Here is a 56,805-nt window from a genome sequence, read left to right on the forward strand (position 1 = left end):
GGAGGGCGTGGGATTCGAACCCACGATGACGTTGCCGCCATAGCGGTTTTCAAGACCGCCGCACTAGGCCACTATGCGAGCCCTCCATGGCGTCCGCGAGGCGGACCCGCCGAGCGTATCCCGCTCGTCGGCATGCTCCGAACCGCCGCGGTCACAATCGCCCGTTCGGGGGGCGAGCGAGCTAGGGTCGGGCGAGACCCGAAAGGAAGTTCGCATGTCGAAACTGTCATTCCTCGCGGGGGCTGCCGTCGGCTATGTCCTCGGCGCTCGTGCGGGCACCCAGCGCTACGAGCAGATCAAGACCCAAGCCAACAAGGTCTGGTCCAGTGAGCCGGTCCAGACCAAGGTCAGTCAGGCGACCGACGCGGCCAAGACCAAGGCGGCGCCGTTCGTCGCCGATGTCGTCAGCGATGCGGCCAAGGCGACTGCCAGCAAGTTGCGGGACGTCAAGGACAGCGTCGGCGGCGAGAAGGACGAAGATCTGCCGCCGACACTGCACCGCGGCACCGACGGCAAGCTGCACCCGGAGCACAACTTCGGCCCGGGCCCGGGCAAGCTGCCCTAGGTCGCCGCCGTCACGCGTCGGCCCGTGCGGTGATGCATGACTCCTTGCGGTTACCGACGGCCTAGCGGTGCCTGCCTGGTCCGTCGGCCCAGCAGCACGGCAGACACCAGGAAGCCTGCGAGCGGAACCCACCCAACGGCGCTGTTCTCCTGCCAGCCCGGCACCGGGCCGAGCGAGAATTGCCAAGCGATGGCTAAGGCCGCGGCGCCGATCGTCAGAACGCCGTGGATCCACCAGCGCCGCGCGCACAAGAGCAGGCCGAGCACGGCGTACAGGATCGCGATGACCGCCGCCGCCTCCTGCTCGCCGCCGTGGTCTCCCGCGTAGATGTCGTGCCAGGCGGCATAGAACAGCGCGGCGGCAAACATCGCGAGCACCGTCAGCGTGGTCAGCGGGCCACTCGTCCACGGCCCCATCAGGCGGCCGGATGCCGCCCGTGCGCGCGCCGCTGCGGCACCACGAAACACGTCCACCACGACCGCCACCGTGAGCGGCCGCTGCCCGAGCACGTCGAGGAACTCCTCCTCATAACGGCGCCGCCACGAGAGTGGATAAAGGCGAACCAGCGCGCGGCGTCTCATGATGCCCCCGCCGCGCGCAACCGCAGCCGGGCCGTGCTCGCCAGCGCGCTCCAGAGCCGCTCCTGGGCGATCACCGCCTCGCGGCCCGCGGTCGTGATCTCGTATGGCCGCCGGCGCCCCTCGGCCGCGCACGCGCGGATCTGGCCGTTGTCCTCCAGCCATTCGAGAGCGCCATACAACGTGCCCGGCCCGAGCCGGACACCGGCCACGGACGCGATGTCCTCCATCAGCGCGTAGCCATGCTTGGGGCCGTCGACCAGCGACAACAGGATCAGCATCCGCGGGCCGCCCACAGCGTCGAGCTTCGCCACCCGAGCCTCCATCCGCTATTACGGATGACGATACATCGCTACCCGAAATAGCGGGAGGGTCGCGGCGTCAAATAAACAGCGCCGGCTCGTTGAACAGCGCCTCGTAGGGGTCCTCGTCGGCCTTCTTGGGGAAGCGATAGACCGCGGGGACTCCGGTGGCGATCGCGCCGGCCGGAACGTCCTTGACCACGACCGAGTTGGCGCCGACCTGGGCGTCGTCCCCGATATAGACCGGACCGAGCACCTTGGCGCCGGCGCCGATGGTGACGCGATCCCCAAGCGTGGGGTGCCGCTTGACGCGCTCCATCGAGCGTCCGCCGAGCGTCACCTGGTGATAGAGCATGCAGTCGTCGCCGATCTCGGCGGTCTCCCCGATCACGACACCCATGCCGTGATCGATGAAGAACCGCCGGCCGATCGTCGCGCCCGGGTGGATCTCCACGCCGGTGACAGAGCGCGACACATAGGCGATCAATCGAGCGAGCGGCCGCAGCAGGCGGGTGCCCCAGAGTTCATGGGCCAACCGGTGCAGCCAAATGGCGTGCAAACCGGCGGAGGTGAAGAACACCACCGCGCGCGACGTCGCCGCGGGATCGCGGCGCATCGCCGCGTCCAGATCCTCCCGTATGCCGCCACGCGCCTGGCCCAGCGAGCCCGGCCCCTGCACCGGAGGAGAAACCAACATGGAACTCACCTTCTGGGGATCGGTGACCGATCCGCGGGCCGCGGGAGGCGGCATACGGATCAATCGAGGAGATCGGAGAACAAAATGGTGGACAGATAGCGCTCGCCGAAGCTGGGGATGATGACGACGATCGTCTTGCCGGCGTTCTCGGGGCGGCGGGCGACCAGGTCGGCCGCGGCGAGCGCGGCACCGGAGGAGAGGCCGACGAGCAGTCCCTCCTCGTTGGCGGCCTTGCGGGCCCACTCGACGGCCTGGTCGGCGTTGATGTCGATGACCTCGTCATAGATCGAGGTGTCGAGGATCTCCGGCACGAAGTTGGCGCCGATGCCCTGGATCTTGTGCGGGCCGGGCTGGCCGCCGTTGAGGATCGGGGACTCCTCCGGCTCGACGGCGATCATCTGCACGCTGGGCTTGCGTTCCTTGAGCACCTGGCCGACACCGGTGATCGTGCCGCCGGTGCCGATGCCGGAGATGACGATGTCGACGGCGCCGTCGGTGTCCTTCCAGATCTCCTCGGCGGTCGTCTTGCGGTGAATGGCCGGGTTGGCCTCGTTGCCGAACTGGCGGGCCAGGATGGACCCGTCGCGCTCGGCGACGATCTCGTCGGCGCGGTTGACCGCGCCCTTCATCCCCTCCGATGCCGGCGTCAGGATGAGTTCGGCGCCGAAGGCGCGCAGCAGCGCCCGCCGTTCCTTGGACATCGACTCGGGCATGGTCAGCACGACGTTGTAGCCGCGCGCGGCGCCGACCATGGCCAGGGCAATCCCGGTGTTCCCGGAGGTGGCCTCGACGATCGTGCCGCCCGGCTTGAGCGCACCCGCCTCCTCGGCAGCGTCGATGATCGAGACACCAATGCGGTCCTTGACCGAGTTCGCCGGGTTGTAGAACTCCAGCTTGGCGGCGACGGTGGCGTCGCTGTCGATGATCCGGTTGATCCGCACCAGTGGGGTGTTGCCGATCAGCTTGGTGACGTCGTCATAGATGGGCACTGCGGTGACTCCTGGCGGGCTCGAAGCGGAACAAGAACATCGTGGCGTTATGCCTGCACAAACGCGACGTTATGCTAACGCATTCCCCGCCCAGCGCCGATGCCGGGGCCGCATCTCACCCACCGGTCGCAAGGCCCGGCCGTGGCGCACGCAACACCGTTGACACACGTCACAGGCCTCACGGCCACCCCTGCTGCCTGCGTAGACTGCCGAAAGATCCTCGCCGGCGTGGACGGGCGCGAGGACACCGACGATGCCCGGACGCCGGGCGGTTGGAGTGACGCAACGTGCGCATCGTGCTGATCCTCGGGCTGCTGCTCAATTTGATCGCCCTGCCCATCGTGATCCGTCGCCTGGTTTTCCTCTATCGGCTGATCACCAACGGCCAGCCGGCCCCGGATCGCCTCGACGGCGCGGGCGGGCGAGTCGACACGGCCCTAAAGGCCGAGTTGACCGAGGTCTTGGGTCAGCGACGGTTGCTGAAGTGGACCGTGCCGGGCATGGCCCACTTCGCCGTCTTCTGGGCGTTCATGATCCTCTCGACCGTCTACATCGAGGCGTATGGCGCTCTGTTCAAGTCCGACTTCGAGATCCCCCTCATCGGGCACTGGCGCATCCTCGGCTTCGCGCAGGACACGATCGCGCTGTTCTGTCTGCTCGGGATCATCGTCTTCGGCATCGTCCGCGCCGCGAACTCGCCGGCCAAGCTCGGGCGCAAGTCACGCTTCCTCGGCTCGCACATGGGCGGGGCCTGGCTGGTGTTGTTCTTCATCTTCACCGTGATCTGGACGATGTTCCTCTTCCGCGGCGCGGCCGCCGCCCTCGGCAACTACACCAACGAGGGCGCCTGGGTGTCCCAGGCCATCGGCCGGGCCATGGATGGCCTCGGCAAGAACACGCTCGAGTTCCTCGAGGGCCTCGGGCTGCTGCTGCATATCGGTGTCATGCTCGTCTTCCTGATCGAGGTCGTGCACAGCAAGCACCTGCACATCATGGCCGGCCCGGTCAACGTCGCCTTCAAGCGCCCGCCGGTGGCCCTCGGCGCCGCTCAGCCGCTCATGGTCGCCGGCAAGCCGGTCACCATGGAGGATCTGGAGGAGATGGAGGAGGAGCCGGTCCTCGGGGTCGGCAAGATCGAGGACTTCACCTGGAAGAGCATGCTCGACTTCGCGACCTGCACCGAGTGCGGCCGCTGCCAGAGCCAGTGCCCGGCCTGGAACACCGACAAGCCGCTGTCGCCCAAGCTGCTCATCATGAACCTGCGCGACCACGCCTACGCCAAGGGCCCGTGGATCCTCGCCGCCGACGAAGCCGCCCGCGAGAAGGTCTCCGACAAGGCCAAGGCCGAGGTCGACCGCCCGTTGGTCGGCGAGACCGAGGGCGAGCCCTGGCACCCCACCGGCGGCGCGGTCATCGACACCGACGTGCTGTGGTCGTGCGTGACCTGTGGAGCGTGCGTCAACCAGTGCCCGGTCGACATCGAGCATGTCGACCACATCATCGAGATGCGCCGCTACCAGACGCTTGTCGAGAGCGCCTTCCCCAAGGAGCTGGGTGGCCTCTTCCGCAATATGGAGAACAAGGGCGACCCCTGGGGCATGGGCGCGCGCGTGCGGATGGACTGGGCCAAGGACCTGCCGTTTGAGGTCAAGGTCGTCGGCGCCGACGTCGAGGACCTGGAGGAAGTCGACTACCTCTTCTGGGTCGGCTGCGCCGGAGCGTTCGAGGACCGCGCCAAGAAGACGACCCGCGCGGTGGCCGAGCTGCTGCACACCGCAGGCGTCGAGTTCGCCGTCCTCGGCGACTCCGAGACCTGCACCGGTGACTCGGCCAGGCGCGCCGGCAACGAGTTCCTCTTCCAGATGCTCGCCGAGCAGAACGTCGAGATCTTGGGCGAGTTCAAGGCGACCAAGATCGTCGTCACCTGCGCCCACTGCTTCAACACGATCAAGAACGAGTACCCGCAGTTCGGCGGCAAATACGAAGTGCTGCACCACACCCAGCTGCTCAACCGGCTCGTCCGTGAGCGGCGGCTGACTCCGGTCGCCCGGCCCGACGAGGTGCCGGGGATGTCGACGGGCAAGAACGTCGCCTCCACGGCCGCGACGGTCACCTACCACGACCCGTGCTACCTCGGCCGGCACAACCAGGTGTATGCCGCGCCGCGCGAGCTGATCGGTGCCCTGCCCGGCGTGACCCTCACCGAAATGCCCCGCAGCGGGGACACCTCCTTCTGCTGCGGCGCCGGCGGCGCCCGGATGTGGATGGAGGAGACGATCGGGACCCGGATCAACAACAACCGGACCGACGAGGCGCTGGCCACCGGCGCCCAGCGGATCGCGATCGGCTGCCCGTTCTGCCGGGTCATGCTCACCGACGGGGTCGTCGAGCGGCAGGCCGACGGCCGGTTCGACCAGGTCGAGGTCGTCGATATCGCCCAGATGCTGCTGGCCGCGGTCCGCCGGGGCGAGGAGCCGGACGTCCCGGCCGGCGCGGGCGCGGCCACGATCTGAGCGGCGGGTTAGGGGAAGTAGCCGAGCACCGCGTCCCGCGGCACGTCCTCGATCCGGGCGTGCCGCCAGCGGGGCGTGTCCCGGTCGATGACGGTGGCGCGCACGCCCTCGACGAAATCGCTGTCGTGCATCATCGCCGCGGCGACGTGGGCGTCGACCGCCAGCGTCTCGTCCAGCTCGGTCTCGCCCGCGGCCCGGCGAATGCGCTCCAAGGCGATCGCCACCGACAACGGCGACCGGCTGCGCAGCAGCTCGCCGCACGCTCGTGCCCTGTTGGCCGTATGCCGCTCCAGCCGCCCCGCGATCGCGCCCGGGTCGTCCCCGGCGAAGCAGGCGTCAATCCACTCCCGCTCGCGAAGTAGTGGGGCCGTGGTGGGCTCGCGCACGTCGATATCGTCGGCGAGCCCGACGGCGATCGCGTCGGCCGCGCTCACGACGGCGCCGGTGAGTGCCAGGTAGGTTCCCAATTCACCGGGGGCACGGGCCAGCACCTGGGTGGAGCCGGCGTCGGGGAAGAAACCGATCCCGGTCTCGGGCATGGCCAGCCGCGCATCGGGCGAGACGGGGCGGCGCTGGGCATGCATGCCGAGCCCGAGCCCGCCGCCCATGACGACCCCGGCCATCACGACCTCGACCGGCTTGGGATAGGCGGCGATCAGTCCGAACAGGGCGTATTCATCGGCCCAGAACCTGGCGGCCTTGCCCGGTTCGCCGGCGAGGATGGCCGCCCGAGCCGCCTTGATATCGCCGCCCGCACACAGACCCCGCTCCCCCGCACCGCGCACGACGACTTCGTCGATCCTCGGGTCAGCACGCCACTGGATCAGGGTGGCCGCGAGATCACCGACCATCGCGTGGCTGAGGCTGTTGATCGCCCGCGGCCGGGTGAGCAGGACGTGGCCGACGCCGTCGGCCACGGCAAAGAGCACCTCGTCGACGCCACCGGGCCGCGGCGCAAAGGTCACCATCAGCACATGGTAGGGAGCGGGGAACGTGATTGGGCAGGTGCTCATGGTCAGGGGCGGCCCAGCTTCGGCGACCCTAGGTCAGACGTCGGCCATCAGCGCGGCCAAGCGGGCCCGGGAGGGGATGTCGAGCCGGCGATAGATCTGCGCGAGGTGGTTGTCGACGGTGCGGGGGGACAAGAAGAGCTGCTCGGCGATCTCCTTGCTGGTCAACCCCTTCCCGACGAGTTCGGCGACCGCCAATTGGGCCTTGGTCAAGCTGGCCGCCAGGCGCGGGCTGGCCTCGCCGAGACTGCCGTCCTCTAGTCGGCTGGCTTGGCGCAGGCCCTCGGCGGACAGTCCGTCCCCGTCGACCCAATTGCCCGGGGAGCGTGGCTTCGGGACCCGGCCCTCGGGAAACCCGGGTCGCGGTCGATGCACCGCGCCTGCGACCGAACGCAGGTGGAAGGCGGCTCCCGCGAAGCGTTCCGCGCGCGAGCGGCCCGTCGAGGCGAGCGCGGCAGCGAGCCCGTCGAGGGCGTCGGCGACCCGAAGCGGCATCGGGCAGGTGGCCGCACGACGCACGGCCGCGGCATACGAGCTGCGGGCCTGGGCCTCGTCCTCAGCGGCCAACAGGGCGTCACCGAGGACGATCCGTGCCTCAACGCCGTCGCGCTCGAGGCGGGCGCTGTCGGCGAGCATGACGACATCGGCGGCCTGACCGGCAGCCCGCATCGGCTCGCCGGAGCTGAGCATCTCCCGGGCGTGCTGGGCCTGGTAGCCGAGCCGCACCGCCCAGGGCAGCGACTCCGGCTCGGGCGTCAGGACGGCCGGGTCGCCGGTGACGCGCCGGTGCAGGATGTCGGCCAACAGCGCGACCCGATCCTCGGCGAGGTCGAGCGCCTCGTTGCGGGCGCCGCGGGCCATCGCGGCCGCTTCCAGGTCCCGGCCCTGCTCCCAGGCGATGTGGGCGAGCAGCACGCGGGCGGCGATCGCGAGCCAGTGCTCCTGCGGTGCGGCCCCGTCGATGATGTCCGGAGCCAGCATCTCGGCGGCGGCAAGGTGCCCCTCGCCGACCTCGGCATCCATCAACGTGCGGGCGGCCTGGCGGCGCACATAGCTGTCAACGACATCGGAGTCCAGGATCGAGCGCGCCTCGGTCCTGGCCCGCTCCAGCTGTCCGGCGTCGAGGAACATCTCCGCCCGGATGGAGGCCGTGCGGGCTAGTTGCACCCCGGCGATCGTGGAACGCCGGGCGTGCTCCTCGGCGATATCGAGGAACCGCAATCCCTCGAAGGTGCCGCGGACCTCGGAGGCGCAGATCCCGGCGCGCCGGGCAACCTGACCCCCGACATCCGCCGGCCCGGAGCCGGCGCCGAGCGCCAACTCACACAGGGCGAGCGCCTCGCGCGGCTTCATCGCGACATACAAGGCGCCGAAGGCCCGGTTGGCCAGGCGGTAGCCGAGATCGAGCGTCCCGGGGTCGGCGCAGGCGGTCGCGACCGCACCATGCAGGACGTCGAGATCGGCAAGCCACGGCGCATTGGCGGCACCCTCGTCCTCGTTCTGGGGTAGCGCCGCATCGGCCCAGCGGACGATGCCTGCGGTTGCCGCCTCGACATCGCCGCTGGCCCGAGCCAGGTCGAGGGCGTGGCGCCGCACCGGAGCGAGCATCCCCACCCGCTCATCGCTGCGCAACTCCACCAGACCGTGACGCTCCAGGCGGGCGATCGTGCCGATAGCGATGGCCCGCGGCACTCCGATGACGTGGGCAGCGACGTCGAGGCTGACATGCGACGGCAGCGCCGCCAGCCGCCGGTAGGCCTGCTGGGACCTCGCGTCGACCATGGCATACGAGGCGGCGACGGCGGCGCCGACGGAGTCGCCCGGCACGACCTGCCCGACCCCGACCACGGCGCCCTGCACCGCGAACTGCTCCAGCAGCAGCGGCAGGCCCCCGCTGGCGGCGAGCAGGGAGCGCAGCGTCGCCTCGTCCTGATCGAGATCGACGATCTCGCCGCCGGCGCCGGCGAGCTTGCTCACGAAGAGCTCAAGTGCCGGCCCGGCAAGTTCGTCGTCCGGGCCGGGGACGGGGAGGGGTTCGATCCGCACCACGGTTTCGCCGGGCTGACCCGCCGGAAGCGTCGCCGTGCACAGGAACCGAGCGTCATTCGTCGCCGCCACGAGCGAGCCGATCAACTCGCCCAGCCCGTCCGGGCTGGCCTCGTCGATCCCGTCGAGAACGAGCAGGCGGCCGACCTCGTCGAGGGAGCGCTTCAAGGCGAAGACGTCGGTGTCCCCGGGGGCCGTGTCAGGTGTCAACTCGTCCAGGCAGGCGGCAACGACACCCTCGAGTGTCGTTGCCGGGGCGAGCGTCACCCAGGCGACGTCGCCGCGCCCCGCGACCGTATGCCGCGCCACCAACGTCTTCCCCACTCCCGGTGGCCCAACGAGGGTCACCCACCGGCGGGTGGTCAGTTCGGCACGCACCTGACCGAGCAGCTCGCGGCGGCCCAGGCACGGCGGAAGCATTCGCTCAGGCTAGCTGAGCGAGAAGTTGAGTGGAATTACGCATGTGCCGGGCACGACTTCCGGGCACAGTAGTACCTACCGACCACCGGAAACCCAGAGCCGGTGAGGACGCAGCCGTGGAGGGACCGGTTGTGACCGAGTCGGGACAGGCCGCCGGTCGGGGGACGCGGCGCGCCTGAGTGAGGCGGTTCAGCCGGGGGGCTGGACCGCCTCACTGGCGTGCCCCTCCGCCCGGCCCAACCCGCGCAGAGTCACGCCGTCGCGATCACCCGCGAGCGCCTCATGGGCGAGGAACGCGCCAGCGCGGGTCAGCTCAGGCCGTTGTCGGCGAGGAAGGTCTTGGCCACCGTGGCCGGGTCCTGCTTGTCGACATCGACCTGCTTGAGCAGGCCGGCAAGGGTGCTGGTGGTCAGCTTCTGCGAGACGGCGTCCAGCGCCGCAGTGACCTCGGGGGTGTTCTTGTCCTTCACGATGAGCGGAACGACATTCTGAGCGCCGAAGAGCCGCAAGGTGTCGGTGAGGGTGACGAAGCCGTTCTCGGCGATGGCCGGGTCGGTGCTGAAGATGTTGGCGGCGTCCACCTGCCCGTTCTTGAGCGCCTGCACCAACGCCTGACCCTTCAGCGGCCGGAAGGACTTGAAGGTGACGCCATAGGTCTTGGTCAGGCCCTCGACGCCCTGGGGCCGGGTCTGGAACTCCGGCGGCGCCCCCAAGGTGAGTTCGCCTGCAACCGAGGCAAGGTCGGCGATGCCCGCGAGCTGGTATTTGTCCGCGGTCTCTTTGGTGACGTTGATCGAGTCGTTGTCCTCGGCCGCCGACTTGGCGAGCAGCTCGAGGTTGTCGGGGAGCAGCCCCAACAACGCGGTGTAGACCTTGTCGGGATCGGTTTCGGCGAAGTTGTTGTCATAGAAGAACGCCAGCGCCCCGGTGTATTCGGGGATCAGGTCGATCGAGCCGTCGTCGAGCGCCTTGAGATAGATCTCGCGGGCACCGATATTGAGCTTGGTGCTCGCGTTGATGCCCTTGGCGATCAGCGCCCCGGCATAGATCTCGGCGAGCAGCTGGCTCTCGGAGAAGTCGGCCGAGCCGACCACGATGTTCGTCGCTGCGCCGCTGGCGGATCCCGACCCGGTGGCGCCGCTGGTGCTGGAGCCGCTGGCGAGCGGGTCGCCGCCCGAGCCGCAGGCGGCCAGGAGAGCGACGCCGACTGCGGCGACGGTGAGCCGGACGAAGCGAGCAGACATACGGAGGACTCCTTTGGGTGGTCAGCGGTCGACGGTCGAAAGCCCCGGTTGAAGAGGATCAACAGGGGCTGGGCGTGGTTGCTTCCCGCGGCGAGGTGTTTTCTTGGCGGCCCGCACTCCCGGGCTGGTTGCTGCCCGTTGAGCCGCGGCCATGAGCAGGTCGGCGATCAGCGCGAGGGCCCCGACGAGGGCAGCGCCGGCGGCGACGACGAAGTATTGGCCGGAGGCCAGGCCATCGATGAGGAAGCGGCCCAGGCCCCCGAGCCCGACGTAGGCGGCGATGGTCGCCGTGGCGACGACCTGCAAGACGGCCGAGCGCAGCCCCGAGACGAGCAGCGGCATGGCCAGCGGCAGCTCGACCTTGCCGAGCACCCCCATCGGGGTCAGGCCCATCCCGCGGGCGGCGTCGCGCACCGCGGGACTGATCGCGTCCACCCCGGCATAGGCTCCGGCGAGGATCGGGGGCAGGGCCAGCAGCACCAGGACGAGGATGCTCGGCAGCGTGAAGGCGAGGTCGCCGTGGATGTGCGGGCCGAGCCACAACGCGATCGCAAAGAGCAGCCCGATGGTCGGGATCGCCCGGGCCGCGTTGGCGATCGCGATGACCAGCCGGCCGCGGCCGGTGTGGCCGGCCCACAAGCCCACGGGTATACCGATCGCGGCGGCGATGAGCAGCACGATCAGGCTGTAACGAAGGTGCTCACCCAGGCGAGCGCCGATGCCACCGGCTCCCCGCCAGTTGGCCGGGTCGCTCAACCACTGCCAGACGGTCGCGATCATGCGCTGCGCCAGGGGGTCAGCGCGCGAGCGAGCGCGACGATGGCGAGGTCAAAAAGCAGCGCCAGCACCAGGCAGGCGATGATGCCGGCCCACAGCTCACCGGTGATATAGCGGTTGTAGCCGTCGGTCAGCAGATTCCCGAGTTGGGCGACACCGATGATCGAAGCAATGCTGACAATGCTGACATTGCTGACCGCGGCCACCCGCACTCCGGCGGCGATGACCGGCACGGCCAGGGGGAGCTGGATGCCGAGCAGGCGCCGGAGACCGCCATAGCCCATCGCGCTCGCGGCCGCGTCGACATCTGCCGGCACCGAGCGCAACCCGTCGACGACCGTGCGCACCAGGAGCGCGACCGTATAGATGGTCATCGCCACGACGACATTGACGGGGTCGAGGATTTTGGTGCCGAGGAGGAGCGGCATGAGCACGAACAGCGCGAGCGAGGGGATCGTATAGAGCAGCCCGGTCCCCACGACCGTGATCGGCGCGAGCGCCGGGAAGCGCACCGCGAGCCACCCCAGGGGGATCGCGATCAGCAGGCCGATCACCAGCGGGATCCCCGCCAAGGCCGTATGCCGCAGCGCGAGTTCGCCGATCAACCCCAGATGGGAGAGCGCCCAGCTCACCTGTCCACCTCGCCGCTGGCCCCGCGCTCGACCTCGATGGCGCGCAACACCTCAGCCGCGCGCACCGTCCCGGCGACCCTGCCCTCGGGTGTGAGGATCACCCCGCGGCCGCTCGGGCTGGACAAGGCGGCGTCCAGGGCGGCCCGCAGGGATCCGCCGGACTCGGCCAGGGTGCCGCCGAGCGCGAGGGCTTCTCGACGCACACGCCCCGGGTGGGCCGCGGCATCGATCCAGCCGACCGGAGCCCCGCCCTCGGTCACGAGCACCCAGCCGTCGGCTGTCGTCACCTCGCCGTCGATATCGACCGTGCGCTCCGGATGCACGGGCACCTCTGCGGTCACGAAGCTCAGCGCGCGATAGCCGCGGTCGCGCCCGACAAATCCGGCCACGAAATCGTCGGCCGGGTGAGCGAGCAACTCGGCGGGCGGCGCGACCTGGGCCAGCCGGCCACCGACGCGCAGCACCGCAACCTGGTCGCCGAGCTTGATGGCCTCGTCGATGTCGTGGGTGACAAACAGGATCGTCTTGCCCAGGTGGCCCTGCAGGCGGAGGAACTCCTCCTGCAGCTGGTCGCGCACGACGGGGTCGACGGCCGAGAACGGCTCGTCCATCAGCATGACCGGCGGGTCGGCGGCCAGGGCCCGGGCCACACCCACGCGTTGTTGCTGACCCCCGCTCAGCTGCGCGGGATAGCGGCGGGCGAGTGTTTGCGGCAGGCCGACCGTCTCGAGCAACTCGCGGGCCCGGGCGAGGGCGGCCTTCTTCTTCTGGCCGAGCAGCAGTGGCACCGTCGCGATATTGCGCTCGACGGTGTGATGGGGAAAGAGCCCGCCGTGCTGGATGACATAGCCGATCCCGCGACGCAGCTGGGCCGGATCCATGCTCGCCGTGTCGACCCCGTCGATCGTGATGCTGCCCGAGGTGGCCTCAATCATCCGATTGACCATGCGCAGCGTCGTCGTCTTGCCGCACCCGGAGGGACCGACCAGGACGGTGATCTTGCCGGTCGGTGCCTCCAGGGTCAGGTCATCGACCGCTACGGCATCCTGCCCGTAGCGCTTGGTGACGCCGTCGAAGCGGATCATCGATCCCGCCTTCCCCCGGGGCCCGCCTGCCCTCGGCTGCGCCCCACCGTAACCGAGGGATCCGACAATCGGCGCGGGAGAAGGTCAGCAGAGGTGCCTCGGGCCGACGTGACCTCGACCGGCGGGCCGACCTGCAGGAGGTGCCGTATACCTCACCTATTGCAGGACACCCGCACGGTGGCTGCCGCTCGAGGCCGGGCACGGCATACGGCTAAAGGGGTGTGGTGTGGAAGTTCTGGAAGCTGCGGCTGGCGGTCGGTCCGCGCTGTCCCTGGTAGTGCGAGCCGTAGGCCGAGCTGCCATACGGGTGCTCGGCGGGCGAGCTGAGCCGGAAGAAACAGAGCTGGCCGATCTTCATGCCGGGCCAGAGCATGATTGGCAGCGTCGCGACGTTGGACAGTTCCAGGGTGACGTGGCCGCTGAAGCCGGGATCGACGAAGCCGGCGGTCGCATGGGTGAGCAGGCCGAGCCGGCCCAGGCTGGACTTGCCCTCCACGCGCGCCGCCAGGTCGTCGGGAAGGGTGATCGCCTCCAGCGTGGAGCCGAGGACGAACTCCCCGGGGTGCAGCACGAACCCCTCGGCCGGGTCGACCTCCACCAGCCGGGTCAGGTCGGGCTGGTCCTGGGCGGGGTCGATGACCGGGTACTTGTGGTTGTCGAAGAGCCGGAAGTACTTGTCCAGCCGGACGTCGATGCTGCTCGGCTGGACCATCCCTGGGTCCCACGGGTCGAGCCGAACCCGCCGGTTGTCGATCTCGGCGCGGATGTCACGGTCGGAGAGCAACACGGCGTCAACCTACCGAAGGCGCGGTCCGTGCCGCGCGCACGGACCGCGTTCCGGTTTCGGTGACTCGGGTTCGATGACCAGGTTTCAGTGACCCGCGGCGAGGTCGGCGTGCTCGTGGGCGCCGGCGGGGATGACCCTCGAGGCGAGGGCGACGACCGCGAGCAGCGCGGCCATGACGAGCAGCACCGCCAGATGGGCCGGGCGGAACATCTCGACCGGGACCGGCCCGGCGTGACTCGCAGCGACCTCGAAGAAGAGCGTGCCCATCACCGCCGCGCCGACCGCATTGGCGAGCTGACCGGTGGTGTTGAACTGCCCGGACGCCGAACCGGCCTGTCGGTCCGGCACCGCGACCAGGGCCAGCGGAGCGGTCGAGGAGACCACGAACCCGAAGCCGGCGCCCACCAACGAGATCGCCGGGACGAACGCCCAAAAGCTCGTCTGGGCGTCCGCCGCGCGCACGGTCACCCACATCACGAGGGCACCGGCCGCCATGACAATCGCGCCGAGGGTCAGCACCCGCCGCCCAATCCGCGGCATCAACATCGCCGCACCGGCACCGGCCGTGACCGTGCAGACGAGCGCGAACGGGATGTTGACCAGTCCGGCCTTCAGGACCGACCAGCCGAGCCCGGCCTGGAAATAGAGCGTGCCGGCGAGGAAATAGCCGGTTCCGGCGATGAACACCAGACCGCCGACGAGGCTGCCGCCGGCGAACGCACGGTCCCGATAGAGGGAGGTGGCCAGCAGCGGCTCGTCACCGGACCGCTCGTGACGCGCCTCGGCGACGACGAAGATGGCGAGGATGAGCGCGCCGGCGAGCAGCACGGCATACGACCACGCCGGCCAGCCGAGCTCGTGACCCATGACCAGCGGATATAGCAGCGCGAGCAGGCCGGCGGTGAGCACCGCGACCCCGCGAAAGTCGACCCGGTCGGCATGTGCGGCACGGGATTCGGGGACGAAGCGCAACGCGGCGACCAGCGCGAGGACGCCCACCGGCACGTTGACCAAGAACACCCAGCGCCAGCCGGCCGTCTCGGTCAGGACGGCACCGAGGATCGGGCCGACGACCGCGGCGATGCCGGCGAGCGCGGAGAAGGCGGCCATCGCCTTGCCGCGCTCGTGCGCGGCATACATCACCTGGATGCTCGTGAGGACCTGCGGCACCATCGCCGCCGCGGCGATCCCCTGGACCGCGCGGAAGGCGACCAGTCCCAGCGCGCTGGGGGCCAGGCCGCAGGCGGCCGAGGCGAGGGTGAAGCCGATGAGGCCGATCACGAAGAGCCGGCGGCGCCCGAAGCGGTCGCCGAGGCGCGCGCCGGTGATCAGCGAGATGCCAAACGCGAGCGGGTATGCCGCGACGACCCACTGCAGCATCGCCCCGCTCGCGCCGAGGGAGCGCTCGATGGTCGGCAGGGCGACGTTGACGATCGTCACGTCGATCAGTTCCATGGCCGAGGCCAGCAGCAGGCTGACCAGGGCGAGAGTGCGTGCGCGTCCCTCGATCTGCGCGGCGGGACGGGCGGTCGCCTCGCGGGCGAGGGGTGTCGGGGCAGCGGTTTCGCTGCGTGGTTCGAGCGTCATCGTGTCCATGCCGACGACGCTAGAGACCCTTCCGGTCAGTTTCCGACCGCTATTTCGGGCACTCTTAGGGGATGGCGAACACGAGTTCTCGGACCCTGCGGCTGCTGTCCCTGCTGCAGACGCACCGCTTCTGGCCGGGGCCGGAGCTGGCCGACCGGCTCGAGGTCTCCGAGCGCACCCTGCGCCGCGACGTCGACCGGCTCCGTGAGCTGGGTTATCCCGTGAAGTCCTCCCGCGGCACCGATGGCGGCTATCAGCTGGGCGCGGGTGGCTCGATGCCGCCGCTCGTCGTCGACGAAGAGGAGGCGATCGCGATGGTCGTCGCCTTGGGCCAGACCGCCGCCGCCCAGTCCGGGGCGCTCTCGGACGCCACGCTCTCGGCGCTGTCAAAGGTGATGCAGGTGCTGCCGGCGCGATTGCGGCGCCGAGCCGAGGCGCTGCACGCGGTGACCGTCGACTCCCCCTTCGGGTCGGCGCCCGAAGTCGAGGCGTCGGTGCTCGGGTTGATTGCGCAGGCGATCCGCGACTGCGAGCGAATCCGCTTCTCCTACACCGCCCGGGGTGGTTCCGCTCCGGGCGAGTTGGTGCGCCGGTATGCCGAACCCCACCAACTCGTTCGGGTCGCCCGCCGCTGGTATCTCGTCGCCTACGACCTCGACCGTGGCGACTGGCGCTCCTTCCGGTTGGATCGGCTCACGGATCCGGCGGGATCCCGCTCGCTCTTCCGGCGCCGCGAGGTCCCGGGAGGCGACGCCGCGGCATACGTGCGCAGAGGGTTGTCCGAGCGTGACGCGGAGCACCGGCTGGTCGCGGTCGTCACCGCGCCGGCAGCGGAAGTCGAGGCGAAGATCGGCCGGTGGGTGGAGGTCACCGACCTGGGCGACGGGCGCTGCCGCGTGCGCGGCGAGGCGCAGCACGCCGGCTATCTCCTCCATGGCATGGGCGTCCTCGATGCCCCCTTCGCCATCGAGGAGGCCAGCCCGGGTGTCCGGGAGATGATCGCGTCGTGGGGTATGCGGTTCGCCGCCGCAGCCGGGATCAGCGCCAGCCCGGGGCTGGGTTAGACTGCCGGGGCTGCCTGCCGAGATTTATCCCCGAAGGCTGGCACGCCGATGTAGCTCAATGGTAGAGCGCCAGCTTCCCAAGCTGGACACGCGGGTTCGATTCCCGTCATCGGCTCGTATCGCACTGGTCGTCATCGCCCTCCTCGTCTGGCAAATCGGTGGGTGCGTACAGCGGAGCGTTCTCGATCACCGTACGTGGGGTCGGGATGGCTCCGCGTTTGACCTGTGGTGGACTCTCGACGGGAGGACTCTGGGAATCGGCCGGCGAGGGGTCGTCCTCGCAGAATTCGGCGGCAGCGTCGGGACCAGGGTCGGATATCACTCTGTTGCCTCCTTGCGTCGGCGTCGGGCGGGCGCCCGGCAGGCGGGAGCGTGTGCACACATACTCGCCCGCCGGACACCCGGCTGGGAGGGGTGGGTCCGAACGATTACCCGTACCAGTAGCAGTCGCGGACCGTTCCGCCCGACCCGATGTAGAAGACCTCCATGCTGCCCGCGATCCGGGACACCGCGGCGACCTTGGCGTTCCCCGCGGCGCTGCCGGGGCCGTTGAGCGTGAAGCGCTGCCAGGGATTGCCGTCATACCAGTAGCAGTCCTGGAGCGAGCCGTCGGCGCCGCTGTAGAAGATCTCCATGCTCCCAGGGACCCGCGAGACCGCGGCGATGCCGCCACTCGTGGACGCGCTGCCCGCTGGGGCCAGCTCGAAGCGCTGCCACGGGTGCCCGTCATACCAGAAGCAATCCTGCACCGACCCGTTCGCGCCGACGTAGAAGATCTCCATGCTGCCGGGGATCCGCGAGACCGCGGCGATGCCGCCACTCGTGGAGGCGCTGCCGGGCGGGGCCAGCTCGAAGCGCTGCCACGGCTGCCCGTCATACCAGAAGCAATCCTGCACCGACCCGTTCGCGCCGACGTAGAAGACCTCCATGCTGCCGGGGATCCGCGAGACCGCGGCGATGCCGCCACTCGTGGACGCGCTGCCCGCTGGGGCCAGCTCGAAGCGCTGCCACGGCTGCCCGTCATACCAGAAGCAATCCTGCACCGACCCGTTCGCGCCGACGTAGAAGACCTCCATGCTGCCGGGGATCCGCGAGACCGCGGCGATGCCGCCACTCGTGGAGGCGCTGCCGGGCGGGGCCAGCTCGAAGCGCTGCCACGGCTGCCCGTCATACCAGAAGCAATCCTGCACTGACCCGTTCGCGCCGACGTAGAAGATCTCCATGCTGCCGGGGATCCGCGAGACCGCGGCGATGCCGCCACTCGTGGAGGCGCTGCCGGGCGGGGCCAGCTCGAAATGCTGCCACGGCTGCCCCTCATACCAGAAGCAATCCTGCACCGACCCGTTCGCGCCGACGTAGAAGACCTCCATGCTGCCGGGGATCCGCGAGACCGCGGCGATGCCGCCCGTGGGCGACGACGCCCCAGCCGCAGCCAACTCGAAGCCTTCCCAGCCGTTGTCCGACTTCACGACGGTCGTCGGATTCCGCAGCCACGCCTCAGCGGTGATGGCCAGCATCGACGGCACATCAATGATGCCGATCGAGTTCCAGGTGAACATGGCATACCCCGGTGCCGAGCCGTCGACCCCGTCGGGTAGCGCCGTCCCGAGCTGCTGCGCCAGCCAGGCCATGCTGCCGTAGCCACACAACGCCACGCAGTGATCGATGTTGGGGTCGCTGTGGAAACCGGTGCCGACCCATCCGGTGTGGCCGTTTGCCGCCCCATAGGCGGCGCTGACCTGGTCGGCGGCGATGCCGAGCTTGACCGGCCCGATCGCGATTGCGCTCCGCAGGACGCCTGCGCTGGTCCAGTCGACGTAGGAATAGGGCCCGTCGGTGTAGGTGTGGCCCTGGTTGTGGAAGCCGTCATTTTGCATCCAGTTGAGGACGTCGACGATGACGGCGCCTTCCAGGACTCCGAGTCGGGTCGCCCAGCCGATCACCTCGTTGTCCGGGATGAAGATCTCCGGGGCGTTGCAGGCCTTGGCGAAGGCCTCCTCTGCGGTCACGCAGTCGCCATGGGCGTCATTGCCCCACATGGAGATCTGTTGCGGGCGCCACAGGAAGGACGCCGGAGCACCGAGCGTGCGGGCGTGCCGCCGGGCGGCGAGCACCGCACTTCGCGGCGAAGGCAATGCCCCTCTGGGGAAGGCGTTTTCAGGCATGGGTGAGTACCTATCTTGTCTCGATGGGCGAGGTCTGCCCCATTGCGACGCGACGGCGTATCCGGTGGCGCAGGTCCCTACAGGTGATACTCATCTAGAGGCGTCGAGGTGAGGTGTGATACCTGCGACAGGCAGCATTCTCGGGTTCCGGCAACTCCGAGCCACGCCCCGCGGGCTCCGATCGTTCCCCGCGTGGCCGCTATTCGCGGTTGGCAGCAGAGGGGATCAGGTCAGGGCCAGGTTTGGGCGTGCCCCTCGAAGTCGGCGCCCGTTTGCACAGGGACGGCGCAGAACAGCAGCCCACCGGGATCGGCGAGGATGACGTAGCCCTCCCGGCGCTCGACCACCCGGGCTCCAAGGGCCAGCACCCGCGCCACCTCGGCGGCCACGTCGTCGGTCTCGATGTCGAGGTGGATCCGCGCCGGCGTGCCGGCTCCGGTGCGCTGCAACTCCACCAGCACGCCCCCCGGAAGCGAGTCGAGAGACTCGTACGGCTCCGCACCCGGCGAGGCATCCGCAGCGGAGCGTGGCGAGCCGGTCACCCCGGCCCAAAAGGCCGCGCCGGCGGCATAGGTCTCCTCCGGGTGATCGATCAGGACGACGCCAATCCGACTGCGGTGCATACAACCACGTTAACGGCGGTCCACCCTCGAGGGCACAGTCCTGACACAGCCGATTGCTCCCGACCCGACAGCCAAGACCGGTCAACTCGTCCGTATGCCGATCCACCCCGCCGCGCTCGAGCGGCGTCACGTCCTGCGCCTGGCCGGGCTCGCCACCCTCGCCTCGGCGACCGCCGCGTGCAGCGAACCGGACTCCTCTAGCACGAGCAGCTCGCCGCCCGCGGCGTCAATCGGACGAAACCTGTTGGCCAACTATCAGGTTCACGAGCTCGACATCGCGATGACCGCCGAGCAGTTCGGTGCTGCGCTCGCGGCATACGAGACGAGCGGCGCCAAGGAGTGGGTCGAGTGCGCGGTGCGGGCCGACGGGACGGCATACGAGCGCTGTGGAGTGCGGTTGAAGGGAAACTCGACGCTGTGGCGGGTCAACGACACCGCGGGTGCCACGGCTGCGGACTATCCGTGGCTGGTGCGCTTTGACAAGTACGTCGACGGCCAGGCGCATGGCGGGATCACCGAGGTATCGGTGCGTGCCAACAACACCGCATCCGCCCTCAACGAGGCACTCAGCCTCGACCTGCTCGCGCGCACCGGACTGGCCGCGCAGGGCTGGGCCTACGCCCAGGTCACGGTCGCCGGCGCTGCCCCTTCGCTGCGACTCCTCGTCGAAAACCCTTCGGACGCATGGATGCTCGCCAACTTCGGCACCCAGGGGATGCTCTACAAGGCCCAGGCCACGGCGAACTACGACTACCTCGGTGACGACCCGGCGAGGTATGCCGACCGCTTCGAGCAGGAGGCCGGTGAAGATGACCTCGCCCCGCTGATCGCGTTCTTGCAGTGGGTAAATCAAAGTAGCGTTGACGAATTTAGTTCTGGCTTAACGAAACATCTCGACGCTGACGCCTTCGCGACCTACCTAGCGTTCGAGGGCCTGATCGACAACTATGACGCGATCGACGGGCCGGGCAACAACTCCTACCTTTTCCACGACCCGGCCAAGGCCCGGATGACGGTCGTCGCGTGGGACCACAATCTCACCTTCGGCGTCACCAATCGCCCTGGGGGACAAGGCGGCCGAGGCCCCATGGGTCAGCCCGGCGGCGGAGCGGGTGGCGGGGCACCGGGCCGCCGTGGCAACCAAACCGGCAATGTCCTCTCCCGCCGGTTCGAAACCACGCCCGACTACGCGTTCCAAATCACCTCGGAGAGCGCACGATTGCGCTCCGAACTGATCGCCGGTGGGTATGCCGCGGGCCGGCTCGACGCCCTTGTCACCCTGATCGCCAGCTCCGGACAGATCGATGCCGCGACGCTCGCCCGGGAGAAGGCGAGCATCGCGGCATACCTCACGGCGTGAACCGGTCAGTCCCGGTATCGGATCTCGACTCGCCGGTTGAGCGCCCGGCCCTCGGGCTTCTCGTTGGACTCGACCGGATCGCTCATACCGAATCCCTTGACCTCCAACCGCAGATCGGCGCGCTCGGCGCTGATCACATTGGCCACGGTCTTGGCCCGGCTCTCGGATAGCTTCTGGTTGTAGGCCTGCTCGCCGATGTTGTCGGTGTGGCCGTGCACCTGAACGGTGGCGCCATCGGGGATGTCGGCGATCAGCTCGCGGATCTTGTCCTCGGCACGATCGGAGATCGTGTCCTTGTCGAAGGCGAAGAGGACGTCGGAGGCCAGCGAGATCACGGTCTGTGGCCCCTCGGTGCTCTTGGTGTCCACCTTGGTGACATTCCGATCGAGTTCGGTGACCGAGCGATCCAGCTTGGTGATGCTCGCCGGCCAGGCCGACTTGGGCAAGGATGCCAGGGCCTCGTCACGGTCGTTGGCCGCCGCTGCCGTCGGCGCGGCAAGCGTCAGCGCCGCGACGAGCCCGCAGAGCGTGGACCTCACTGGATCGTCACCTCCGCCGGAGGAGCCCCCTCGACCAGGATCGCCGTCATCGAGGTGACCCCGGCCGGTGGGGCGGCGAAGGCGGCATACGTATAGAACGTGTCGCCGGGGCCGAACTTGGAGCCCTGCGAGTCGGTCTTGGCCCACTTCAGGTCGGCCTCGAGGACGTCGTGCCGGGCCAGGTTGACCGGGTCGATCAGGTGGGGTGACCAACTGTGGTCGCCGAGATAGTCATAGAGCCAGGCGTCCTTCTCCGGGTCGGCGGTCGACTCGAGGGTGAAGGAGTAGGTGCCGACCAGCGTCTCGCCCTCGCGGGTCAGGCTGTGGAGGACAACCTTCATCGTCGCCTTGGGGTCGCCCTCGACGCTCGCGGGGATCTCGGCGGTGGCGATCGGCTCCCCAAGCGTGGTCAGGTCGATGCCGGCGGCAGCGGCCGAGTCGGCCGCAGCGTCGTCCTGCGGCGACTGCTCACCGGCGGACGCGGCGGACGAGCCGGAGGCGGCGGCGCTTTGTTGGGTCGCGCTGCTCTCGAAGGTGGCCTCGGGAGCCTTGCTGCACCCGGTGAGCGCGAGGCCGGCGCCGAGGGTGAGCGCGGCGAACCGGCGGCCATGCGTGCTGTTCATCGCTGTTCTCCTTGCGGTCTGCGTGATCGTGCGATTATCAGGTACGTCGGCGCGGATGGCGTCTGCGGTTGCATCGATCGCGAACTTTTTTCCTCACGACCCGCTCACGACCCGGTGACCGTGAACTCGTGACTCGCCTGCAACTGCCGACCCTCATCGTCGACCGCCCGCACCGTGACCCGGGAGGATCCGGCGCCGCTCGGCTTCAGCGAGACGCTGGCGGTGTCGGCGATATGCCGGCCGGTCGGCAGGATCCACACCCACGAGTCCACGCCCTGGTGGACCAGCGTGAAGGTCGCCGTCGCGCCGACCCCCACCTGCTGCGGGCCTTGGATCGCCAGCCGCGCGCTCGCGCTGGAGGCGGTCGGCGTCGACCGCAGCCCGTGCAGCAGCCAGCCGCCGCCGAGGCCGAGCAGGAGCGCGGCGATCGCCGCTACGAGGATCGCCAGCTGCCGGCGGGTCGGCCGTCGCGCCTGGGCGCCATCCGGCGCTGATTCCGTATGCCGCTCGCGCGCCCCGGCCGCGCTGGTCCCGGTCCCGCTCGCCTCGGGCGGGCTCGCCTCGGACGGGCTCTCCCGCGGCGCCGGCGCGAGGGCCGCCTCCACCTCGGCGAGCCACGCAGTGACGTCGGGATGGCGCTGGTCGGGCGCGGCCGACTGCCCGCGGTCCACGACCGTCCAGAACGCTGCGGGAAGGTCGCCTCCCTCGGCCAGCCAGCGGATCAACGCCGAGAGCGACCACAAGTCGGCGCGCGTGTCGATCACCGCCGGCCCGGCATCCATCTCGGGGGGCCGGAAACCGGCGGTGCCGCCGGCCACGGTCAGCCCGGAGTTCAGCGCCAGGTCCTTGCACATCCCCAGGTCGGCGAGGAGCAGCCGCTCGTCGGCCCGGATGACCGAGCCGTGCACGGCCTCGGCATCGGGGGTCGTGGTGAGCAGGACATTGGGCGGGCTGAGATCCCGGTGGACGAGTTGGGCCGTGTGCATCGCCTCCAGCGCGCGGGCCAGCTGCCGCGACACATCGAGCACATCCTCGGGCCCGGCCGTCCAGCCCTGGTCCCGCAGCTCGGCGACCCGCTGCGCCAGCGTGCCGCGATCGGCCAGGTCGAGCACGAGATACGGCTGTTGCCGCTCGCTCTCGCCGATGTCGTGGACGGTGACGACGTGCGGGCTCGCGATCCGCCGCAGTGCCCGCCCCTCGGCGATAAATCGCTCCCGGACTTCGGGATTGAGGCTATGGTTCTCGGCGAGGATCTTGACGACGATGGTGTCGTCCAGACGTTCGTCGACCGCCCGGTGCACGGTGGCGAAGGAGCCGACGCCGATGACCTCCTCCAGCCGATAGCGCCCCACCCGTGTCTCGTTGACGCTCATTCGCGGCCGGCCTCCCCTGGCCCGTCCCAGGCCGCATCGCCAAGACCGTCGTCACCGCGCAGGTCGGCGGCCACCAGGGCCCGCCCGCGGGAGATCTGCGCCTTGATCGTCCCTTCGGCGCGACCGAGGCGCTCGGCGATCTCGGCGTAGCTCAGGCCGTCGAGATCGCGCAGCGTCACCGGCTCGCGATAGCGCTCGGGTAGCCGCGCCAGCGCGGCCTGCACGGTCGCCCGGGTCGCCAGCAACGAACTCATCCGCTGGCCGAGCATGACATCGTCCTCGGGCAGCGGCACGCTCGCCCGCTGCCGGCGCAGGTGGTCGATGACCCGGTTGCGCACGATGGTGTGCACCCAGGTCGTCACCTTGGCATCCCCACGGAAGGAGCCGATCGATCCGGCAACTGAGATGAGCACGTCCTGGCACACGTCGTCAACCGCCGCCTCGTCGAGCAGCGAGCTGCGGACCAAACGCCGGACGATGCCGGACCCGTCGAGTTGTTCGATGAGCAGCTCGGTCGCCAGCGCCGACCCGCTGGCCGCGTCCGTGGCGAGCAGGCGCAGCACGTCGTCAGCGCCCTCCGGGCATGCGTCCCGGACGAGATCGCGCGAGCGCACCGGATCGTCCGCGGCCACGGCCGCGGCGAGTTCGTCCAGTCCGTCCGGCATGGAGAAGACGTTAGGGCCTGATGCGAGAACGACGAAACAACGCGGTCCTCGGGCGCGCGACGCCGACCTGCAACAGGTGCGGTATAGCTCACCCAGTGCAGGTCACCCCCCACCCGACACGCGAGACCGACCTGCAACAGGTGCGGCATAGCTCACCCAGTGCAGGTCACCCCCGCGGCAGCGGGTAACCCGGAACGAATCGGCCCCCCCAAACGTCGCACCGGAATGACCCGCCGGTTTGCGCCTGCTGCCTTGCTCCTCGCTGTGCTCGCCGGCTGCGGCACGGCCACCACGTCACCCAGCTCGAGCGGCGCCTCGAGGACTCCGTCGCCGAGCGCAACATCCTCCGCTTCGCCTTCGACGCGGTCCTCCTCGCCCTCGACGGCAGCAAGCGCGAGCGTCTCTCCCGGCGGTGAGCTCTTCGGGATGTTCACCGTCTTGGAGAAGGGCGACAGCGGACCGATGGCCTGCTCGGCGGTCGCCACCTCGCTTCCCCCTCAGTGCAGTGGCCCCAAGATCGTCGGCTGGGACTGGGCAACGGCACCGGGCAAGAACGACGCGGCCTCCGGGGTGCGGTGGAACGACGGGGTCGCGCTCATCGGCCGCTGGGACGGCACGAAGCTCACCCTCACCCAGCCGCCGATCACACCGGAAGACTTCCGCGCCGAACACTCCTTGCCCCTTGACCCCGGATCCACATCCACCCCCTGCCCCGAGCCGGCTGGCGGGTGGGTCGTCGTCGACCGGGCGAGGACCACCCAGGCCACGATGGACAAGACCATCGCCGCGGCCCAGGCCCTGGCGAGCTTCGGTGGCCTCTGGCTGGACCAGTCGATCAACCCCGCGCCGAGCGATCCCGATGCCGACCCGGCCGAGATCGAGGCCGAGATGAACAACCCCGAGAAGCTGATTCTCAACGTCCGCGTCACCGCCGATGCGCCGGGGGTGGAACGCGTGCTTCGCCAGACGTGGGGCGGCATGCTGTGCGTGTCGTCCGGCGGGCGCAGCGAGGCGGACCTCCTGCAGATCCAGCAGGAGATCCACGCCGGCAACGACGCCGTCACCGGCAGCGGCGTCGACTCCCAAAAGGGGCAGGTTCAGGTCGAGGTCTTCTTCGACGACGGCCGTCTGCAACGCGAACTGGACGAGAAGTACGGCCCCGGCATCGTCCTCGTCCAGTCGCACCTGATGCCCTTCCCTCCCTGATCCCTCTCCCCGTCTTCCAGTCGGCCTGCTTCGATAGACCGTATGCCGACAAGCACCTACCGCAAGCACCTCCCCGCCGGTCCGGCCGGCTATGCGGAATGGGAGGCGGCCGGCCTGCGCTGGCTCGCCGCGGCCGACAGCGGCTGCGTTCCCGACGTGATCGACGTGGGGGCCGACCACCTGACGATGACGCACCTCAGCCGGATCCCGGCCACGGCCGAGGCGGCCGAGGAGTTCGGCCGCCGACTGGCGGCGATCCACGACAGCGGGGCGGCGGCATACGGGAGCCCGCCGGAGGGCTGGGAGGGAGACGGCTTCCTCGGCCCGGCCGACGAGCCCCTCCCCCTGCGGCTGCGCCCGACTCAGCGCTGGGGCGAATTCTGGGCCGACCAGCGCATCCTTGCCGTCGTCGACCTCGGGCTGACGCGCGGCGCGTGGGGCCGCGGCGATGTCGGCCCGTTCCGCGCGGTGGCCGAGCGGGCCCGGGCCGGCGACTTCGACGACGACGACCGGCCGGCGCGCATCCACGGCGATTTGTGGTCGGGCAACCTACTGTTCACGCCCGAGGGCGCCAAGATGATCGACCCAGCCGCGCACGGCGGCCACCGCGAGAGCGACCTGGCGATGCTCGCGCTGTTCGGCGCGCCGCACCTGGAGCGGATCGTCGCGGCATACGAGGAGATCCATCCGCTCGCCCCCGGGTGGCGCGAGCGGGTCGCGCTGCACCAGTTGCATCCGCTGCTGTTGCACGCCGTGCTCTTCGGTGGCGGGTATGCCGCCCAGGCCGTCGCCGCCGCCCGCACCTATGTCTGACGCCTCGCTCGCCCGCCGAAAGTGAGCCGTGCGTTACACCCCATTGCGCGGCGTCGCCCCACTGGGCACACTATCCTGGCAAGAGCGCTAAGCAAGCGCTTAGTCAGTCATACCTAAGGGGCTACCGCTATGGGCCATTACAAGGCCAATCTGCGCGACATCGAGTTCAACCTATTCGAGGTCTTCAACCGCCAGGAGCTGCTCGGCCACGGAGCCTACGAGGACTTCGAGGAAGACACCGCCCGCGAGCTGCTCAAGCACGTGCGCGAACTCGCCGAGGGCGAGCTGGCCGAATCCTTCACCGACGGTGACCGCAACCCGCCGGTCTATGACCCCAAGACCCAGCTGATCACCATGCCGGAGTCGTTCAAGAAGTCCTACCAGGCCTACCAGGACTCCGGCTTTTGGCATGTGACCATCCAGCACGAGCTCGGCGGCACCCCGTGCCCGCCGTCGCTGAAGTGGGCGATCAACGAGATGATCCTCGGCGCCAACCCGGCGATCGCGATGTTCGGCGCGTCCTACGGCTTCGCCGAGTTGCTCTACACCCTCGGCACCGAGGACCAAAAGAAGCTGGCCAAGTGGATCGTCGAGAAGGGCTGGCACTGCACGATGGTGCTGACCGAGCCCGAGGCCGGCTCCGATGTCGGTGCCGGGCGCACCAAGGCGGTCCAGAACGAGGACGGCACCTGGAGCCTCACCGGCGTCAAGCGGTTCATCACCAGCGCCGAATCCGACATGACCGACAACGTCGTTCACTTCGTCCTCGCCCGCCCCGAGGGCGCCTCCGAGGGCACCAAGGGCCTCTCGCTGTTCATCCTCTCCAAGTTCGACGTCGACCTTGAGACCGGTGAACTCGGCGAGCGCAACGGCGTCCTGGTCACCAACGTCGAGAAGAAGATGGGCCTGAAGGTCTCCACGACCTGCGAGCTGACCTTCGGCGACGGTATGCCGGCCACCGGCACCCTGCTCGGCGACGTCCACGACGGCATCGCCCAGATGTTCCACGTGATCGAGAACGCCCGGATGCTGGTGGGCACCAAGGCGATCGCGACCCTCTCGACCGGCTATCTCAACGCGCTCGACTATGCCAAGCACCGCGTCCAGGGCGCCGACCTGACCCGCATGACCGACAAGTCGGCGCCGCGGGTGACGATCACCCACCACCCCGACGTCCGCCGCTCGCTCATGCTGCAGAAGGCGTATGCCGAGGGCTTGCGCGCGCTCGTGCTGTTCACCGCCTGCCAGCAGGACGTCGCCGACCAGCACTACCTCGAAACCGGGAACGAGAAGATCGAGGGCAGCGGCGCCGACCTGGCCGCCCGCACCAACGACCTGCTGCTGCCGATCGTCAAGGGCCTGGGCTCGGAGCGGGCCTGGGTGCTCCTCGGGACCGAGTCGCTGCAGACCCTCGGCGGGTCCGGCTACCTGGCCGACTACCCGATCGAGCAATACGTCCGCGACGCCAAGATCGACACCCTGTATGAGGGCACGACCGCGATCCAGGGCCTGGACTTCTTCTTCCGCAAGATCATCCGCGACAAGGCCCAGGCCCTGACCGCGCTGTCGATGCAGATCCAGGAGTTCGCCAAGGACACCGGCGCCCAGAACGGCAAGCTCGACAAGGATCGCGAGCTGCTCGCCAAGGGCGTCGAGGACGTCCAGGGCATCCTCGGTGCGATGGTGCCGGCGCTGATGGCCTCCGACCCGCGGATGGGTGGCGACCTGACCAACCTCTACAAGGTCGGCCAGAACACCTCTCGCCTGCTGCTCGCCGCCGGTGACCTGATCGTCGGCTGGCTGCTGCTTCGCCAGGCAGCCGTCGCCCAGGACAAGCTCGACGCCGGGGTCAGCGGCTCGGACGTCGACTTCTACACCGGCAAGGTCGCCGCCGCGCAGTTCTATGCCCGCACCGTCCTGCCGAAGCTGACCGCCGAGCGCACGATCGCCGAGGGCATCGACAACATGCTGATGGAAGTCCCCGAGTCGGCCTTCTGACGGCGGGCCGAGCGGGTCGCGCCATCCGCCCGCCCGTGCACCTTCTGCTAGCACGAGTTAGTCGACCTCTCCATAGGTTGCTGCCTATGGAGAGGTCGACTAACTGCTGCTAGCAGAACTTCCTCGCGCGCGTCAGACCGGCGCGTCCTGCGGGGCAAGGGGCTCGTCCTGGGGAGGAGCGGGCGCGTCTTGTGGGGGCGCATCGATCGGGACGAGCACGACCTTGCCGCTGGCGCTGTGGACCCGGACCCGGACGCTGTCCTGCCCTGGCGCCGGCTCGCCGACGTGCGGCAGATGCGACTCCACTCGGCCGAAGGCGGAGACGATCTCGGTCCACACCGGCGTGCCCGCGGCGATGCCCAGCCGGACCCCGCCCGACGCGGTCTTGGCGTCGACCCGGCCCCGCCGGACCAGTTCGACGGTCAGCAGGCCGGAGGCCGTGCCATAGCGAACATCCCCGGCGAGCTGGCCGACCGTCAGGTCACCCGATCCGGTCTTGACTGCCACGGCACCGGCCGCGTCATCGAGCCGGACGTCGCCCGACCCGGTCGAGATGGTCGCGTCGGCGGACAGCCGGCCCACGCTGATGTCGCCGGAGCCGCTTTTGGCGCGCACCTGCTCGACCTCGTCGCACCGGATGGTCCCGGAGCCGGACGACAGCGCGGCCGTGCCGACCCGATCGATCCGGATGCTGCCCGAGCCCGTCTTCGCAGATACCTCACCGAGTCGGCATCCGGGGGTCTGGAGATCAACGTCGGCCGCCCCGGCGCCAATGTCGAGGTCGCTTTCGGCGGGCAGTCGGATGTGGATCTCGTGCCTTCCGGTGTCCTGCCACTCCCGGGGCGGACGCACAACGATGGTGCGGCCGCTCTGCGCGACGTCGAAGACCTCGCTGCGGCGACCGGTGATGGTCACGATCGTGTCGTCCCTAGCCTCGGCGACGACGGTCAGGGATCCCGCGTGCAGACCGGCGGACAACTCGACCGGCTCCGGGGTCGCAAACGTCCATTCCATGGCGCGGCCCCTCACACCCAGCCCGACATCCGGCCGCGACCGGAGCTGCCGTGCGGGAAGTCCTTGTCGAAAAACGGGATGTGGGAGAAGTCGAGATCGATGTCGACGCCGCCCGGACCGGTCGCCTGGCGCAGGGTGTTGACGATCCAGCTGTTCAGCGATTGGCTGGAGCGACCGGCTCGAGCCTCGGCCTTCTCCTTGACGCCCTCCGGCAGCCGGACGGTGATCCGGGCCAGGTCGCCCTCGTCCTGGACCTCGCCGTGCGGTGGCGTGCTCGGCGGCGCTGCAGGAGGGGGGAACGGAGCCCCGGGGGAAGCCGGCGGCGGCGGCACGACCGCGGACCGGAACGCAGCTGCCGCAGCTGGCCTGGCGACCGGGATCATCCGCGGCTGGCCCGCGAACGGCGCCTGTTCGACGACGAAGTCGATCTCACGCCCGTTCAGGCGGGCCGAGACGCTGTCCGATGGCAGGGCGCTGGTGATTTCGGCTGCCGCGTCGGCGAGGACCTCGAAAAGGGTCAGCCGGACGCTGGCGTCCAGGACTCGGCTCAGGCGCTCACCGGCGTCCTGGACCTCGACGGGGGCCCCGGAGAGGGCGGCGAGTAGTTCGGCGCGGAGGCGCTCGGCATATGGAGAAAGATCCATGACACCATTATGGTGTCATGGAGACGTCACGTCAAGTCATATCGACGTCATTATGACGTCAGTACTGGCCGGGCCCCTGGCCGCGGTCGACGTGCGTCTCGTCCACCGTCGTGCCGGTGTTGGGGTCGGTCGTCGTGACCCGGCGTGCGTTGTATTCGCCGGTGCGCCGCCCACCGGCCTGAACCAGGAAGGACAGCACGATGGCCAGCGCGCCGGCGCCCATGCAGATATAGCCGACCATGGTCAGGTCCACAGCGCTGATCGAGTCCCTCACCGCGAAGGAGAGGATCGCGCCAACGACGAGGAGGAAGATGCCGACACCGATGTACATGCGAAACTCCTTGCAGCTGAACTCGCGCCGGCTGAACGAGCCGACGCCCCGACGATAGCCAGCCGATCCCCGCGAGGGGCGCTAACGCGCCGTGGACCTTGACGAGTCGGGCGTCAAAGCCGCCGGTCGGCCCAGACGGGGAACTGCTCCCGGTATGCCGCGACCTCGCCGAGGTCCACCTCCACCGAGACCACCTGCTGATCCGCGCCCGCCTCGGCGAGCACCTCCCCGCGCGGGGAGACCACCTGCGAGGCGCCGCCCATCTGCACCCCGGCGTGCGTGCCCGCGGTGTTGCACGCGATCACAACACACTGGTTCTCGACGGCCCGCGCGCGGCCGAGCAGCGACCAGTGCGCCACCCGCGGCATCGGCCACGCTGCCGGGATCAAGTAGACCTCGGCGCCGGCATCGAGCTGGCGGCGATAGAGCTCGGGGAAGCGCAGGTCATAGCACGTCGACAACGCCGCGCGGGCCCCGCCGGGCAGGTCGAGCAGCACGTCGTCCGTGCCGGCCTCCAGCAGCGACGGCTCACCCTCGGCGAAGCCGAACCGGTGAATCTTGCGATAGACCCCGACGACCTGCCCCGACGCCGCAACGACAACCGCCGTGTTGGCCAGCGACTTGCCGTCCGGCCCGGGCTCGGGAAGCGCCTCGATGATCGAGCCGGCATGGACCATCGCGCCGATGTCCATGGCCGCCGATGCGATGGCGGCCACGGTCGGCCCGTCCACCGGCTCGGCGGCGGCTTCCCACCCCCGATAACCGAAGCCGGTCGGCGCCCACAACTCCGGCAGGATCACCAGGTCGTGCCCGGCCTGCTCGCGGACCAGGGCCGCGGCACGCTCGCGGCGCTCGTCGAGCGGCTCGCCATCGGCATACCCGAGCTGGATGAGGGCGACCTTCACCGGCTGGCTCCTTCGCGCCGGTCGTGGGCGGCGATGTCGGCGAGCCGGGCGTTGTATGCCGCGAGTTCGGCATCGTGGTCGCGGTCGGCTTGGCGATCCAGGCGCTCGGTCTCACGCCGGTCGGCGCGCACCCACTGCCAGGTGACCATCAGCGCCAGCACGAGCGTCGGGGCCTCGCCGACGCCCCAGGCGATCGCGCCGCCGATGTGTTGGTCGCCGAGCGGGTCGGTCATCCACGGCAGCCCGAGCTGGCCGAAGAAGTCCGGGGCGAGCAGGTTGTTGCTGCTGGTGATGATCACCCCGAGGAAGGCGTGGAAGGAGATCGTCGCAAAGAGGACGACGAGCAGGATCAACGGCGGCCAGCGCTTCGGCCCGGGGTCGGTGCCGACCAGCACCCAGGTGAACAGATAGCCCGAGAGCAGGAAGTGGACGGTCATCAGGATGTGACCAGTGTGGGTGGCCAGCGCGTAGTAGAACAGCGGCGTGAAATAGAAGGTCGCCAGGGAGAAGAAGAAGATCACCGCGGCGACGACCGGATTGGCGACCACGTGCAGATAGCGCGAGTGCACGAGCGCGAGGATCAGCTCCCGCGGCCCGCGGGTCTTGTCGTGGCGGGCCGGCAGGGCACGCAGCGCGAGCGTGATCGGCGCGGCGGGCACGAGCAGCAGCGGCACCAGCATCGCCACCGTCATGTGCATGATCATGTGCCAGGAGAACAGGACTCGCCCATAGACCCCGGGCGCCCCGCACATGGAATAGACAAACACGAGCCAGCCCGCGACCCAGCAGATCAGCTGCCACGCCGGCCACCGGTCACCGCGCTGGTGCAGCCGGTGCATCCAGTTGGCATAGACCCCGATCGCGACGGCGGCCACGGCGATCCACAGCCAATCGGCGTGCCAGGTGACCAGCCACGCGTGGTCCGGCGGCGCCCCGGGGTCGCCGTATCCGGTCAGCGCATAGACGGTCGTCGGGTCGGCCGGAATGGACTCGATCGCCGGCGCGGGCGTGCGGGCCAGCGCAACCGCCGTGCCGATCGCCACGCCCATGAGCAGCAGTTCACCGAGGGCCAGCCGGGCAAAGGCCGACCCGCTGCCGGGGTCGGCATCGAGGGTCCGCAGCGCCAGGGTGCGGTTCCGGTATCCCGCGAACCCGAGCAGCACGAACGCGCCCACCTTGACCAGCAGCATCGCCCCGTATGCCGTGGCCAAGTCACCGATCGCGGTGAGGTTGAACCAGGCGGCGAGGATGCCGCTGAGGCCGAGCGCGGCATACGACCAGGCGGCGGCCCGGGAGAAGCGGCGCGCGGCGACGGGCAAGTGCGGGCCGAGCCCGCGGCGCAGGATCACCAGCGCGAGCAGCCCGCCGACCCAGGTGGTGACCGCGAGCAGGTGGATCGCCAGCGCGTTGATCGAACTCATGTGATCGCGGCTGACCGCCGAGTGGCCGGCGAGCGCCGTGGGCAGCAGCGCGAACAATGCGCCGAACCAACACCACGCGAGCGCGGTCGTGGTGTGGGTCTGCACGCACGTCGCGAGCATGACCGCGACGACAACGGCACTGATGATGTCCATCCGGGACGGCTGCAACTCCCAGGCCAGACCGAAGAATTGCGACCAGAACTGCGGCTGGCTCGGCCGGAAGCCGGAGGCGCTGGCGAAGTAGGCGACCTGGTTGGCGAGCAGGCCGGCCAGCCAGAGGCCGGCGAAGCCCGCGGCATACCGGGCCGCGGCGGCGCGGCGATGGGTGCGCGTGGTCTCCGGGGCGAGGAAGGCGCCGAGCAACAGGAAACCGACCGTGCCGCAGGCGCCGATCATGGTGCCGACGCCGGCGAGCGGGCCGAGCCAGCGCATCACCACGCCCGGATCACCGACCGTGTAGGCGGCCACCACCTTGCCGAGGATCGCGAACACCGCGACGGCCACGACGGCCGGGATGGCCAAGGAGAGGACTGCCCGGCGCGGTGGGCCCGCCGGGGCAAAGGGCGTCATACCGGACAGCCTAAGGAGGTGGGCTCCCGTTGGCGCCAGGCAGGTCGAGACCGTGACCGAAATCGTAGAGCGGGTCGGCGAAGCCGGGCACGTCCTCGGGGTGTTCGCGCACCTGCGCCATCGAGCGGGGCAGGGCGACCGGGAGCCGGCCGGCGGGCGGGATGCGGCCGGTGATCGCGGCCAGCCAGGCGGCGTCGCAGGCGCCATAGCTCACGGTCAGGGCCGCACACACCTCGACCAGCGGGGTCAGGACCGCCGCCCGGTCGAGCGTGACGTCGATGACGAGCGGGCAGTGCCGCGCGATCCGGCGCAGGAGCACCGGCAGGCCGGGCGGGAAGTCGAGGCTGCCCTGGTGGAAGTCGGCCTCCAGGAAGAGATCGCTGCGCGGCTCGTATGGTGCATCCAGCCGCACCAGCGCGACGTCCGCGTCCTCGGGGCGCGGCACCCGGGTGCCGACGACCGCGACCGCGTCGTCCGCGAGGCCTTCGGCATAGATGCGCGCCCCCGGCCGCAGCGGCAGCGGGCCGCCGGGCGCCGCGGTGAGCACCGTGACCGAGCGCGCCTGGGCGGCATGCCCGGCCTCCCGGAAGTCCGCGCAGCCGACGGTCTGCGCCGCGGCCTCCTCATCGACGAACGGGTCGTCGAACAGGCCGAGGCGGAATTTGATCTCGAGCAGGCGCCGGGCCGAGGCGTCGATCCGGTCGACCGGGACGCGCCCCGCCGCCACGAGGTCCAGGAGCAGCTCGACGCACTCCTCGCCGCCGAACTGGTCGGCGCCGGCGTCGAGGATGCGCAGCATCCGCTCCGTCGGGTCGAGGTCCTCCACGCCCCAGGCGCGGGCCGGGAGCACCTGATCGCCGACGTGGTTGTCGTTGACCAGCTCCCAGTCGCTGATCACCACACCGGCATAGCCGAGCCGCTCGCGCAGCAGCTCGGTGACGACCTCGCGGCTGAAGCCGAACCCGACCGGCGGGAGGTCGATCCCCCGCAGCGACAGGCCGATCGGCACACCGTAGTAGGGCATCATCGCGGCGACACCGGCGGCGATGAGCGGCTCGAAGGGTCGCAGGTGGTCCTCCCCGCGGCCGCCCGGATAGACCTGCTCGCGGCCGTAGGGGAAGTGCGCGTCCTCACCGCCTTGCTGCGGCCCACCGCCGGGGAAGTGTTTGGCCGTGCACGCCACCGAGCCGGGGCCGAGGCGCTCCCCTTGGAAGCCGGCGACATAGGCCGCGCCGAGAGCGGCGGTCAGCTCCGGGTCCTGGCCGAAGGTGCCGACCAGGCGCGCCCACCGCGGCTCGGTGCCGAGGTCGATCACCGGGTGCAGCGCGGCCCGGATGCCCACCGCGACATACTCGCGCCGGGCGATGTCGGCGAATGCGCGCATCAGGTCCGGGTCGCGCAGCGCGGCCAGGCCGAGCGGCTCCGGCCACTGCGAGAACGGGCCCGCCGTGAACGAGGCCCCGGAGTTCTCGATGAACCCGTGACGCGGGTCGGTCGAGATCGTCACCGGTATGCCGTGCGGCGCCTGCGCCGCCACCTCCTGGAGCGCATTGCTCCAGCGGGCAGCTGCATCAGCGCCTCGAGCTGGCTTTCAGGCGAATTGGCGCCGTTAAGCGTGGTCAGCCCGTTGTAGGTGCCCGCCAGCGCGGTGGCATCGGCGGTCAGGCCCAGTTCCTGCTCATAGACCCATTCCCCCGTCGCACCGAAGGGCGAGATGGGCTTGTCGACAAAGCTGGAGACGCCGAATTCCGCGTTCGCCTGCACCGCCTGGATCGCCGCCACCAACTGCGGCACAAGGCCCCGCACGGTGGCGATGTCGTCGGCGAAGCTGCCGGTCAGATCCTGCAGGAACTGCACGTCCAGCGGGCCCGAGGTGGTGCCGCCGGGCGTGATGTGGACGATCTCGTGTTCGATCTCGCATTCGGTTTCGCCCGACAGGTCGATGTAGTCGTTCGAGGCGCTGTCCGATCCGTCCAGCGTGTCGTCGCCCAGGAAATCCTCGATCTCGACCGCGGCGCCGTGGACGTGGTAGAGATCGTCGCCTTCGCCACCCGACAGGGTGTCGTGGCCCGAGGTGGCCTCGATCACGTCATCGCCCGCGCCGGCCAGGATGTGGTCGTTGCCCGCGCCGCCGTCCAGCGTATCGCCGCCGCCGCTGCCCTCAAGCGTGTTGTCGCCGGTGCCGCCGGTCAGGCTGTGCACGGTGCCGCCCAGGCGGATGATCTCGACATCGCCGTTCACCACGATGCCCGCGCGGGTCACGATGGCCACGTCGATGCCGCCGTCGGCGCCCTCGATGATCAGGTCTCCGGCGTTGTCGATCAGGTAGATATCGTTGCCGGCCCCGCCCTCCATCGTGTCGGCGCCGGCGCCGCCGTCCAGCGTGTCGTCGCCCGCAAGGCCCAGCAGGTGGTCGGCGCCGGTGCTGCCGTTCAGCAGGTTGTCGGCCGCATTGCCCGTGCCGGTCAGCCGGCCGCGGGTCAGGGTCAGCGTCTCGACCCCGTCGGCAAGGGTGTGGCTGACCGACGAGATCACGCTGTCGTTGCCGCCACCTGCGGTTTCGACCACCGTGTCGCGCAGGTTGTCGACGCGGTAGATGTCGTCGCCGTCGCCGCCGATCAGGGTATCGGCCCCGGCGGCGCCGTTCAGCGTGTCGGCCAGGGCCGTGCCGGTGATCCGGTTGCCAAGGGCGTTGCCGGTGCCGGAATGCGCGGCCCCGATCAGCACCAGATCCTCGACGTTCAGCGCCAGGGTCCAGTCCAGCGCGGCGGTGACGGTGTCTCGCCCGCCGCCGGTCAGTTCGACGGTCTGGTCGCCCAGGCTATCGACGACATAGCTGTCGTTGCCCCGTCCGCCCTGCAGCAGGTCGTTCCCGACGCCGCCGTCCAGCGTGTCCTGGCCCGTGCTGCCGATCAGGGTGTTGTCGATGTCGCTGCCGGTGCCGCGATGGCCGGGGGCGGTCATCACCAGCGTCTCGACCCAGCCGCGCAGGGTGAAGTCTGCGCTGGCATAAACGGTGTCGTTGCCCTCGCCCGCGTTCTCGAACACCTGGTCCAGGGCGTTGTCGACATAGTAGGCATCGTCGCCGCCCAGCCCGCGCAGCGAATCCATGCCCGCGCCGCCGTCCAGCACGTTGTTGCCCGCAGTGCCGGTGATCGCGTTCAAGCCGCCGTTGCCGGTGCCCCGCAGCGCCGTGCCTTCCAGGATCAGGTTCTCGAGGTTCAGGCCCAGCGTGTAGTCGATGGTCGAACGCACCGTATCGGTGCCGCCGCCCGTGGCTTCGACCACCACGTCGCCCGCCGAGTTGACCGAATAGGCGTCATTGCCCTGGCCGCCGGTCATGGTGTCGTTGCCCGCGCCGCCGACCAGCCAGTTGGCGACCACGTTGCCGGTGATCTGGTTATCCAACTCGTTGCCAAAGCCGTTCTCGGCCAGGCCGGTCAGGATCAGGTTCTCGACATTGGCGCCAAGGCTGGCGTTCAGCGCGGTGCGCAGCGTGTCGATACCTTCGCCCGCCGCCTCGACGACCACGTCGCCGATGGTGTCGACAACATAGGTATCATCGCCCGTCCCGCCGATCAGGCTGTCGACCCCAAGGCCGCCCTCGATCGTGTCGTTGCCCGCGCCGGTTTCGATCGTGTCGTTGCCGCCCAGACCCAGGACGGAATCGTTGCCCGCCCCGATGGCATGCAGCGGCCCGCCGTAGCCTTCGCCCAGCAGGTCGGCCCCGGAGGTGCCGTAGACGTTGGCGTCGGGGCCCCAGGTCGCGGGGGTGTAGAGGATGCGCAGGCTTTCGCCGGTGCCGGGCGACAGGATCGCCAGGTCGGCGGTGCCGTCGCCGTTCTGGTCGCCCGCGACCGCGATGGCGCTGCCGGTCAGACTGCCGGCGCTGCCGACGATCTTGGCGCCGCCGATGCCCTGCGCCACTTCGGCCAGGTTGATCGGACGGTAAAGCTGATCGCCCCAGACCACATAGACGGCCCCGGCATCGGTGCCGCCTTCGGCATCGTGCGGGGTGCCGATCACCAGGTCCTCGATGCCGTCGCGGTTCAGGTCGACGTTGCCCAGAACGGTCATCCCGGCCAGGTTGGTGCCGGTGATGCGCAGCCCTCCGGTTCCGGCGGCGACATCGGCCAGGTTCACGTCCGTGTGCCCCGCCTGTCCGTAGACAAGGTAGGCCGCATTGCCGCTGGTGGTGCCAATCAGGATGTCTTCCAGCCCGTCGCCGTTCAGATCCGAGGCGCGCGAGACCGAGGCGCCCGCGCCCTCGCCGGCCTGGCCGAGGATGCGGTAACCGCTGGTCAGGCTGCCCAGGTTCACGGTGGCGCCGGTGGCCTGGCCGTCGACCACCCAGACCGCCCCCGCGCCGCCGCCGGCGGTGGCGCTGCCGATCAGGATTTCATCCCTGCCGTCGCCGCCCTGGTCGGACAACGTGCCGATCACGCGGCCGATGGCGTCGCCCGCTTCGGCCCCCAGGATGCGAAAGCCGCCGACCCCGGCGGCGACGCTGTTCAGCGACAGCGGCGTCTCGACGGTGCGGCCCCAGGTGACATAGACCGCCCCGGCATCGCCGCCGCCCGCGTCCTGGCCCGGCGCGCCGATGATCACCTCGGCCCGGCCGTCGCCGTTCATGTCATCGACCGAGACCATGGCATAGCCCGCCATGTCGCCCGCGACCTGGCCCTTGATCGCATAGCCCTTGCCGTCTCCCGCGAAGGGATCGGCCAGGTCGATGCCGTTGCCCGCGCCCACCGCCTGGCCCCAGAGGACAAAGCCAGCCCCGGCATCGGCGGCGGCGCCGACGGCCATGCCGGGCGCGCCGACAAGGATCTCGGCCAGCCCGTCGCCGTTCAGGTCGGACACGCTGCCCACGGCAAAGCCCGCCATGTCGCCGGCCCGCACGCCGTCAATGACCACGACATCCGGTGTCCCGTGCGACATGTCCTGCGAGGAACCCGCCACCGCATGGCCCAGGGTGATGAACACCCGCCCGGCGTCGACAGCCTTGTCATCGCTGCCCGGAGTGCCGACGACCAGGTCTGCGAACCCGTCGCCGTTCAGGTCGCCGGCGGCCGCGACCGACCCGGCCCCTGCGATGCCCAGCGGCGTTGCCAGAAGATCGCCGGGCTGTGGCGACAGAAGGGTGAAGCCGCCGCCCGAAGCAATCGCACTGGCGAGGTTGACCTTGGTGTTCGGGATGGGCATGGCGGATCCTTGGGTTGGTGATCCGCCGCACCACAACTGGTTCCGATCCGGGAACAATCAACCAAATGTGCATTTCCGACTGCCTAGGTATCCGGTTTATGGGCGTGTTCCGCGGGGTTATGGCAGCCGACCGCCGTCAGCGCCTGCTTACGCCGACATTACCGGGCCGCCGGGGTGATGCAGCGCAGCCAATGGATTGGACCGCGATGAACAGGGTCAGCACCCCGCCGCTATACTGGAAGGCAAGTCCCCGATAATGACCTTCGGTTTCATCGAAGCGGAACGAGCCATCGAGGCGCCGTCGGTTCGAGCCCAATGGCGAGGGCCTGCTTCCCGATCCGCCGGATGTGCCGCGTCCTCGGCGTCGGCCAGAGCGGCTTCTTCGCCCGGGCCAGGACCGTGCGGCCTGTCGCCGCCGGCAGCAGGACTTGGTCTGTCCGGCGCATATCAGGACGACCTTCACCCTGTCGAACGGCACCTGCGGCAGCCCTCGGATGCATCGCGATCTCGTCGATGAAGGGCCATGAGATATCGGGCGCCATCGCACGGCGCGGCTGATGCGCGAGACCCCGTTGATCGCGCGGCAGAAGCGGCGCTTCAAGCGCATGACGGACAGCGAACATGCCTGGCCCGTCGCCCCGAACCTGGTGGCGCAGGACTTCACGGCGGATGGCCCGGACAGGAAGTGGGGGGCGGACATCTCCTACATCTGGACGCCAGGGGGCTGGCTCTCCCTCGCTGTCGTCTTGAACCTCTTCTCGCGCCGCGCCGCGCCGGGGCTGGTTCACCATTCCGACCGCGGATCGCAATACTGCCCGGTCGGCGATCAGGCGCTGCTCCGCAGACGCGGCACCCTGATCTCCCTCTCGGCGCTTGCAGGCAATCGCCTGCCGGCAAAGGATGAGCGGGCGCGGGAACTGCTGCGACACCTCGATGGTCTTGCGTCGGGAAAACAGTCCACTGGACTGTTTTCTGATCCTCCTCACCTTCTTCAGGACCATCAAGTCGGACCTGGTCTGGCCGGTCGCATGGCAATCACGACCCCAGGCCGAAAACGCCGCCGCCAGATACATCGACGGGTTCCATAACCCCGTCAGGAGGCATTCATCGACCGGCTTCCAAAGCCCCATCGCCTTCACGCGAAAGGCCAGGGAAGTGAGCCAAACGCTCTCCGCAATAGACGGGCAAGTCCAACCGACGAATGAGCGCGGGTTCGGCTACTCAAGGAACCTCGCCCCAAATCCAGACTGTCCCGAATGCGACGGTCGCGGTGTTTCCGAGGTCGTGTTCAAGGACACGCGTCTATTGACCTAGGCAGAACGAGCCGTGTTCGCCGGGCTTGAGCAGATCCAGACAGGCCTGCGCTACCGTTTCGAGGATCGCGCCAAGGCCCTGGAGAGCCTCGCCCAACACCTGCAATTCTACCAAGTACGGGACCGGCAAGTCGATCGCGACCTGGCTGGACGCAATGGCCGCCGCAGGTCGTATCCAGGGCATGCCGCTGCGCAGGGATCAAGGCGACGCGTGCTAGGGCATTCTATCGTTAGGGTTGCCTCCGATTTTCACGGTGTACGCGCAATCTTGGACAGCTTGGCTCTCCACCGCCTTGTCGTTGCCTTCAGCCATTACTCTCAGCCCGGTTTCCCAGCTCCACGAGGGCGCGAAACCCTGGCCGGTGCCAAGGAGTGGCGTACAGGCCTCCAAGGCGTACCGTTTGCAGGCCGCCGCCCAGCGCCAACCCCTTCGGACGGCTTGCAAACCCGCGCGCAACCAAGGCAATCTGCCATCAGGGGTTGCGGCTGTGGCGGGGGGTCTTGGGGTGAAGGCGTTCGAACTGGACCGGCGGGTCATCGACAGCTACGCGGCGTTCTCGCGGTCCTTCTCGACCATCCGCGCGCCCGACATCCAGGCAGCGGTCGATGCCGAATACGCAGCCGGGCGGTTCTGGCCCGATGCGCTTCTGTCGCTGAACCCGGCCTATGAACAGGGGCCCACCGCCGATGACCTGGCCGCTCAGGGCGTCATCCTGCCTGAAACCGCCCGCGTCTTTGCCCGCGACGGCCAGCCGATCCGCTTTCACCGCCACCAGGAACAGGCGATCAAGATCGCGCGCGACGGCAAAAGCCTGGCCGTCACCACCGGCACCGGGTCGGGCAAGTCGCTGTGCTTCTTCGTGCCCATCGTCGATGCCTGCATCCGCGCGCGCCTTGCGGGCCAGGGTGCACGCACGCGGGCGATCATCGTCTATCCGATGAACGCGCTGGCCAACAGCCAGCTTGAGGAACTCGAGAAGTTCCTGCAGGCTGACCCGGCAACCGACGGCACCGTCACCGTTCGCGCGCTACACCGGCCAGGAGAGCGACGACGAGCGCCAGGCGCATCGCCGCAACGCCGCCCGACATCCTGCTGACCAACTTCATGATGCTGGAACTGCTGCATGACCCGGCAGGACGAGCATCGACCAGGCCGTCATCGCGCAACTGCCAAGGGCCTGCGACTTCCTGGTGCTGGACGAGCTGCACACCTACCGCGGCCGCCAGGGCGCCGACGTGGCGATGCTGGTGCGCCGCGTGCGCGAGCGCCTTCGGCCGACAACGCTGCATCTGCATCGGCACCTCTGCCACCATGGCGAACGAGGGCGATGCGGCCTGCAGCCAGTGCCACCGTCGCCGCCGTCGCCTCGCGTACTCTTCGGCACGAACGATCGGACCCGATGCCGTGATCGGCGAAACCCTGCGCGCGCGCCACCGACGACCGGCTGGGCCTGTCCGACGGTGCAACCCCTTCTGGCACAGGCGATCCGCACGCCCCTGCCCGATGCCCTGCCGGATGCCGCGCTGCACAGCGCACCCGCTGGCGATCTGGGCGGAAATGGCGCTTGGGCTGACAGGACGAAGGCGGATTCGTCCCGCCGCCGCCCGATGTCCTTCGGCGCGGCGGCCTATCTATTGGCGCAGGCCTCCGGCCTGCCGCTGGCCGAATGCTCTGCTGCATTGCAGACCTTCCTGACCGCGCGCCTCGCAGCCCGAGGATCAGCGCGGCGGCTCCGGGCGGAAACGCCTTCCTCGCCTTCAAGCTGCACCGCTTCATCTCGGGTTCGGGAGAGGTCTTCACCACCCTGCGCGACGCCGCCGCGCAACACCTACCTCGAAGGCCAGCGCTTTGACCCACAGGCTGAATGGGACCGATTGTATCCGACCCGCTTCTGCCGTGACTGCGGGCAGGAGTCTCCACCCCGTCACCCTGACCGACGCCGAAGGCCAGCGCACCTTCCTGCCCCGCCCCATCGACGAACGTAACCGCGCGACGATGCCAACAGCACCGACGAGGCGGGCTACCTCGACCCCACGGGCCGTGCCCGGAGATTCCGACTATCAGTATGACGGCTCGGTGGGCAGCCTGCCCGAAGACTGGATCGAGGACCGTTCCTCCGGCCCTGCCGTGCGCACCAACCGCCGCCCAAAGGTGCCGGTGGCCGTGCATGTGGCCGCCGACGGCCGCCCCGACCCGTCCGGCCGCGCCTTCTGGTTCCTCAAGGGGCGCCTCGCCTTCTGCCCCGCCTGCAACGACCAGCCTTCCTCCGCCTGCGCGCGAACGCTCCAAGCTGGCCGGGCTGTCGGCCGAAGGCCGGTCATCGGCCACCACCACCATCGCAACCGCCCTGCTTGAGGGGCTGAACGCCCCCGACCAGACCATCCCCCCCGAAAAGCGCAAGATTCTCGGCTTCACCGACAACCGCCAGGACGCCGCCCTTCAGGCCGGGCATTTCAACGATTTCATCTTCGTCAGCCTCGTGCGCGGCGCCATCCTGCGCGCCGTGACCGATGCCGGCCCGGATGGCCTTCACCCCGACGACTTCGGCCGCCGCACCGCCCGCGCGCTTGGGCTTTTCCGCCGCGAACACGGCCCGGCACCGCTACTGGATGGCCGACCCCGACCGCAAGGGCGCGGCCCGCACCGATGCCGAACGCGCAGCCCTGCGCGTGCTGGCCCACCGCGTCTGGACCGACCTGCGCCGCGGCTGGCGCTACACCAACCCCAGCCTGTCGGTCTCTGAACCTGGTCGCGGTCGACTATCCGGGCCTTTCGGACCTTTGCGCGAACGCCACCCTCTTCGACGACGTCCACCCCGCCCTTACCGCCCTGTCTGCCGCAGACCGCGAAACCATCTGCCGCATCCTCCTCGACACCCTCCTATGAAGGCCTCGCCATCGAGACCGAGGATCTCGAACGCCATCGACCTGGACCAGATCGCCCAGACCTCGCGCAGCCATCTGCGCGACCCCTGGGCCATCGACCGCGAGGAAACGCTGCGCAGCCGGTCGGCGCTGATCCTGGCCCCGCCCTCCAAGGCCGATACGCGCAAGCGCGACGAAGGCGCCATCCTGCGTGGCGGCGTGACCTCGCGTCTGGGCCGCGCCCTGAACAAGGCTCGCTGGTGGGGCGGGGCCAAGCTGAATCCGACGATTACCTGCTGGCGCCTAGCCCCTGCCTGCTGATCGCTTCTGGCTGACGAGGCGGGCCTCGTGACACAGGTCGAGCCGACCACCCAGGACCTGCGCCGGCTGGCGCCTGCTGCCCGGCGCCCTGCGCCTGCATGCCCGGCCCTGCGCTGGACGGCGCGGGCCCGCGCGGCAACCCCTATTTCCACGCGCTTTACAGCCGCCATCGCCGATGCCCTTGCCGCCGGAACCGACCGCTTCCTTGGCTTCGAGGGGCGGGAGCATACCGCCCAGGTCACCCAGCAACTGCGCCTCTGGCGCGAGGCGCGGTTCCGTCAGGACCCGGCCGACAAGGCGCTACCTCGCCGATCCGGCGAACCTGGCCGACCTCAAGGGCGACAGCGAAAGCGCGTCCTTCCTGCCTGCGCTCTTCTGCTCTCCGACCATGGAACTGGGCGTCGACATCTCGGCGCTGAACGCGGTCTACCTGCGCAACGTGCCGCCCACGCCCGCCAACTATGCCCAACGTGCCGGCCGTGCCGGCCGGTCCGGCCAGGCGGCTGTGATCGTCACCTATTGCGCCGCGCAAAGCCCGCATGACCAGTACTTCTTCCGCGACCGCGACGCGATGGTGTCAGGCGTGGTCCGCGCCCCGGCGCTGGACCTGACCAACGAACAGCTTCTGACCTCGCACCTGCAGGCCGCTTGGCTGGCGGCTTCGGGCCTCGCGCTGTCGCCCGACATCCCGAACATCCTGGACCTGTCGAGGCCCGACGCCCCCCTGCGCGACGACATCCGCGCCGCGACCACCACCCCGGGACTTTCAGCCCGTGCCCTGCCTACCATGCGCCGGGTCCTGCAACAGGTCCTGGACAGCGAAGGCGGCACCTTGCCCCCCTGGATGCCCGACCCCGACGCCTATGCAGCCCAGGTCGCCGAAGGCGCCGCCACCGCCTTCGACCGCGCCTTCGACCGCTGGCGCGGCCTTTACCTGACCGCACAAGCCCAGCTCGAAACAGGCCTCCGACCGCGGACAGCAGACCGGGCTGTCCGGCAAAGAGCGTGACCTGAACAAGGCCGCCTATGGGCAGGCCAATGAACAACTGAAGCCCCCTGGAACAGGGCCGCCAGTCGAACGGGTCCGAATTTTTACTCCTACCGCTACCTCGCCACCGAGGGCTTCCTGCCCGGCTACAACTTCCCGCGCCTGCCGCTCTATGCCTGTGCATCCCGGCGCGAAGGCAAGGTCGGCGCCTTCCTGCAACGCGCCGCGCTTCCTCGCCATCTCCGAGTTCGGCCCCCGCAGCCTGATCTACCACGAGGGCCGCGCCTACCGGGTCGTACAAGGCCAAGCTTCCGCCCGAGTCCGCGCCGGCGATGGCGACGGACTTGCGACCAAGGACACTGCTGCATCTGCCCGAACTGCGGTGCCTGTCCACGACGACGTGACGTCGAGCGTTGCCATGCCTGCGACGCCCCCATGGCCGGGGCAGAATCAGGTGCAGAACGCACGCTGCGCATCGACAACGTCGAAACCGTCGCCCGCCGAACGCATCACCGCCAATGACGAAGAACGCGTGCGCCAGGGCTTCGACATCCAGACCGTGTTCTCCTGGCCGCGCCGCGACGGGCGGCGTGGATGTCTGGAACGGCCGCGCTGACCTCGAGGCGAAGACGTCCGATGCTGGCGCTGCAATACGGCCAGCGGCGCCGAAATCAGCCGCATGAACAAGGGACTGAAGCGGCGCAAGGACCAGATCGATCTTCGGATTCGGCATCGACCCGCGGTCCGGCCGCTGGGTCGGCATGCCCGGCGACGGGAGCTGAGGAGGACGTCCCCCGACCCGATGCTGCCACGCCGCTGTCCGCATCGTTCCCATCGTGCAGGACCGCAAGAACGCCCTCCACCTGCGGTTCACGCGACACCTGCAGCTTGCACGCCAGACACGATGGCGACGATCCAGCACGCCCTTCTGCGCGGCGATCGAGCGGGGCTATCCAGTTGGAAGAAGGCGAAGTGCTCGGCGAACCCCTGCCCGCCCGCGACAACCGCCGCGCGCTCCTCGTCTACGAAGCGACCGAGGGCGGCGCGGGTGTCCTCGCCCGCCTGGTCGCAGGACCGCGACGCGCTGCCTGCGCTGGCCCGGCGCCGCCCTTGGCGCTGATGCACCTGTCGAACGTGTCGATGCGGCGATTGCCGCCGGCGATCCCGCGCTGTTGACAGGACGACCCGCAGGCGCAACTGCGTCCAGCGGCTGCTACCGTTGCCTGCTGTCCTACTACAACCAGCCCGACCACGAACTGATCGACCGCACCAGCGCACGAGGCGCGCGCAGCTTCTGATCGACGCTGGCCCGCGGTGAACGTCGCGTCCACCGGCACCGCCACGAGCTCCAGCGCAGCCATCGGCCGGACACGCCTTGGCGCAGGCGGCGCGACCACTGCCTGCCCCCGACGCCAAACCGCTTGACCCTGGCCGGCACCACGAGTTCACCGCCGTCTGGCGCGACTGGCGGGTGGCGCTCTGCCGCCGCGCCCGTACCGCCCGACGCTGCAGCTGCGCATGCCGACGCGACATGGGCTGCACCCTGTCAGCTGCCCTGGGACGGCGCGATGCCTTCCGGCCGACCTGTCGCGCGCTCCTGAAGGCCTGATCCCTTATGACGCCACCGTTTTGCCCCCGGCGACCTGGTCTTCGCGCGCGGCCGCGAATGGGTCGCCCTGCCCGCGCCCGCAGCGAGACCTCGCTGGCCCTGCGCCCCCTGTCCGGCGCGAGAAGCGGACGCCATCCTCCTCGACCCGCGGCTGGAGCTCAGTCCGGTCCGCCCCGCCACGCTTCGACCTGCCCGCCGATGCCCGCCACCACCCTGCAGTCACGCGCCGCCCTTCTAGCCGACGCCCTGCGCCTCACCCTGCGCCGAGGCGCCGGCCCCTTCCGCTCCGCCGCCCACCTCGCGTTCGAGCCGCGCGTCCTATCAGCTTGTCCCCCTCCTCATGGCGCTCCGCCATGCCCGTGCCGCGCCTCCTGATCGCCGACGACGTCGGCATCGGCAAAACCATCGAGGCCGGCCTGATCCTGCGCGAACTCATCGATCGTGGCGAGGTCGATCGCCTTCGCCGTTCTGTGCCCGCCGCATCTCGTGCGAGCAATGGGTGCGCGAGCTGCAGATCCGCTTCGGCATCGACGCCGTCGCCGTCACCTCCGGCACGGCCGCCCGCCTGGAGCGCGGCCTGCCCGCTGTCGCAGACGCTGTTCGACGCCCATCCCTTCACCGTCGTCTAGTCTCGACTACATCAAGGCCGAGAAACGCCGCGACGATTTCGCCCGCGCCTGCCCCGCCTTCGTCATCGTGGACGAGGCGCATTCCTGCGTCGGCACCCACCAGGGCCGGCAGCAGCGTTTCGACCTCCTCAGCGGACCTCGCCAAGCGATCCCGAACGCGCCTGATCCTGCTCACCGCCACACCCCACTCGCGGCGACGAAGAGGCCTTCGCCCGCCTGCTCTCGCCTCATCTCGACCCGAATTCGCCACCGTCCACTTCGACAGACGCCGAAGTTCCGCGAACGCCTCGCCCGCCATTTCGTCCAGCGCCGCCGCATCGACCTCGTGCAGGCCCGCGAATGGGGCGAAGACCGCACCTTCCCCGAGCACAAAACGCGCCGATCGCGACTACCGCCTCGACGCCGGCTCACCTCGCCTTCCACGAGGCCGTGCTCGACTACTGCTTCGGCGTCGTCGCACCGCGCCGGCGGCGGCCAGCGCGAACGCCGCCTCGCCTTCTGGGGCACGCTCGCGCTGATGCGCTGCGTCGGCTCCTCGCCCGCCGCCGCCGCTGTCCGCCCTGCGCAACCGCGCTCGCCGACCGACCCCGACCGGCTGGAGCCCCAAGTCTATCGACGAGGACGGCGACGACGAAGACGCCGTCGACGTCGAACCCGGCCAGCTTCGACCGCCGATCGAAGACCTGCCGCGCCTAGCTGTCGCCATGGCCGAGAGCCTTGTCCGCACGCCCCGATCCCAAGGCTCGACGGCCGCTGATCGGCCTTCTGAAGCCCCTGATCGCCAAGGGCACGAACCCCGTCGTCTTCTGCCGCTTCATCGCCACCGCCGAACATGTCGCGCGACGCCCTCCGCCAAGGCCTTCCCGAAACTCCGACGTCGAGGCCGTCACCGGTGCCCTGACCGCCGACGACCGGCGCGACCGCGTGGCCGACCATGGGCGACGGCGACGCAACGCATCCTCGTCGCCACCGATTGCCTGTCCGAGGGCATCAACCTTCAAGCAGCTCTTCGACGCCGTCATCCACTACGACCTGTCGTGGAACCCCACCCGCCACCAGCAGCGCGAAGGCCGCGTCGACCGCTTCGGCCAGCCCTCGCCCCGCGTCCGTTCGGTCCTGATGTTCTCGCCCGACAGCGCCATCGACGGCGCCGTGCTCGAGGTGATCCTGCGCAAGGCCCGACGCGATCCAGCAAGGCGACCGGCGTCACCGTGCCCCTGCCCGACGAACGCGGCCCGGTCACCGACGCGCTGATGAACGCCATGCTCCTGCGGCGCGGCGGCACAGCAGCAGATGAGCCTTCGACCTGCGGCTCGACGACGGCACGCAAGCAGATGGATGTCCGCTGGCGCGACGCCGAGGAAAACGAGAAACGCTCCCGCGCCCGCTTCGCCCAGAACGCCATGAAACCGGCCGAGGTTCTACCCGAATGGCAGCGGGCGCGCGCCGTGATGGGCGATCCGGCGGCGACGCTTGGCTTTCGTCGATGCGCGCCCTGCGCGCCTTCGATGCGCCGCTGGATCGGCGGCCCCGCGACATCGGTCGCCCCGCTGGCCCACCTGCCGCAGACCTTGCGCGAACGGCTGGACGAACGGGGGCTGAAGGGGTCGCTGCGGCTCGCGTAAGCGAAGACCCCGCGCCCGCCGGGGCCGACCTGCTGACCCGCACCCATCCGCTGACCGAAACCCTGGCCGAGGGGCTTCTGGAAGGCGCGCTCGACCCATTGGCCCTGCCCGATCTCGGGCTTGGCCGGGTCGGTGCCTGGGTCACCGCCGCCGTGCCGGAACGCACACTGCGTTGCCCTGCTCCGGCTGCGCTTCAAGCTGACGGTGCATGGCCGCCGCGACCGCCTTCTCCTCGCCGAAGAGGCCGCCCTTGTCGCCCTCCAAGGCAACCGGATCATCGCGACCGGCGACGAAGTGCGCGCCTGGCTCGGCCAGCCCGCCGCCGCCGAACTGGCCGCCGCCGCCCGTGACCGGCTCATCGGCCAGGCGCACCAGGCCCTTGCCACGCTGATCCCCGGCCCCCTGGCCGACCACGCCCGCACCCGCGCCGCCGCGCTGCTTGAAGACCACGGCCGCCTGCGCGCAACCCTTGGCATCACCCGCGTCAGCGTCGACCCGGCCCTGCCGCCCGACGTGATCGGCCTCTTCACCCTTCTCCCGGCCGAGGACTGACATGGCCCGCAAACCCACCTCTGCGATCGTCTGGCCCTCGCTTACGCTTGAAGGCAACCTGATCGCCCCCGCCATGCTGGCCCGCATCACCGATCCCGACATCGCCGGGGCCGAGGCCGAAACCTACGGCCTGCGCAAGGGCCTGACATTGCGAGAGGAAATCTCTCAGGCCTACCGCGTCGGCCGGGCGCATTTCGACGATTTCGCAAAGCTCACCCTGCCCTCACCCGAAGCCACCGCCCGCTTCATCCGCGGCCTCCTGACCGAGGCTTTCGGTTTCGCCGACCTCTCCCCGGCCGCCGTCCCGCTGGCCTTCCTTGCCGGTGAAGGCCGCATCCCCGTTGCCGTCTGCCCGCCCTCCGACGGCATCGACAAACGCTCAGCCTTCCTCTCGCTCGACCGCCCGCTCTCGGCCGCCTTCGCGCTGCAGAACCACCTCAACGCCCGGGACGACGCGCTCTGGGGCCTCGCCACCAACGGCCACCACCTGCGCCTGATGCGCGACAACGCCTCCCTCACCCGCCCCGCGCATGTCGAGGCCGACCTGCGCCAGATCTTCGCCACCGAAGACATCGCCTCCTTCACCGCGCTCTGGCTCCTCATCCACCGCTCCCGCTTCGGGCTTGCAGGCACCCCCGCCACCGACTGCACATTGGAACGCTGGCGCGACCAGGGCGCGCGCGAAGGCGAAACCGCCCGCAACCGCCTTGCAGGCCAGGTGGAAGAGGCGCTGAAAATCCTCGGCACCGGCTTTCTCGACGCCAACCCCGACCTGCGCGCCCGCGTCCAGTCGGGCGACATCCCCCTCACCGACTACTTCAACGAGCTTCTCCGCCTCGTCTACCGCCTGATCTTCCTCATGGTGGCCGAGGACCGCGACCTTCTTCACTCCGAAGACACCCCGGCCGAGGCGCGCGACCTTTACCTCAAAGGCTACTCCCTCACCGCGCTGCGCCGCACCGCCACCCGCCGCGCCGCCTGGGACCGCCACACCGACCGCTGGGAAACCATCCGCATCACCTTCGACCGCCTCGCCCGCGGCGAACCCCGCCTCGGCCTCACCGCGCTCGGCGGCCTCTTCGCCCCCACTTCCCTCCACAACCTCCACACCGCCCGCCTGCCAAACCGCGCCTTCCTCCACGCGCTGTGGAAACTCTCCCACCTCTCCGACGGCACCGCCATGGTCCCCGTCAACTGGCGCGCGATGGAGACAGAGGAGCTTGGCTCCGTCTACGAATCCCTCCTCGAACTGCAACCGCAACTCGACGGCACCCGCCTGATCTTCGCCACCGACACGGCCGAGCAAAAGGGGAACCAGCGCAAGACCACCGGCTCCTACTACACCCCCGACAGCCTGGTGCAGGCGCTCATCGACACCGCCCTCGACCCCGTCATTGCGCAACCGCTAGCTGCCAGCCCGCGCCAGACCCCGCCAAGGCCCTCCTCGACCTCACCGTCATGCGACCCCGCCTGCGGCTCCGGCCACTTCCTGCTCGCCGCCGCCCGCCGCATCGCCGAGCCCGCCTCGCCCGCGTCCGCACCGACGGGCACGCCCACCGCCGCCGACTACCGCCACGCCCTGCGCGACGTCGCCGCGCCACTGCCTCTACGGCGTGGACACGCAACCCCATGGCCGTCGAGCTCGCCAAGCGTCGCCCTCTGGATCGAGACCGTCGACCCCGGCAAGCCCCTCGGCTTCCTCGACGCACCACATCCGCTGCGGCGACGCGCTCCTCGGCGTCTTCGACCTGAAGACCCTCGACCAAGGCATCCCCGACGCCGCCTACAAACCCTCTGGCCGGCGACGACAAGACCGCCGCGAAATACTACGCTTCAGGCCAACCGCGACGCAAAGTCGGGCCAGCGCAGCGCCGGTGACAAGGGCCTGCCCGAACTTCCCGCCCTTGCCGCCGACTACACCGGCTTCCGCGACCTCGCCGAGGATACCCTCGAACAGGTTCAGGCCAAGGGCGCCCGCTACGACGCCTACCGCAACTCGCAGCGCTTCCACCTGGATGAGATGGCCTGCGACCTTTACACCGCCGCCTTCCTTTTGCCGAAGACCGCCATCCCCCCCTCGCGCGGCGCCCGCGCCGTCCCCACCTCCGAAGACGTCTGGACTGGCGCACAACGCTCGGGCCAGCGTCTGGGGCCCGCTGATCGGCCATGCCACCGTCGCCCGAACAGCCCGCGCCTTCCACTGGCCGCTGGAGTTTCCCGCACGTCTTCGCCACCGGCGGCTTCGATGTCGTCCTCGGCAACCCGCCGTGGGAGCGCATCAAGCTGCAAGAGCAAGAGTTCTTCGCCGCCCGCTCTCCCGCCATCGCCACCGCCGCGAACAAGGCCGCCCGCGACCGCCTGATCAAATCCCTTGCGCTGGCCGACGAAGGCACCCCCGACCGCGCGCTTTATGATGAGTTTCAGCAGGCCAAGCGCCTGGCCGAGGCCAGTTCCGAATTCATGCGCCTGCCCGAGTTCGAGGATTTCACCGGCAAGGACCGCGTGGTTCGCAAGCGACCGCTGGGGGGCCGCTTCCCGCTGACCGGCCGGGGCGACGTGAACACCTACGCGCTGTTTGCCGAGCTTTTTGCGCGCCTCACCGGGCCAAAGGGCCGCTCCGGCGTGATCGTGCCCACCGGCATCGCCACCGACGCCACCACCGCGCCGTTCTTCGCCGACCTCGTGGCGAAACAGCGCCTGTCGCAACTGGTGGATTTCGAGAACCGCGCCGGCCTCTTCCCCGCCGTCGACAGCCGCATGAAGTTCTGCCTCCTGACCCTTGGCCGCAACGAACCCCTCGCCCGCTTCGCCTTCTTCCTGACCGAACCTTCGCAACTGGCAGAGCCTGAGAGGAACTTCACCCTCTCCCCCGCCCAGATCGCGAGGCTCAACCCCAACACCCGCACCGCCCCGGTCTTCCGCAGCCGCAAGGACGCCGAACTCACCGCCCGCATCTACAACGCCGCCCCCGTGCTGATCGAAGAGGCGAAGGGGGAGGAGGGGAACCCGTGGAACATGACCTTCCACACTCGTATCTGGCACATGGCCGAGGACTCCGAATGGTTCCGTACCGCCGCGCAACTCACTGCCGAGGGGCTGATCCGCGACGGCGTGAACTGGCGCAGGTCGGGGCCTGCCCCGACGACGCCCTCAGAAACCTTCGTCCCACTCTATGAGGCGAAGATGACCCTACATTTCGATCACCGCGCAGCCGGATATGGGTCAAGAGGCGATGACCGTGGATACCGCGTCCTCCCGGAAACCACCGAAGGCGAGCACCAAGACCCGCTCTTTGAACCTGAACCCTTCTACTGGGTTCTGGAAGCTGAGGTCGAACGTCGCCTGAGTGAGATGTCTTGGTCGCGCGGTTGGCTGACTGGCTGGAAGGACGTAACCTCCAACACGAATGAGCGCACTGCGATCTTCTCAATTGTACCGCGTGTCGCGGTCGGGCATTCGATGCCGCTCATGTTCCCCGGATGTGATCCAAGTCTAGTTGGCCCACTGATTGCGAACCTGTCCGCAATGGTCCTGGACTATGTCGCCCGAATAAAGGTCTCTGGCCTGCATCTGACTTCCGGTAACCTCAAGCAGTTCCCCATCCTCCCCCCCAGCTTCTACACCCCCGAAAAACTCGCCTTCCTCACCCCCCGGGTGCTGGAGCTGACCTATACCTCCCACGCGCTGGCCCCCTTTGCGGCCGACCTGGGCCACGACGGCCCGCCCTTCCCCTGGGATGACGCCCGCCGCGCCACGCTGCGCGCCGATCTCGACGCCTTCTTCGCCCGCGCCTACCGCCTGTCGCGCGAGGACCTGGCGTATATCCTCGACCCCGCCGACGTCATGGGCGAGGACTACCCGTCCGAGACCTTCCGCGTCCTGAAGGAAAAGGAGACCCGCAGCATGGGCGAATACCGCACCCGCCGCCTGGTGCTGAAGGCCTGGGACCGGATGGAAGCGGACGGCACCTTTGCAGGGATGGGGATGTAGCGATGGCCATTCCCCAGTATCCCGGCGGTGACATGCCCCCGCGCCGCCCCCGCGACAGCGAAGACCTGTTCGACTGGGCCGAAGATGAAGACGCCGCCATAAACCGCCCGCTGATCGACCAGCTGATTAACGCGACGCGGCTATACGATACGGCCGAAGCGCGGCAAGATATGCTCGATTTCGTCGTCCGCTTTCGCAGCGTGGCCCCCTTCAATGCGATGCTCTTGCAGGCCCAGCGCCCCGGCCTGACCCATGCCGCCACGGCAAGTGACTGGCAGGTCCGGTTCAACCGCCGTCCCACGGCGACCGCCCGGCCGCTGATCATCCTGCGGACGATGGGGCCGGTGGATTTCGTCTTCGACGTCCTCGACACCGAAGGCGACCCGCTGCCCGCCGGGGCCTTTGTCTTTCCCACATTCGGGTCAGTGCCGGAAACCGACTGGGCCGCCATCCTGTCGCGGGTGCGCAAGGCGTTCACGGTGCATCTGCCAAAGGACGGCGACGGCCGCGCCGGGATGATCCGCCGTCAGGCCGGGCCAAAGGGCAAGCCGGAGTATGAGGTGTTCCTGAACGCCGGCCACCCGCCAGCGACGCAGTTCGTGACGCTGGCGCATGAACTGGCGCATCTTTATCTCGGGCATCTGGGCGAAGATCGCCGGTTGCGCGTGTCCGACCGGCGGTTCGGCTCTCATGCCCAGGATGAGGTGGAGGCCGAGATGACCGCCTGGATCGTCGCCCGCCGCGCAGGCGTGACGCCGCTGTCCGAAAAGTATCTTGGCGACTACATCGACGGGTTTCTCTCGTTCGACCAGTCCGTCGTGTTGCGGGCGGTGAATGCGGTGGAAACCGCGATGGGGATGTCGTCAACGCAGATGTGGAAACGTGGGGTTTGACCGGATGGCCTGTGGCGCAATCCCTAACAAATCCCTAACGCCCAAAGCCAACCCCTTGGAATCCTTTGCGTCCGCCTCCCTACCCAGCGCGGGCCCCCCCTGTCCCGGATGACCCCAGATGCCCGCCCCCAGCCCCCTCGATTTCGACATCCGCACCCCTGCCGCGATGCAGTCCTGGAACACCGGCTTCACCCGCGCCCTGCCCGAGGAGGGGGCCTGGCTCCCCTTCCAGTCGACCCGCAGCCCCGCGACGATCTGGATCGCCGCCCGGAAAGAGGGCACCTCCCCCGCCCCGGTGGAGTGGTTCCTCGCCCTCGACCACGCCGCCGCCCTGCAGGCCCTCTCGCTCCCCGCCGCCCCCGTGCCCGGCCCCGGCCTCGCCCGGATCTCGCTGCCCTCCACCCTCGCCCTGTTCGAGACCCTCTCCCGCCTCTACCCCCTGATCCACAGCCTCCCCTTCTCCCTCGCCGCCACCTTTGCGGCCGCCACCGCCAACCTCCCCGCCACGACCGAGGCCGAACGCCTGACCATCCAGCGGATCGGCCAGGACCTCTTCCGCGACGCCCTCATGCGGCAGTGGAACGCCCGCTGCCCCCTGACCGGCATAACCGACCCCGCCCTCCTCCGCGCCTCGCACATCAAGCCCTGGGCCGACTGCACCACCGACGCCGAACGGCTGGATCCGATGAACGGCCTCCTCCTCTCGGCCCTCTGGGACGCCGCCTTCGACCGCGGCCTGGTCAGCTTTGCCGACACCGGCGCGGCCCTCTACTCCGAGACGCTGTCTGCCGAGGCCCGCATTCTCCTGCCCGCCAAGGCCCAGCTTCCCCTCCCCCCGCCCACTCACCCTACCTCGCCTGGCACCGCGTGAAGTACGGTTTCCGCTGACCTACTAGCAGAGCCACTTCCGGCTGGCTGGCAAGAATGGCAAGCTGATTCAATCCATGACGATTGCAGGCAGCGCTTCGGCTGACAGCCGAAGCAATGAGAAAGTGTATCCGGATCTGTATCCGAACCCCTACGCCGGAAGAAAACGCCATTAAAAATCAATATGTTAATGAAAGTCTGTGGCGGAGGATTTGGGCCTGCCGTCTAACCTTCTCCCGCAGACTAAGCGCATCAATGCACGCTCAGAACGCCCGACCCGCCAAGGCTTCGGCGGATCGGGAAGGGCCCTTGCCGGCCAAAGGCCCCTCAGTCGATCCCCAGCCGTTTCTTCACGATGCGCAGGCCCGGCGACCGGTCATAGGACCGATACAGCTCTTCCCGCAGGGCGGGCGCCGGCGTGGCGTTGATGTTCTCGAACAGGGCCACGCGCATCGCATGCGGGCTGCAGGTCATGTCCCAGATCAGGTTGAACAGCTTGTTCTTCGTCCAGGCGTCCATGCGATAGCCCGGCAGGTATTCGTCGAGCATCCCCTTGACGTCGGCCCGCTCCCACGTTTCGCGCGGGACGCGGCCGATCAGGCCCTGTCCGCTGAGGTCGCGCAGCGTCTGCATGATCCGGGGATAATGCTCGATCGAGAACAGCCGTCCGGCGGTGACGTAGCCGTGGTTGGGCAACATGACGCCGCTTTCGGTCGGCGCACAGTTCTCGACCGCCGCTTGCATCATGCCGCGCAGGATGGCCGAATATTGCACGACCTCGGCCACCATCTGCCGCACGGCGGGGATGTGGTCGGTTCCCAGTGCATCGACGATCATCTGCGCCGCGCCGGCGAAGATTTCCGCACGATAGGACAGGCGGTTGGCGATCTTCCAGAAGGCGAACTGGCCCAGGGTGGTATAGGAATTGACCGTCGCCGCGTTCTTGTAGCTGAACACGTATTCCCAGGGCACGAATACATTGTCGAAGATCAGAACGCAGTCCGACTCCTCGCCCAGGCTGTCGATCGGGTGGTCGTCGATGTTCTCGAACCCCGTGGTCAGCTGTTCACGCTGAAGATAGCGCAGGCCCGGCGCGTTGGCGGGCAGCGCCGCCCAGATCCGGGAATCCTCGGGCGGGTTCTGCGATGGGGGCGGCATCGAGATCGTGCCGATGTTGCCCTGCGCCAGGTTCGATGCCGCAGCCTTGGCCCCATGCAGGATCACCCCGTCCTTGCGCTCTTCTACGACGCGCAGGCGGCCCTTCATCTCTTCGGGCGCCAGCTTCCGGTTGGCCTGGATGTCGGCCACGATGTCGGCGCTCATCAGGTTGTTGCGGCGGCCGACCTTGATGAAATTCTCGACCTTGGCGAGCGCATCCTTGTCGCCCTTCGAGATCAGGTGGTTCCAGGCTACGAACGAGATCGCCTTGGTGGCACCGTAATCCGGCGGGCGGCCGAACACGCCAAAGGTCTGCGACGTGGTCAGGCGGATGGCGCGCTCATGCGCATAGAGATCCTCTTTGGTCCGCGGGATCAGCCAGGCGGTGGAAAACCGTTCGCCCGTCGCAGGGTCGATGGAGGTCACCTCGTCGCGCGTCGCCGGATCGAACTGCGCATCGTAATAGGACGCCACCGTGTCAATTCCGCGTGCAAGCGTCGGAACCTGGGTAACATCCCCAACCTCTTTGCCGTCCACGATCACGACGCGACCATCCCGCAGGCTTTCGCGATACATCCGGCCATCACGCAAATTCGGCTCTACGGCATGAGCGGGAACAACCTTGCTGACCACGTACTCTTTGGTCAAGTTTTGGTCGACTTTCACGTTCATTATTTCCTCCCTCTGGTCGGATGGGGCCGACTTCGAGATTGTCACATGCGGCAATCCAATATAAAAATACTATATCTTCATGGACGGGATAGGCTGGCGCTATGGAATTGTCCTTTCGGAAGCTGCGGTACTTCGTGACCGCGGCGGAGCACGGCAACATCACAAGCGCGGCTCAGGCGCTCAACGTCTCGCAGCCGTCCATTTCCGTGGCAATCTCGCAGTTGGAAGAGGAGCTGAAGGCACAGCTTTTTCTGCGCTACCATTCCAAAGGCATTGCGCCCACCCCCATAGGTCGTGTGGCGCTTCAGCAGGCACGCGATCTGTTGAGTCGGGTAGACGATTTCGTGCGCACGGTTCAGGAAGCCAACCTGGAAATCAGGGGCAACCTCCATGTGGCTTGCCTGAACAACCTCTCGCCGCTCTACTTCGGGGAAATCCTGGCCAAGTTCCGCAACCTCCACCCCGAGGTCACGATCCAGTTCCGCGATGTTGCCCAAGAAGAACTGGTCGAGGGTGTCAGGCTGGGCGAATTTGAGTTGGGGGTGACTTACGATCTTCTACCAGAGGACAATATCACCCTCACGACTCTGGTACAGACCGTACCCTATCTGCTTCTGTCGGCCGACCATCGCTTCGCCGGGCAAAAGGAGATCACGCTTCATTCGCTGGAAAACGATCCCTGCGTATTACCGGATCTGACGATCAGCCGTCGATATTTTAAATCCCTGTTCGATGCTGTGCAGATTACACCGAACATATGTTTCCGCACCACGACCATTGAAGCAGCGCGGAGTTTTGTGGCGAATGGATTGGGCTACTCCATTTTAACTCAGCCGATACCCTCCCTTGAGGTTTTCGATGGCAAGCGTTTGGTTCGGGCGCGAATTGCCGAACCCGTTCCACCTGTTCGCATAGTCTGCATCCAGAATTCCGACCTGCAACTGAGACCCGTGGCCGAGGCGTTCAAGACCTTCCTGCAGGCCGAATTCAGCAAGAAGAGCGGCGACTTCGGCCTTTGAGGCGGACCGGCCACTCAACCGGCGAACCTGTCGCGCAAGAGGTTTTTCTGAACCTTGCCCATCGTGTTGCGCGGCAGTTCGGGGACGAAGACGACACGCTTGGGTTGCTTGAAGCGGGCCAGACGGCCAGCCAGGGCCGCGGTGATGTCGGCCTCGGTCAGGGTCGGGCGCCCCGTGGGCACGACAACCGCCGTGACCGCCGTCGCCGAAATCCGTGTGCGGCACGCCGATGACGGCGGATTCCAGCACGCCGGGAATCGCGTCGATCTCGGCCTCAACCTCTTTGGGATAGACGTTGTAGCCGCCGGTGATGATCAGATCCTTGCCGCGCCCGACGATGTGGACATAGCCGCTCTCGTCGATACGGCCCAGGTCGCCGGTGATGAAGAAGCCGTTGGGCGCGCAGCTCGGCGGCGGTCTTGTCCGGCATCCGCCAGTAGCCCCTGAACACGTTGGGGCCGCGCACCTCGATCATGCCGATCTCGCCCTGCGGGCAGCACGGCCCCTGCTTCGGGATCGGGTCACGATGACTTCGACTCCCGGCAGCGGCAGG

The 56,805-nt window shown here is 69.0% G+C and carries 51 protein-coding genes, 2 tRNA genes and 2 pseudogenes (1 of these 55 only partly in view); 23 read left to right on the forward strand and 32 right to left on the reverse strand.

Annotation, left to right across the window (positions count from 1 at the left end; translation table 11 throughout):
• A tRNA-Ser gene (locus tag V9G19_RS08500) sits at nucleotides 1–86 on the reverse strand.
• A 128-nt stretch (nucleotides 87–214) separates the two neighbouring features.
• On the opposite strand from V9G19_RS08500, the gene V9G19_RS08505 reads away from it, so the two are divergent.
• Nucleotides 215–565: a YtxH domain-containing protein gene (locus tag V9G19_RS08505; protein ID WP_462285057.1), complete on the forward strand. Its 351-nt coding sequence runs from the start codon at nucleotides 215–217 to the stop codon at nucleotides 563–565.
• Between the two features lie 50 nt (nucleotides 566–615).
• Here V9G19_RS08505 and V9G19_RS08510 read toward each other — a convergent pair whose 3' ends face one another.
• The 4 genes from V9G19_RS08510 to cysK all read right to left on the reverse strand — a co-directional run bounded on the left by V9G19_RS08510 (nucleotide 616) and on the right by cysK (nucleotide 3,131).
• Nucleotides 616–1,146 (reverse strand): hypothetical protein, encoded by a 531-nt coding sequence (locus V9G19_RS08510; RefSeq protein WP_462285058.1) that lies wholly within the window; start codon nucleotides 1,144–1,146, stop codon nucleotides 616–618.
• A complete protein-coding gene (locus tag V9G19_RS08515; protein WP_462285059.1) occupies nucleotides 1,143–1,457 on the reverse strand; it encodes a PadR family transcriptional regulator in 315 nt (104 codons plus the stop codon). Before V9G19_RS08515 ends, V9G19_RS08510 begins: the two co-directional genes overlap by 4 nt.
• 67 nt (nucleotides 1,458–1,524) lie before the next feature.
• On the reverse strand, nucleotides 1,525–2,142 hold the full coding sequence (cysE, locus tag V9G19_RS08520; RefSeq protein ID WP_462285060.1) for a serine O-acetyltransferase: 618 nt from the start codon (nucleotides 2,140–2,142) through the stop codon (nucleotides 1,525–1,527).
• Nucleotides 2,143–2,201: 59 nt separating this feature from the next.
• Nucleotides 2,202–3,131, reverse strand: coding sequence for a cysteine synthase A (gene cysK / locus V9G19_RS08525; RefSeq protein WP_462285061.1), 930 nt, complete (start codon nucleotides 3,129–3,131; stop codon nucleotides 2,202–2,204).
• Nucleotides 3,132–3,418: 287 nt separating this feature from the next.
• Here cysK and V9G19_RS08530 point away from each other — a divergent pair, with 287 nt between their 5' ends.
• On the forward strand, nucleotides 3,419–5,644 hold the full coding sequence (locus V9G19_RS08530) for a (Fe-S)-binding protein (protein WP_462285062.1): 2,226 nt from the start codon (nucleotides 3,419–3,421) through the stop codon (nucleotides 5,642–5,644).
• A gap of 8 nt (nucleotides 5,645–5,652) precedes the next feature.
• Here the strand turns inward: V9G19_RS08530 and V9G19_RS08535 are convergent, their stop codons facing one another.
• From V9G19_RS08535 to V9G19_RS08570, 8 genes are all read right to left on the reverse strand, one after another.
• Nucleotides 5,653–6,612: an enoyl-CoA hydratase/isomerase family protein gene (locus V9G19_RS08535; RefSeq protein WP_462285063.1), complete on the reverse strand. Its 960-nt coding sequence runs from the start codon at nucleotides 6,610–6,612 to the stop codon at nucleotides 5,653–5,655.
• Nucleotides 6,613–6,690: 78 nt separating this feature from the next.
• On the reverse strand, nucleotides 6,691–9,120 hold the full coding sequence (locus V9G19_RS08540; RefSeq protein ID WP_462285064.1) for a LuxR C-terminal-related transcriptional regulator: 2,430 nt from the start codon (nucleotides 9,118–9,120) through the stop codon (nucleotides 6,691–6,693).
• 308 nt (nucleotides 9,121–9,428) lie between these two features.
• On the reverse strand, nucleotides 9,429–10,364 hold the full coding sequence (locus V9G19_RS08545; protein WP_462285065.1) for an ABC transporter substrate-binding protein: 936 nt from the start codon (nucleotides 10,362–10,364) through the stop codon (nucleotides 9,429–9,431).
• A 21-nt stretch (nucleotides 10,365–10,385) separates the two neighbouring features.
• Nucleotides 10,386–11,144, reverse strand: a complete 759-nt coding sequence (locus tag V9G19_RS08550; protein ID WP_462285066.1) for an ABC transporter permease — start codon at nucleotides 11,142–11,144, stop codon at nucleotides 10,386–10,388.
• On the reverse strand, nucleotides 11,141–11,773 hold the full coding sequence (locus V9G19_RS08555; RefSeq protein WP_462285067.1) for an ABC transporter permease: 633 nt from the start codon (nucleotides 11,771–11,773) through the stop codon (nucleotides 11,141–11,143). Before V9G19_RS08555 ends, V9G19_RS08550 begins: the two co-directional genes overlap by 4 nt.
• Entirely contained in the window at nucleotides 11,770–12,858 is a 1,089-nt protein-coding gene (locus tag V9G19_RS08560) for an ABC transporter ATP-binding protein (RefSeq protein ID WP_462285068.1), read from the reverse strand. The genes V9G19_RS08555 and V9G19_RS08560 overlap by 4 nt, the downstream gene beginning before the upstream one ends.
• A 211-nt stretch (nucleotides 12,859–13,069) precedes the next feature.
• Entirely contained in the window at nucleotides 13,070–13,645 is a 576-nt protein-coding gene (gene dcd, locus V9G19_RS08565) for a dCTP deaminase (protein WP_462285069.1), read from the reverse strand.
• An 84-nt stretch (nucleotides 13,646–13,729) separates the two neighbouring features.
• Entirely contained in the window at nucleotides 13,730–15,241 is a 1,512-nt protein-coding gene (locus tag V9G19_RS08570) for a DHA2 family efflux MFS transporter permease subunit (RefSeq protein WP_462285070.1), read from the reverse strand.
• Between the two features lie 62 nt (nucleotides 15,242–15,303).
• Between V9G19_RS08570 and V9G19_RS08575 the strand changes: the two genes are divergently transcribed.
• Both V9G19_RS08575 and V9G19_RS08580 read left to right on the forward strand, forming a co-directional pair.
• Nucleotides 15,304–16,296, forward strand: a complete 993-nt coding sequence (locus V9G19_RS08575; protein ID WP_462285071.1) for a helix-turn-helix transcriptional regulator — start codon at nucleotides 15,304–15,306, stop codon at nucleotides 16,294–16,296.
• Between the two features lie 44 nt (nucleotides 16,297–16,340).
• Nucleotides 16,341–16,411: transfer RNA gene (locus tag V9G19_RS08580), tRNA-Gly, on the forward strand.
• 313 nt (nucleotides 16,412–16,724) lie between these two features.
• Here V9G19_RS08580 and V9G19_RS08585 read toward each other — a convergent pair.
• Nucleotides 16,725–18,461 (reverse strand): PLL family lectin, encoded by a 1,737-nt coding sequence (locus V9G19_RS08585; protein ID WP_462285072.1) that lies wholly within the window; start codon nucleotides 18,459–18,461, stop codon nucleotides 16,725–16,727.
• Nucleotides 18,462–18,691: 230 nt separating this feature from the next.
• Nucleotides 18,692–19,084, reverse strand: a complete 393-nt coding sequence (locus V9G19_RS08590; protein ID WP_462285073.1) for a VOC family protein — start codon at nucleotides 19,082–19,084, stop codon at nucleotides 18,692–18,694.
• A 94-nt stretch (nucleotides 19,085–19,178) separates the two neighbouring features.
• Here V9G19_RS08590 and V9G19_RS08595 point away from each other — a divergent pair, with 94 nt between their 5' ends.
• Nucleotides 19,179–20,444 carry a CotH kinase family protein gene (locus V9G19_RS08595; protein WP_462285074.1) on the forward strand — a complete coding sequence of 422 codons (1,266 nt, stop codon included), beginning with the start codon at nucleotides 19,179–19,181 and terminating at the stop codon, nucleotides 20,442–20,444.
• A 5-nt stretch (nucleotides 20,445–20,449) separates the two neighbouring features.
• On the opposite strand, the gene V9G19_RS08600 is transcribed toward V9G19_RS08595, so the two are convergent.
• From V9G19_RS08600 to V9G19_RS08620, 5 genes are all read right to left on the reverse strand, one after another.
• Nucleotides 20,450–20,983, reverse strand: coding sequence for an OmpA family protein (locus V9G19_RS08600; RefSeq protein WP_462285075.1), 534 nt, complete (start codon nucleotides 20,981–20,983; stop codon nucleotides 20,450–20,452).
• Nucleotides 20,980–21,606, reverse strand: a complete 627-nt coding sequence (locus V9G19_RS08605; protein ID WP_462285076.1) for a hypothetical protein — start codon at nucleotides 21,604–21,606, stop codon at nucleotides 20,980–20,982. The genes V9G19_RS08600 and V9G19_RS08605 overlap by 4 nt, the downstream gene beginning before the upstream one ends.
• Before the next feature lie 104 nt (nucleotides 21,607–21,710).
• Entirely contained in the window at nucleotides 21,711–22,979 is a 1,269-nt protein-coding gene (locus V9G19_RS08610) for a serine/threonine-protein kinase (protein ID WP_462285077.1), read from the reverse strand.
• Nucleotides 22,976–23,644, reverse strand: a complete 669-nt coding sequence (locus tag V9G19_RS08615) for an RNA polymerase sigma factor (RefSeq protein ID WP_462285078.1) — start codon at nucleotides 23,642–23,644, stop codon at nucleotides 22,976–22,978. Before V9G19_RS08615 ends, V9G19_RS08610 begins: the two co-directional genes overlap by 4 nt.
• Nucleotides 23,645–23,796: 152 nt before the next feature.
• A complete protein-coding gene (locus V9G19_RS08620; protein WP_462285079.1) occupies nucleotides 23,797–24,129 on the reverse strand; it encodes a hypothetical protein in 333 nt (110 codons plus the stop codon).
• On the opposite strand from V9G19_RS08620, the gene V9G19_RS08625 reads away from it, so the two are divergent.
• The 3 genes from V9G19_RS08625 (at nucleotide 24,107) to V9G19_RS08635 (ending at nucleotide 27,661) form a co-directional block, all read left to right on the forward strand.
• Entirely contained in the window at nucleotides 24,107–24,850 is a 744-nt protein-coding gene (locus tag V9G19_RS08625) for a hypothetical protein (RefSeq protein WP_462285080.1), read from the forward strand. The genes V9G19_RS08620 and V9G19_RS08625 overlap by 23 nt on opposite strands.
• Before the next feature lie 42 nt (nucleotides 24,851–24,892).
• Nucleotides 24,893–25,663: a fructosamine kinase family protein gene (locus V9G19_RS08630; protein WP_462285081.1), complete on the forward strand. Its 771-nt coding sequence runs from the start codon at nucleotides 24,893–24,895 to the stop codon at nucleotides 25,661–25,663.
• A gap of 129 nt (nucleotides 25,664–25,792) precedes the next feature.
• Nucleotides 25,793–27,661, forward strand: coding sequence for an acyl-CoA dehydrogenase (locus V9G19_RS08635; protein WP_462285082.1), 1,869 nt, complete (start codon nucleotides 25,793–25,795; stop codon nucleotides 27,659–27,661).
• Nucleotides 27,662–27,793: 132 nt separating this feature from the next.
• Here the strand turns inward: V9G19_RS08635 and V9G19_RS08640 are convergent, their stop codons facing one another.
• The 7 genes and pseudogenes from V9G19_RS08640 to V9G19_RS08670 form a co-directional block, all read right to left on the reverse strand.
• The gene (locus V9G19_RS08640; protein ID WP_462285083.1) at nucleotides 27,794–28,675 is read right to left on the reverse strand and encodes a DUF4097 family beta strand repeat-containing protein; all 882 of its coding nucleotides are present in this window, start codon (nucleotides 28,673–28,675) and stop codon (nucleotides 27,794–27,796) included.
• 11 nt (nucleotides 28,676–28,686) lie between these two features.
• Entirely contained in the window at nucleotides 28,687–29,319 is a 633-nt protein-coding gene (locus V9G19_RS08645) for a hypothetical protein (protein WP_462285084.1), read from the reverse strand.
• A 58-nt stretch (nucleotides 29,320–29,377) separates the two neighbouring features.
• Nucleotides 29,378–29,650 carry a DUF6458 family protein gene (locus tag V9G19_RS08650; RefSeq protein ID WP_462285085.1) on the reverse strand — a complete coding sequence of 91 codons (273 nt, stop codon included), beginning with the start codon at nucleotides 29,648–29,650 and terminating at the stop codon, nucleotides 29,378–29,380.
• A gap of 113 nt (nucleotides 29,651–29,763) precedes the next feature.
• Nucleotides 29,764–30,555, reverse strand: a complete 792-nt coding sequence (locus V9G19_RS08655) for a carbon-nitrogen family hydrolase (RefSeq protein ID WP_462285086.1) — start codon at nucleotides 30,553–30,555, stop codon at nucleotides 29,764–29,766.
• Nucleotides 30,552–32,546: a cytochrome c oxidase assembly protein gene (locus V9G19_RS08660; RefSeq protein WP_462285087.1), complete on the reverse strand. Its 1,995-nt coding sequence runs from the start codon at nucleotides 32,544–32,546 to the stop codon at nucleotides 30,552–30,554. The genes V9G19_RS08655 and V9G19_RS08660 overlap by 4 nt, the downstream gene beginning before the upstream one ends.
• Nucleotides 32,547–32,556: 10 nt before the next feature.
• A pseudogene (locus tag V9G19_RS08665) lies at nucleotides 32,557–34,122 on the reverse strand (glycoside hydrolase family 3 protein); the annotation flags it as partial.
• Nucleotides 34,050–37,751 (reverse strand): hypothetical protein, encoded by a 3,702-nt coding sequence (locus V9G19_RS08670; protein WP_462285088.1) that lies wholly within the window; start codon nucleotides 37,749–37,751, stop codon nucleotides 34,050–34,052. The gene V9G19_RS08670 and the pseudogene V9G19_RS08665, both read right to left, overlap by 73 nt.
• 318 nt (nucleotides 37,752–38,069) lie before the next feature.
• Between V9G19_RS08670 and V9G19_RS08675 the strand changes: the two are divergent.
• The 3 genes and pseudogenes from V9G19_RS08675 to V9G19_RS08685 form a co-directional block, all read left to right on the forward strand.
• Nucleotides 38,070–38,894 (forward strand): annotated as a pseudogene (locus tag V9G19_RS08675) (IS3 family transposase); the annotation flags it as partial.
• Nucleotides 38,895–39,570: 676 nt separating this feature from the next.
• Nucleotides 39,571–40,161, forward strand: coding sequence for a DEAD/DEAH box helicase (locus tag V9G19_RS08680; protein ID WP_462285089.1), 591 nt, complete (start codon nucleotides 39,571–39,573; stop codon nucleotides 40,159–40,161).
• Between the two features lie 800 nt (nucleotides 40,162–40,961).
• On the forward strand, nucleotides 40,962–41,420 hold the full coding sequence (locus V9G19_RS08685) for a hypothetical protein (RefSeq protein ID WP_462285090.1): 459 nt from the start codon (nucleotides 40,962–40,964) through the stop codon (nucleotides 41,418–41,420).
• Here the strand turns inward: V9G19_RS08685 and V9G19_RS08690 are convergent.
• A complete protein-coding gene (locus tag V9G19_RS08690; RefSeq protein WP_462285091.1) occupies nucleotides 41,383–41,655 on the reverse strand; it encodes a hypothetical protein in 273 nt (90 codons plus the stop codon). The genes V9G19_RS08685 and V9G19_RS08690 overlap by 38 nt on opposite strands.
• A 292-nt stretch (nucleotides 41,656–41,947) precedes the next feature.
• Here V9G19_RS08690 and V9G19_RS08695 point away from each other — a divergent pair, with 292 nt between their 5' ends.
• The 3 genes from V9G19_RS08695 to V9G19_RS08705 all read left to right on the forward strand — a co-directional run bounded on the left by V9G19_RS08695 (nucleotide 41,948) and on the right by V9G19_RS08705 (nucleotide 43,854).
• Entirely contained in the window at nucleotides 41,948–42,250 is a 303-nt protein-coding gene (locus tag V9G19_RS08695) for a hypothetical protein (protein WP_462285092.1), read from the forward strand.
• A 175-nt stretch (nucleotides 42,251–42,425) separates the two neighbouring features.
• Nucleotides 42,426–43,259, forward strand: coding sequence for a helicase-related protein (locus V9G19_RS08700; RefSeq protein WP_462285093.1), 834 nt, complete (start codon nucleotides 42,426–42,428; stop codon nucleotides 43,257–43,259).
• Between the two features lie 151 nt (nucleotides 43,260–43,410).
• Complete coding sequence (locus V9G19_RS08705; RefSeq protein ID WP_462285094.1) at nucleotides 43,411–43,854, forward strand: hypothetical protein; 444 nt, start codon at nucleotides 43,411–43,413, stop codon at nucleotides 43,852–43,854.
• Nucleotides 43,855–44,108: 254 nt separating this feature from the next.
• Here the strand turns inward: V9G19_RS08705 and V9G19_RS08710 are convergent, their stop codons facing one another.
• A complete protein-coding gene (locus V9G19_RS08710) occupies nucleotides 44,109–44,363 on the reverse strand; it encodes a hypothetical protein (RefSeq protein ID WP_462285095.1) in 255 nt (84 codons plus the stop codon).
• Between the two features lie 837 nt (nucleotides 44,364–45,200).
• Here V9G19_RS08710 and V9G19_RS08715 point away from each other — a divergent pair.
• From V9G19_RS08715 to V9G19_RS08745, 7 genes are all read left to right on the forward strand, one after another.
• Nucleotides 45,201–45,476: a hypothetical protein gene (locus V9G19_RS08715; RefSeq protein WP_462285096.1), complete on the forward strand. Its 276-nt coding sequence runs from the start codon at nucleotides 45,201–45,203 to the stop codon at nucleotides 45,474–45,476.
• A gap of 717 nt (nucleotides 45,477–46,193) precedes the next feature.
• A complete protein-coding gene (locus V9G19_RS08720) occupies nucleotides 46,194–46,730 on the forward strand; it encodes a C-terminal helicase domain-containing protein (protein WP_462285097.1) in 537 nt (178 codons plus the stop codon).
• Nucleotides 46,688–47,101: a hypothetical protein gene (locus V9G19_RS08725; RefSeq protein ID WP_462285098.1), complete on the forward strand. Its 414-nt coding sequence runs from the start codon at nucleotides 46,688–46,690 to the stop codon at nucleotides 47,099–47,101. Before V9G19_RS08720 ends, V9G19_RS08725 begins: the two co-directional genes overlap by 43 nt.
• A 132-nt stretch (nucleotides 47,102–47,233) precedes the next feature.
• A complete protein-coding gene (locus V9G19_RS08730; RefSeq protein ID WP_462285099.1) occupies nucleotides 47,234–47,653 on the forward strand; it encodes a hypothetical protein in 420 nt (139 codons plus the stop codon).
• A 2,166-nt stretch (nucleotides 47,654–49,819) separates the two neighbouring features.
• On the forward strand, nucleotides 49,820–51,643 hold the full coding sequence (locus V9G19_RS08735; protein WP_462285100.1) for an Eco57I restriction-modification methylase domain-containing protein: 1,824 nt from the start codon (nucleotides 49,820–49,822) through the stop codon (nucleotides 51,641–51,643).
• 2 nt (nucleotides 51,644–51,645) lie between these two features.
• A complete protein-coding gene (locus V9G19_RS08740; protein ID WP_462285101.1) occupies nucleotides 51,646–52,536 on the forward strand; it encodes an ImmA/IrrE family metallo-endopeptidase in 891 nt (296 codons plus the stop codon).
• Between the two features lie 118 nt (nucleotides 52,537–52,654).
• A complete protein-coding gene (locus V9G19_RS08745; protein WP_462285102.1) occupies nucleotides 52,655–53,407 on the forward strand; it encodes an HNH endonuclease in 753 nt (250 codons plus the stop codon).
• Nucleotides 53,408–53,730: 323 nt separating this feature from the next.
• On the opposite strand, the gene V9G19_RS08750 is transcribed toward V9G19_RS08745, so the two are convergent.
• Entirely contained in the window at nucleotides 53,731–55,233 is a 1,503-nt protein-coding gene (locus V9G19_RS08750; RefSeq protein WP_462285103.1) for a 4-hydroxyphenylacetate 3-hydroxylase N-terminal domain-containing protein, read from the reverse strand.
• A 101-nt stretch (nucleotides 55,234–55,334) separates the two neighbouring features.
• On the opposite strand from V9G19_RS08750, the gene V9G19_RS08755 reads away from it, so the two are divergent.
• Nucleotides 55,335–56,252 carry a LysR family transcriptional regulator gene (locus tag V9G19_RS08755; protein WP_462285104.1) on the forward strand — a complete coding sequence of 306 codons (918 nt, stop codon included), beginning with the start codon at nucleotides 55,335–55,337 and terminating at the stop codon, nucleotides 56,250–56,252.
• Nucleotides 56,253–56,266: 14 nt separating this feature from the next.
• On the opposite strand, the gene V9G19_RS08760 is transcribed toward V9G19_RS08755, so the two are convergent.
• Nucleotides 56,267–56,434 (reverse strand): AMP-binding enzyme, encoded by a 168-nt coding sequence (locus tag V9G19_RS08760; RefSeq protein ID WP_462285105.1) that lies wholly within the window; start codon nucleotides 56,432–56,434, stop codon nucleotides 56,267–56,269.
• A gap of 10 nt (nucleotides 56,435–56,444) precedes the next feature.
• Between V9G19_RS08760 and V9G19_RS08765 the strand changes: the two genes are divergently transcribed.
• Nucleotides 56,445–56,699: a hypothetical protein gene (locus V9G19_RS08765; protein WP_462285106.1), complete on the forward strand. Its 255-nt coding sequence runs from the start codon at nucleotides 56,445–56,447 to the stop codon at nucleotides 56,697–56,699.
• A 24-nt stretch (nucleotides 56,700–56,723) separates the two neighbouring features.
• Here V9G19_RS08765 and V9G19_RS08770 read toward each other — a convergent pair whose 3' ends face one another.
• Nucleotides 56,724–56,805, reverse strand: the 3' end of a protein-coding gene (locus tag V9G19_RS08770; RefSeq protein WP_462285107.1) for an AMP-binding protein. It continues 233 nt past the right edge of the window; the window shows 82 of its 315 coding nt (coding positions 234–315); its start codon lies off the right edge, out of view; it ends in the stop codon at nucleotides 56,724–56,726.

This window comes from Nostocoides sp. (assembly GCF_037045025.1).
In the GTDB taxonomy this organism is placed as follows: Bacteria; Actinomycetota; Actinomycetes; order Actinomycetales; family Dermatophilaceae; genus Nostocoides_A.

Bases quoted from the DNA above. Each gene is read 5' to 3' on its own strand.
- V9G19_RS08550 (WP_462285066.1), bottom strand. From the start codon at position 11,144: ATGATCGCGACCGTCTGGCAGTGGTTGAGCGACCCGGCCAACTGGCGG.
- V9G19_RS08735 (WP_462285100.1), top strand. From the start codon at position 49,820: ATGCCACCGTCGCCCGAACAGCCCGCGCCTTCCACTGGCCGCTGGAGT.
- V9G19_RS08740 (WP_462285101.1), top strand. From the start codon at position 51,646: ATGGCCATTCCCCAGTATCCCGGCGGTGACATGCCCCCGCGCCGCCCC.
- V9G19_RS08640 (WP_462285083.1), bottom strand. From the start codon at position 28,675: ATGGAATGGACGTTTGCGACCCCGGAGCCGGTCGAGTTGTCCGCCGGT.
- V9G19_RS08615 (WP_462285078.1), bottom strand. From the start codon at position 23,644: ATGCCGGACGGACTGGACGAACTCGCCGCGGCCGTGGCCGCGGACGAT.
- V9G19_RS08670 (WP_462285088.1), bottom strand. From the start codon at position 37,751: ATGCCCATCCCGAACACCAAGGTCAACCTCGCCAGTGCGATTGCTTCG.
- V9G19_RS08505 (WP_462285057.1), top strand. From the start codon at position 215: ATGTCGAAACTGTCATTCCTCGCGGGGGCTGCCGTCGGCTATGTCCTC.
- V9G19_RS08575 (WP_462285071.1), top strand. From the start codon at position 15,304: ATGGCGAACACGAGTTCTCGGACCCTGCGGCTGCTGTCCCTGCTGCAG.
- V9G19_RS08610 (WP_462285077.1), bottom strand. From the start codon at position 22,979: ATGAGCGTCAACGAGACACGGGTGGGGCGCTATCGGCTGGAGGAGGTC.
- V9G19_RS08535 (WP_462285063.1), bottom strand. From the start codon at position 6,612: ATGGTGACCTTTGCGCCGCGGCCCGGTGGCGTCGACGAGGTGCTCTTT.
- V9G19_RS08635 (WP_462285082.1), top strand. From the start codon at position 25,793: ATGGGCCATTACAAGGCCAATCTGCGCGACATCGAGTTCAACCTATTC.
- V9G19_RS08715 (WP_462285096.1), top strand. From the start codon at position 45,201: ATGCCCGTGCCGCGCCTCCTGATCGCCGACGACGTCGGCATCGGCAAA.
- V9G19_RS08545 (WP_462285065.1), bottom strand. From the start codon at position 10,364: ATGTCTGCTCGCTTCGTCCGGCTCACCGTCGCCGCAGTCGGCGTCGCT.
- cysE (WP_462285060.1), bottom strand. From the start codon at position 2,142: ATGTTGGTTTCTCCTCCGGTGCAGGGGCCGGGCTCGCTGGGCCAGGCG.
- V9G19_RS08755 (WP_462285104.1), top strand. From the start codon at position 55,335: ATGGAATTGTCCTTTCGGAAGCTGCGGTACTTCGTGACCGCGGCGGAG.
- V9G19_RS08590 (WP_462285073.1), bottom strand. From the start codon at position 19,084: ATGCACCGCAGTCGGATTGGCGTCGTCCTGATCGATCACCCGGAGGAG.
- V9G19_RS08570 (WP_462285070.1), bottom strand. From the start codon at position 15,241: ATGGACACGATGACGCTCGAACCACGCAGCGAAACCGCTGCCCCGACA.
- V9G19_RS08705 (WP_462285094.1), top strand. From the start codon at position 43,411: ATGCCTGTGCATCCCGGCGCGAAGGCAAGGTCGGCGCCTTCCTGCAAC.
- V9G19_RS08650 (WP_462285085.1), bottom strand. From the start codon at position 29,650: ATGTACATCGGTGTCGGCATCTTCCTCCTCGTCGTTGGCGCGATCCTC.
- V9G19_RS08585 (WP_462285072.1), bottom strand. From the start codon at position 18,461: ATGCCTGAAAACGCCTTCCCCAGAGGGGCATTGCCTTCGCCGCGAAGT.
- V9G19_RS08510 (WP_462285058.1), bottom strand. From the start codon at position 1,146: ATGAGACGCCGCGCGCTGGTTCGCCTTTATCCACTCTCGTGGCGGCGC.
- V9G19_RS08595 (WP_462285074.1), top strand. From the start codon at position 19,179: ATGCCGATCCACCCCGCCGCGCTCGAGCGGCGTCACGTCCTGCGCCTG.
- V9G19_RS08750 (WP_462285103.1), bottom strand. From the start codon at position 55,233: ATGAACGTGAAAGTCGACCAAAACTTGACCAAAGAGTACGTGGTCAGC.
- V9G19_RS08645 (WP_462285084.1), bottom strand. From the start codon at position 29,319: ATGGATCTTTCTCCATATGCCGAGCGCCTCCGCGCCGAACTACTCGCC.
- V9G19_RS08630 (WP_462285081.1), top strand. From the start codon at position 24,893: ATGCCGACAAGCACCTACCGCAAGCACCTCCCCGCCGGTCCGGCCGGC.
- V9G19_RS08605 (WP_462285076.1), bottom strand. From the start codon at position 21,606: ATGAACAGCACGCATGGCCGCCGGTTCGCCGCGCTCACCCTCGGCGCC.
- V9G19_RS08700 (WP_462285093.1), top strand. From the start codon at position 42,426: ATGCCCTTGCCGCCGGAACCGACCGCTTCCTTGGCTTCGAGGGGCGGG.
- V9G19_RS08660 (WP_462285087.1), bottom strand. From the start codon at position 32,546: ATGACGCCCTTTGCCCCGGCGGGCCCACCGCGCCGGGCAGTCCTCTCC.
- V9G19_RS08695 (WP_462285092.1), top strand. From the start codon at position 41,948: ATGAAGGCCTCGCCATCGAGACCGAGGATCTCGAACGCCATCGACCTG.
- V9G19_RS08540 (WP_462285064.1), bottom strand. From the start codon at position 9,120: ATGCTTCCGCCGTGCCTGGGCCGCCGCGAGCTGCTCGGTCAGGTGCGT.
- V9G19_RS08745 (WP_462285102.1), top strand. From the start codon at position 52,655: ATGCCCGCCCCCAGCCCCCTCGATTTCGACATCCGCACCCCTGCCGCG.
- V9G19_RS08625 (WP_462285080.1), top strand. From the start codon at position 24,107: ATGGCCTGCTCGGCGGTCGCCACCTCGCTTCCCCCTCAGTGCAGTGGC.
- V9G19_RS08560 (WP_462285068.1), bottom strand. From the start codon at position 12,858: ATGATCCGCTTCGACGGCGTCACCAAGCGCTACGGGCAGGATGCCGTA.